The 55,963-nt window shown below is 71.7% G+C and carries 53 protein-coding genes, 3 pseudogenes and 1 riboswitch; of the genes and pseudogenes, 22 read left to right on the top strand and 34 right to left on the bottom strand.

What is annotated here, in order from left to right:
* Positions 1–145 precede the first annotated feature (145 nt).
* A complete protein-coding gene (locus JK361_RS36275; RefSeq protein ID WP_201826577.1) occupies positions 146–1,075 on the top strand; it encodes a hypothetical protein in 930 nt (309 codons plus the stop codon).
* Positions 1,076–1,424: 349 nt separating this feature from the next.
* Here the strand turns inward: JK361_RS36275 and JK361_RS36270 are convergent, their stop codons facing one another.
* Together JK361_RS36270 and JK361_RS36265 are read right to left on the bottom strand one after the other, a co-directional pair.
* Positions 1,425–2,108 (bottom strand): LuxR C-terminal-related transcriptional regulator, encoded by a 684-nt coding sequence (locus JK361_RS36270; RefSeq protein ID WP_201826575.1) that lies wholly within the window; start codon positions 2,106–2,108, stop codon positions 1,425–1,427.
* 421 nt (positions 2,109–2,529) lie between these two features.
* The gene (locus JK361_RS36265) at positions 2,530–4,029 is read right to left on the bottom strand and encodes an FAD-binding oxidoreductase (protein WP_201826574.1); all 1,500 of its coding nucleotides are present in this window, start codon (positions 4,027–4,029) and stop codon (positions 2,530–2,532) included.
* A gap of 579 nt (positions 4,030–4,608) precedes the next feature.
* Here JK361_RS36265 and JK361_RS36260 point away from each other — a divergent pair.
* Together JK361_RS36260 and lnt are read left to right on the top strand one after the other, a co-directional pair.
* Complete coding sequence (locus JK361_RS36260; protein WP_201826573.1) at positions 4,609–5,085, top strand: nuclear transport factor 2 family protein; 477 nt, start codon at positions 4,609–4,611, stop codon at positions 5,083–5,085.
* Between the two features lie 322 nt (positions 5,086–5,407).
* On the top strand, positions 5,408–6,982 hold the full coding sequence (lnt, locus tag JK361_RS36255; RefSeq protein WP_201826572.1) for an apolipoprotein N-acyltransferase: 1,575 nt from the start codon (positions 5,408–5,410) through the stop codon (positions 6,980–6,982).
* Here the strand turns inward: lnt and JK361_RS36250 are convergent.
* Both JK361_RS36250 and JK361_RS36245 read right to left on the bottom strand, forming a co-directional pair.
* Positions 6,900–7,811 (bottom strand): Gfo/Idh/MocA family protein, encoded by a 912-nt coding sequence (locus JK361_RS36250; RefSeq protein ID WP_201826571.1) that lies wholly within the window; start codon positions 7,809–7,811, stop codon positions 6,900–6,902. The genes lnt and JK361_RS36250 overlap by 83 nt on opposite strands.
* Before the next feature lie 10 nt (positions 7,812–7,821).
* Complete coding sequence (locus JK361_RS36245; protein WP_201826570.1) at positions 7,822–8,997, bottom strand: FAD-dependent monooxygenase; 1,176 nt, start codon at positions 8,995–8,997, stop codon at positions 7,822–7,824.
* 77 nt (positions 8,998–9,074) lie between these two features.
* On the opposite strand from JK361_RS36245, the gene JK361_RS36240 reads away from it, so the two are divergent.
* Together JK361_RS36240 and JK361_RS36235 are read left to right on the top strand one after the other, a co-directional pair.
* Positions 9,075–9,791 carry a TetR/AcrR family transcriptional regulator gene (locus JK361_RS36240; RefSeq protein WP_201826569.1) on the top strand — a complete coding sequence of 239 codons (717 nt, stop codon included), beginning with the start codon at positions 9,075–9,077 and terminating at the stop codon, positions 9,789–9,791.
* 43 nt (positions 9,792–9,834) lie between these two features.
* A complete protein-coding gene (locus tag JK361_RS36235) occupies positions 9,835–10,347 on the top strand; it encodes a DinB family protein (protein WP_201826568.1) in 513 nt (170 codons plus the stop codon).
* A 544-nt stretch (positions 10,348–10,891) separates the two neighbouring features.
* Here the strand turns inward: JK361_RS36235 and JK361_RS36230 are convergent.
* The 7 genes from JK361_RS36230 to JK361_RS36200 all read right to left on the bottom strand — a co-directional run bounded on the left by JK361_RS36230 (position 10,892) and on the right by JK361_RS36200 (position 17,084).
* Positions 10,892–11,404, bottom strand: a complete 513-nt coding sequence (locus JK361_RS36230) for a tetratricopeptide repeat protein (RefSeq protein ID WP_201826567.1) — start codon at positions 11,402–11,404, stop codon at positions 10,892–10,894.
* Positions 11,405–11,601: 197 nt separating this feature from the next.
* Positions 11,602–12,285 (bottom strand): uracil-DNA glycosylase, encoded by a 684-nt coding sequence (gene ung, locus JK361_RS36225; protein WP_201826566.1) that lies wholly within the window; start codon positions 12,283–12,285, stop codon positions 11,602–11,604.
* Between the two features lie 97 nt (positions 12,286–12,382).
* The gene (locus tag JK361_RS36220) at positions 12,383–13,960 is read right to left on the bottom strand and encodes an ABC transporter substrate-binding protein (RefSeq protein ID WP_201826564.1); all 1,578 of its coding nucleotides are present in this window, start codon (positions 13,958–13,960) and stop codon (positions 12,383–12,385) included.
* A 187-nt stretch (positions 13,961–14,147) separates the two neighbouring features.
* Positions 14,148–14,909: an SDR family oxidoreductase gene (locus JK361_RS36215; RefSeq protein WP_201826562.1), complete on the bottom strand. Its 762-nt coding sequence runs from the start codon at positions 14,907–14,909 to the stop codon at positions 14,148–14,150.
* Positions 14,910–14,931: 22 nt separating this feature from the next.
* Positions 14,932–15,693, bottom strand: a complete 762-nt coding sequence (fabG, locus tag JK361_RS36210) for a 3-oxoacyl-ACP reductase FabG (protein ID WP_201826560.1) — start codon at positions 15,691–15,693, stop codon at positions 14,932–14,934.
* Between the two features lie 168 nt (positions 15,694–15,861).
* Positions 15,862–16,311, bottom strand: a complete 450-nt coding sequence (locus tag JK361_RS36205; protein ID WP_251092511.1) for a DUF3037 domain-containing protein — start codon at positions 16,309–16,311, stop codon at positions 15,862–15,864.
* Entirely contained in the window at positions 16,308–17,084 is a 777-nt protein-coding gene (locus tag JK361_RS36200; RefSeq protein WP_201826558.1) for a HipA family kinase, read from the bottom strand. The genes JK361_RS36205 and JK361_RS36200 overlap by 4 nt, the downstream gene beginning before the upstream one ends.
* 180 nt (positions 17,085–17,264) lie before the next feature.
* On the opposite strand from JK361_RS36200, the gene JK361_RS36195 reads away from it, so the two are divergent.
* Positions 17,265–17,765, top strand: coding sequence for a Rieske (2Fe-2S) protein (locus JK361_RS36195; RefSeq protein ID WP_201826556.1), 501 nt, complete (start codon positions 17,265–17,267; stop codon positions 17,763–17,765).
* Positions 17,766–17,771: 6 nt separating this feature from the next.
* Here JK361_RS36195 and JK361_RS36190 read toward each other — a convergent pair whose 3' ends face one another.
* Positions 17,772–18,416, bottom strand: a complete 645-nt coding sequence (locus JK361_RS36190; RefSeq protein WP_201826554.1) for a cysteine hydrolase family protein — start codon at positions 18,414–18,416, stop codon at positions 17,772–17,774.
* A gap of 149 nt (positions 18,417–18,565) precedes the next feature.
* Between JK361_RS36190 and JK361_RS36185 the strand changes: the two genes are divergently transcribed.
* Positions 18,566–19,036 (top strand): pyridoxamine 5'-phosphate oxidase family protein, encoded by a 471-nt coding sequence (locus JK361_RS36185; protein ID WP_201826552.1) that lies wholly within the window; start codon positions 18,566–18,568, stop codon positions 19,034–19,036.
* Between the two features lie 263 nt (positions 19,037–19,299).
* On the opposite strand, the gene JK361_RS36180 is transcribed toward JK361_RS36185, so the two are convergent.
* Entirely contained in the window at positions 19,300–20,202 is a 903-nt protein-coding gene (locus JK361_RS36180; protein ID WP_201826550.1) for a LysR family transcriptional regulator, read from the bottom strand.
* A gap of 74 nt (positions 20,203–20,276) precedes the next feature.
* On the opposite strand from JK361_RS36180, the gene JK361_RS36175 reads away from it, so the two are divergent.
* Positions 20,277–21,227: a DMT family transporter gene (locus tag JK361_RS36175; RefSeq protein ID WP_201826548.1), complete on the top strand. Its 951-nt coding sequence runs from the start codon at positions 20,277–20,279 to the stop codon at positions 21,225–21,227.
* 43 nt (positions 21,228–21,270) lie between these two features.
* On the opposite strand, the gene JK361_RS36170 is transcribed toward JK361_RS36175, so the two are convergent.
* Positions 21,271–22,602 (bottom strand): aminotransferase class I/II-fold pyridoxal phosphate-dependent enzyme, encoded by a 1,332-nt coding sequence (locus JK361_RS36170; protein WP_201826546.1) that lies wholly within the window; start codon positions 22,600–22,602, stop codon positions 21,271–21,273.
* Positions 22,603–22,665: 63 nt separating this feature from the next.
* Between JK361_RS36170 and JK361_RS36165 the strand changes: the two genes are divergently transcribed.
* Positions 22,666–23,346 carry a pyridoxamine 5'-phosphate oxidase family protein gene (locus tag JK361_RS36165; RefSeq protein WP_201826544.1) on the top strand — a complete coding sequence of 227 codons (681 nt, stop codon included), beginning with the start codon at positions 22,666–22,668 and terminating at the stop codon, positions 23,344–23,346.
* 217 nt (positions 23,347–23,563) lie between these two features.
* On the opposite strand, the gene JK361_RS36160 is transcribed toward JK361_RS36165, so the two are convergent.
* The 3 genes and pseudogenes from JK361_RS36160 to JK361_RS36150 form a co-directional block, all read right to left on the bottom strand.
* Complete coding sequence (locus JK361_RS36160) at positions 23,564–24,568, bottom strand: EamA family transporter (RefSeq protein ID WP_201826542.1); 1,005 nt, start codon at positions 24,566–24,568, stop codon at positions 23,564–23,566.
* A gap of 150 nt (positions 24,569–24,718) precedes the next feature.
* Positions 24,719–24,952 (bottom strand): annotated as a pseudogene (locus tag JK361_RS36155) (Clp protease N-terminal domain-containing protein); the annotation flags it as partial.
* 309 nt (positions 24,953–25,261) lie between these two features.
* Positions 25,262–25,618, bottom strand: a pseudogene (locus JK361_RS36150) (peptidase); the annotation flags it as partial.
* A gap of 373 nt (positions 25,619–25,991) precedes the next feature.
* Between JK361_RS36150 and JK361_RS36145 the strand changes: the two are divergent.
* Positions 25,992–26,420, top strand: a complete 429-nt coding sequence (locus tag JK361_RS36145; protein ID WP_201826540.1) for a type II toxin-antitoxin system Rv0910 family toxin — start codon at positions 25,992–25,994, stop codon at positions 26,418–26,420.
* A 64-nt stretch (positions 26,421–26,484) separates the two neighbouring features.
* Here the strand turns inward: JK361_RS36145 and JK361_RS36140 are convergent, their stop codons facing one another.
* Together JK361_RS36140 and JK361_RS36135 are read right to left on the bottom strand one after the other, a co-directional pair.
* A complete protein-coding gene (locus JK361_RS36140; RefSeq protein ID WP_201826599.1) occupies positions 26,485–27,111 on the bottom strand; it encodes a PadR family transcriptional regulator in 627 nt (208 codons plus the stop codon).
* A 535-nt stretch (positions 27,112–27,646) separates the two neighbouring features.
* Positions 27,647–27,997: a MerR family transcriptional regulator gene (locus tag JK361_RS36135; protein WP_201826538.1), complete on the bottom strand. Its 351-nt coding sequence runs from the start codon at positions 27,995–27,997 to the stop codon at positions 27,647–27,649.
* Positions 27,998–28,088: 91 nt separating this feature from the next.
* On the opposite strand from JK361_RS36135, the gene JK361_RS36130 reads away from it, so the two are divergent.
* Positions 28,089–28,523: a hypothetical protein gene (locus JK361_RS36130; protein ID WP_201826536.1), complete on the top strand. Its 435-nt coding sequence runs from the start codon at positions 28,089–28,091 to the stop codon at positions 28,521–28,523.
* Positions 28,524–28,568: 45 nt separating this feature from the next.
* Positions 28,569–29,381 (top strand): PhzF family phenazine biosynthesis protein, encoded by an 813-nt coding sequence (locus JK361_RS36125; protein WP_201826534.1) that lies wholly within the window; start codon positions 28,569–28,571, stop codon positions 29,379–29,381.
* Between the two features lie 7 nt (positions 29,382–29,388).
* On the opposite strand, the gene JK361_RS36120 is transcribed toward JK361_RS36125, so the two are convergent.
* The gene (locus JK361_RS36120; RefSeq protein ID WP_201826532.1) at positions 29,389–30,189 is read right to left on the bottom strand and encodes a CPBP family intramembrane glutamic endopeptidase; all 801 of its coding nucleotides are present in this window, start codon (positions 30,187–30,189) and stop codon (positions 29,389–29,391) included.
* 135 nt (positions 30,190–30,324) lie between these two features.
* Positions 30,325–31,842, bottom strand: a complete 1,518-nt coding sequence (locus JK361_RS36115) for a glutamate-cysteine ligase family protein (RefSeq protein ID WP_201826530.1) — start codon at positions 31,840–31,842, stop codon at positions 30,325–30,327.
* A gap of 569 nt (positions 31,843–32,411) precedes the next feature.
* Here JK361_RS36115 and JK361_RS36110 point away from each other — a divergent pair.
* On the top strand, positions 32,412–33,011 hold the full coding sequence (locus JK361_RS36110) for a hypothetical protein (RefSeq protein WP_201826528.1): 600 nt from the start codon (positions 32,412–32,414) through the stop codon (positions 33,009–33,011).
* 289 nt (positions 33,012–33,300) lie between these two features.
* Positions 33,301–33,507 (top strand): DUF5999 family protein, encoded by a 207-nt coding sequence (locus tag JK361_RS36105; protein WP_201826526.1) that lies wholly within the window; start codon positions 33,301–33,303, stop codon positions 33,505–33,507.
* Positions 33,508–33,638: 131 nt separating this feature from the next.
* On the opposite strand, the pseudogene JK361_RS42760 reads toward JK361_RS36105, so the two are convergent.
* A pseudogene (locus tag JK361_RS42760) lies at positions 33,639–33,719 on the bottom strand (carbohydrate ABC transporter permease); the annotation flags it as partial.
* 218 nt (positions 33,720–33,937) lie between these two features.
* Here JK361_RS42760 and JK361_RS36100 point away from each other — a divergent pair.
* From JK361_RS36100 to JK361_RS36090, 3 genes are all read left to right on the top strand, one after another.
* Positions 33,938–34,468, top strand: coding sequence for a universal stress protein (locus JK361_RS36100; protein ID WP_201826524.1), 531 nt, complete (start codon positions 33,938–33,940; stop codon positions 34,466–34,468).
* Positions 34,469–34,902: 434 nt separating this feature from the next.
* Complete coding sequence (locus JK361_RS36095; RefSeq protein WP_201826522.1) at positions 34,903–36,861, top strand: APC family permease; 1,959 nt, start codon at positions 34,903–34,905, stop codon at positions 36,859–36,861.
* Between the two features lie 184 nt (positions 36,862–37,045).
* Positions 37,046–37,438, top strand: a complete 393-nt coding sequence (locus tag JK361_RS36090; RefSeq protein WP_201826521.1) for a TOBE domain-containing protein — start codon at positions 37,046–37,048, stop codon at positions 37,436–37,438.
* 148 nt (positions 37,439–37,586) lie between these two features.
* On the opposite strand, the gene JK361_RS36085 is transcribed toward JK361_RS36090, so the two are convergent.
* Positions 37,587–38,162, bottom strand: a complete 576-nt coding sequence (locus JK361_RS36085) for a molybdopterin-dependent oxidoreductase (RefSeq protein ID WP_236054293.1) — start codon at positions 38,160–38,162, stop codon at positions 37,587–37,589.
* A gap of 149 nt (positions 38,163–38,311) precedes the next feature.
* Here JK361_RS36085 and modA point away from each other — a divergent pair, with 149 nt between their 5' ends.
* From modA to JK361_RS36065, 4 genes are read left to right on the top strand one after another with little or no spacing between them, the layout of a single operon-like run.
* A complete protein-coding gene (gene modA, locus JK361_RS36080; RefSeq protein WP_201826519.1) occupies positions 38,312–39,136 on the top strand; it encodes a molybdate ABC transporter substrate-binding protein in 825 nt (274 codons plus the stop codon).
* Positions 39,133–39,993, top strand: coding sequence for an ABC transporter permease (locus JK361_RS36075; RefSeq protein WP_201826518.1), 861 nt, complete (start codon positions 39,133–39,135; stop codon positions 39,991–39,993). The genes modA and JK361_RS36075 overlap by 4 nt, the downstream gene beginning before the upstream one ends.
* On the top strand, positions 39,990–41,084 hold the full coding sequence (locus tag JK361_RS36070) for an ABC transporter ATP-binding protein (RefSeq protein WP_201826513.1): 1,095 nt from the start codon (positions 39,990–39,992) through the stop codon (positions 41,082–41,084). The genes JK361_RS36075 and JK361_RS36070 overlap by 4 nt, the downstream gene beginning before the upstream one ends.
* A gap of 28 nt (positions 41,085–41,112) precedes the next feature.
* On the top strand, positions 41,113–41,532 hold the full coding sequence (locus JK361_RS36065; RefSeq protein WP_201826511.1) for a TOBE domain-containing protein: 420 nt from the start codon (positions 41,113–41,115) through the stop codon (positions 41,530–41,532).
* Positions 41,533–41,587: 55 nt separating this feature from the next.
* On the opposite strand, the gene gcvP is transcribed toward JK361_RS36065, so the two are convergent.
* Positions 41,588–44,473: an aminomethyl-transferring glycine dehydrogenase gene (gene gcvP / locus JK361_RS36060; RefSeq protein WP_201826509.1), complete on the bottom strand. Its 2,886-nt coding sequence runs from the start codon at positions 44,471–44,473 to the stop codon at positions 41,588–41,590.
* Between the two features lie 174 nt (positions 44,474–44,647).
* Positions 44,648–44,742: riboswitch (glycine riboswitch) on the bottom strand.
* A gap of 119 nt (positions 44,743–44,861) precedes the next feature.
* Here gcvP and JK361_RS36055 point away from each other — a divergent pair.
* A complete protein-coding gene (locus tag JK361_RS36055) occupies positions 44,862–45,233 on the top strand; it encodes a PRC-barrel domain-containing protein (RefSeq protein ID WP_201826508.1) in 372 nt (123 codons plus the stop codon).
* Between the two features lie 93 nt (positions 45,234–45,326).
* Here the strand turns inward: JK361_RS36055 and JK361_RS36050 are convergent, their stop codons facing one another.
* From JK361_RS36050 to clsA, 10 genes are all read right to left on the bottom strand, one after another.
* Entirely contained in the window at positions 45,327–46,889 is a 1,563-nt protein-coding gene (locus JK361_RS36050; protein ID WP_307787411.1) for a DNA polymerase IV, read from the bottom strand.
* Positions 46,890–46,957: 68 nt separating this feature from the next.
* Positions 46,958–47,641 carry a MerR family transcriptional regulator gene (locus JK361_RS36045; RefSeq protein WP_201826506.1) on the bottom strand — a complete coding sequence of 228 codons (684 nt, stop codon included), beginning with the start codon at positions 47,639–47,641 and terminating at the stop codon, positions 46,958–46,960.
* Positions 47,642–47,902: 261 nt separating this feature from the next.
* A complete protein-coding gene (locus tag JK361_RS36040) occupies positions 47,903–48,376 on the bottom strand; it encodes a bifunctional nuclease family protein (RefSeq protein WP_026253112.1) in 474 nt (157 codons plus the stop codon).
* A gap of 85 nt (positions 48,377–48,461) precedes the next feature.
* Positions 48,462–49,199, bottom strand: coding sequence for a transcriptional regulator FtsR (gene ftsR / locus JK361_RS36035; protein ID WP_201826503.1), 738 nt, complete (start codon positions 49,197–49,199; stop codon positions 48,462–48,464).
* 43 nt (positions 49,200–49,242) lie between these two features.
* Positions 49,243–50,073: a zinc-ribbon and FHA domain-containing protein gene (locus JK361_RS36030; protein WP_201826502.1), complete on the bottom strand. Its 831-nt coding sequence runs from the start codon at positions 50,071–50,073 to the stop codon at positions 49,243–49,245.
* Between the two features lie 190 nt (positions 50,074–50,263).
* Positions 50,264–51,217 (bottom strand): DUF881 domain-containing protein, encoded by a 954-nt coding sequence (locus JK361_RS36025; protein ID WP_236054265.1) that lies wholly within the window; start codon positions 51,215–51,217, stop codon positions 50,264–50,266.
* A gap of 5 nt (positions 51,218–51,222) precedes the next feature.
* Positions 51,223–51,555, bottom strand: a complete 333-nt coding sequence (locus JK361_RS36020; RefSeq protein ID WP_003988855.1) for a small basic family protein — start codon at positions 51,553–51,555, stop codon at positions 51,223–51,225.
* The gene (locus tag JK361_RS36015) at positions 51,552–52,403 is read right to left on the bottom strand and encodes a DUF881 domain-containing protein (RefSeq protein ID WP_201826595.1); all 852 of its coding nucleotides are present in this window, start codon (positions 52,401–52,403) and stop codon (positions 51,552–51,554) included. Before JK361_RS36015 ends, JK361_RS36020 begins: the two co-directional genes overlap by 4 nt.
* A 234-nt stretch (positions 52,404–52,637) precedes the next feature.
* A complete protein-coding gene (locus JK361_RS36010) occupies positions 52,638–55,133 on the bottom strand; it encodes a mannose-1-phosphate guanyltransferase (protein WP_201826500.1) in 2,496 nt (831 codons plus the stop codon).
* A gap of 114 nt (positions 55,134–55,247) precedes the next feature.
* Positions 55,248–55,856, bottom strand: a complete 609-nt coding sequence (gene clsA / locus JK361_RS36005) for a cardiolipin synthase ClsA (protein ID WP_201826498.1) — start codon at positions 55,854–55,856, stop codon at positions 55,248–55,250.
* Positions 55,857–55,963 lie beyond the last annotated feature (107 nt).

The raw sequence follows: 55,963 nt of genomic DNA, 5'->3' as shown, positions 1-55,963 counted from the left end.
CCCTTTCCCACGCCCTGGGTCGACCACCCAATGCATGGAGTGATCTTTCGAAGTTCTCCGCGAGAACACCGGAGAGTCGGCGAAAACCGGCGAAGCCTAAAACCTGGATGACCAGGCGATCAGCGGTCCGCAGGATCGCCCCGCATTGCCGCTGGAAATCGTGTCCAGCTTTCCGCCGCATCGAATTCAACGCAAGCGGGATTGTACGCATCGTGCGGGAGAGAATCGTGCAGGAGGAAGGGACAAGCTCGTGCGGAATCGCCAGAAGCAGCAGATAGCGACAGCGATAGCGTCGGCGGCAATGGTGGGGGGAATCGTCAGCATCGGGACTCCTGCCTCGGCAACGGCTGCACCGAACGGCACAGTCTCCATCGCTCAGGCGCGCGCCGGCAGTGGTACGACGCAGGCTCAACACCTGCTCCCGGAAAAGCCGTGCAAGCATAACTGCAACACAAAGCCCAACAAGAACACCAAGCCCGGCAACACCCAGGGCGGGACCCAGGGCGGCGGCACGGGCAACACCCAGGGCGGCACGCAAGGTGGCGGCACGGGCAACACCCAAGGTGGCACGCAGGGTGGCGGTACGGGCAACACCCAGGGCGGGACCCAGGGTGGCGGCACGGGCAACACCCAAGGCGGGACCCAGGGTGGCGGCACCGGCAACACCCAAGGTGGCACGCAGGGTGGCGGCACCGGCAACACCCAAGGCGGGACCCAGGGTGGCGGCACCGGCAACACCCAAGGCGGGACCCAGGGTGGCGGCACCGGCAACACCCAAGGCGGGACCCAGGGTGGCGGCACCGGCAACACCCAAGGTGGCACGCAGGGTGGCGGCACCGGCAACACCCAAGGCGGGACCCAGGGTGGCGGCACCGGCAACACCCAAGGCGGAACGCAGGGTGGCGGCACCGGCAACACCCAAGGCGGGACCCAGGGTGGCGGCACCGGCAACACCCAAGGTGGCACGCAAGGTGGCACCGGCAACACCCAAGGCGGCACCCAGGGCGGCACCGGCAACACCCAAGGCGGCACCCAGGGCGGCACCGGCAACACCCAAGGCGGAACCCAGGGCTGACGGCTGAAGGGCTCCAGCACAATCGGCACCTCGCGGAGGTCCTCTCGGCGAGGTGCCGATCCGTCGCCACTCATGGGAGCGATGAAAGTGGCCAAGGCGATCTTGCGAGGCGTCGTACTCGCGGCTACAGCCACCGCCGGCCTCATGGTCGGCGCATGGCACGCGTCAGCGGGTGACGGAACGACCGGCACGGCCGGCGCGACTTCCACACTCCGCTGCTATGCGACGGTGAAGAACCCCGGGGCGCCCGTCTGCTTCCGCGTCTCGGCGAAAGCGGAGTTCCGACACGGGCAGGTCGTCTACGTGCCCATCCTCATCCAGGTGCCCACACCGGCGAATCCGCCGTCCGTCACCATCGTCGACAGCCTGGACGACATACACCCGGACTCGGCCCGGTGAAACACGATAAATCCGTGGGATCGCTGTCGGTCATCCCGTTCTCCAAGGCGAACCGGGTCAGTTCGGCCCTGCGCCGCGAGCCGCTCTTCCTCCGCAGTCGCTCCAGGTGCGTGTGAACCGTGTTCTCAGTGATCTTCAGTTTCGCGGCGATTTCACGATCCGTCGCCCCGCTGGCCACGAACCTCAGAATCTGCCTTTCCCGGCTGGTGATGTGAGGAGGCGGCGCGGGGATGCTCCGGCCGGCGAGGCTCGCGCCGAAGTAGTCTCTTCCGGCGGCGACGGCACGGATGGCCGTCAACAACTCCGCGGCAGTGGTCTGCCGGCTCAGATATCCGCGAGCACCGGCTTTGATGCACAGGACGGCGTCGGACTGTTCGTCCGTCGTCGACATCACGATCACGGCGCGTCCTTGGCAGTGCAGCCTCGCCACTTGGCGGGAGACCACGAGGTCGCGCGCCTGCAAGTTGACGAGGAGCAAGACGTCGACGTCACCGGCCATGCAGGCAAAGTCGTCGGCGCACTCCGCGAACGCCATGATCTTCATGTCGGGCTGGATGTCGATGGCCCGGGTGAGACCGAGCTGGAGCAGCGGCGAGTCGCAGACGACGGCCAGATGGGTCACGGATGCGCTCATCAGCAGCTCCAGCGTGGATGAGGCCAGGCCACCGGCCACGCGGCGTGGCGGGACAACGGTCGGCGACGCGAACCAGCCGATCCCACGTTCGGCCCTTCCGCGACGAGCGGCACCCCGGATGACCCGAATGGGGACCGTGCCGGCATCGCGGCCCGTGCGCCCGTGGCAACCCCGCGCCGAGCCGGGGCGGCGGCGCACCCCACACTACGCCCGCGGGTGCGCCGCCACCTCGTCGACCACCGGGTACGGCCACTCCTCGGTCAGGCGGCCCGCTCGTCCGGTCCCGCTACCGCCCACACAGGCTCAAGGACCCGACCGAAGCATCGCGTGCTGGTACGCGGAGAACACCGGCTCAGGCCTCGGCTGCTCGACCGGCATGGCTGGGCCCCCTCACCGATCGGGAGGGGGCTCGGCGGACCGGTCAGCAGACCGCGGGCTGGACGCTCTGCTCGTACTGGAAGACGTTGTCGGGGTCGTACTTCGCCTTGATCTTGCGGAGCCGGTCGACGTTGTCCCTCCAGTAGGCGGTTTCCCAGTCCTGCTGCGCGATGTTCGGCACGTTGACGTAGGCGCCGTCCACATAGGTCCGCAGGGCCTGGCTGAACTCGGCGATCCAGGCCTGGCACTGCGAGGTGAGCGGGTCGCAGACGCCCGGCTGGTCACTGCGCTTGCCCCAGCCGACACCGGGCTCGGAGTAGAAGAGCGCGTCGCGGTGCGGGAAGGCGGTGCCGCCGCGGGGGCTGCTCTTCCTGACGTTGCCGCCGAAAGCCTGGACGAAGAAGTTGCTGTCGTCCGTCGGGGCGGTTCTGATGAACGAGTCGACGATGTCGATCGCGTCGCCCGGGAACGGCTTTCGGGTGAACTGCGAGTGGAACTTCCAGTTCGCCGGTTCCTGCTCGATCGGAATCTGGAATCCCGCGTACACGTCGCCCCAGTTACCGACCTGCGTGGTGACGTCCGGGCTGTCGATCGACAGGATCGGGGCCAGCAGCCTCTTCGTCTCCTCCGGTGTTCCCTCGGGGAGGACCCCGAACAGGAAGATCTGGTTCCGGTGGATTTCGAGCTGGGTCCCGAGGCGGGCGTCGGTGGTCGGTGCCGTGCGCTGGTACGCCTCGAAGATTTCACGAAGGCGTGAGATGTCCGGCCACGTCGCCTGGAGATAGGTGACGCTCTTCAGCGGAGCCACTTTGTAGGTCAGTGACGTGACGATGCCGTAGTTGCCGTTCCCCGCGCCGCGGAGCGCCCAGAGCAGATCCGAGTTGGTGTGCTCGTCCACCTTGATCGCCTTGGCGCACTCGGTACCCGACGGGACGACGATCTCCGCCCCCACCAGGCTGTCGCAGGCCATGCCGAGCCAACGGGTGAGGAAGCCGAATCCGCCGCCGAGCGTCGCGCCGGAGAGGCCTACGCTGCCCTCCGTCCCGGTGGTCACCGCGAAGTTCTGCTTCGCGAGCGTGGTCACCGCTTCCTCCTGGTTGAGCCCGGCGCCGACCGTCGCAATACGCGACCTGGCGTCGATGTGGACCGACTTCAACTCGCTGATGTCGATCACGAGGCCGTTGTCCACGTTCGACCAGCCCTCGAGGGCGTGGCGGCCGCTCCGCACCCGCACCGCCACGTCGTTCTGCCGCGCCCACGTCAGGGCGTTGACCACGTCCTGCGTGTTCTGGGCGAAGACGATGACCAGCGGATAGTGGGAGAAGAGCTGGTCCCAGCCGAGGCGCGCGTCCGTGTACCCGGAGTCCTCGGGGCGGACGATGCGGCCGGTCAGCCGCGCCGGCGGACAATTCCCGTGCTCGGGCCCCGCGCTCGCGGCCATCGCGCCCGGGGCCTCCACGGCCGCGATACCCGGGACGACGACAGCGCCCGCACCGGCGGCTGCGGTCACCTTGAGTAGTCCGCGACGGGAAAAGCCGTTCATGGTCCGTGTCCTCTCGACCACCAGCAGACGTGAATCGGTCCTTTTTGGATGATTCAGGCGAAGCGGACGGTAGCAAGGGCGATCACGGTGATCGGCTCGACACGCTCGCAGCCATGGTCAAGCCGCCCACCACCGGGAGCCCGCCAAAGCCGCACGCGAGGGAAATACCTAAATACATCACCGGATACAAGGTGGCAAAATACTGTCTCGTCGGCGGATTCAGCAGGGGATCCGGAAATACCCATCCCGCCTGATATTCCAACTGCAGACCGTCACGCGTTCCGGTCTCGAGGCTGTCCGCCGCCGGCGGAAACCCTGAGGGCCTCGGAGCGCCGGCCGGTCGGCGGGTGCCTGAGCCGGAGCCACTGCATGCCGGTCACGCCCCGGCGGTGCGGCCGGGCGACAGGTCTGGCGCACGGTGACCGTGGCGTCCGGGTGGCGGGCGCGGAGCGGCACTTGGGCTCGGCCGCGACGGATCGCCCGTTCACGAAGGACGGGTTCGAGTGCCGGCCGCCCCGTGCACACCGAATATCCGGCGCGCCTCTTGGCTCCGGGCCCCGCATGCCCAACACTGTGCCGATGACGCAGCGTGTGGAGCTCGCGACGGTGATGGACCGGCTGGCCGTGAACGACCTGGTCACCGAGTACGCGGTGGCGGTGGACGACGGCGAGTGGGCGGCGTACCGGGGGCTGTTCACGTCGGACGGGCGGGCCGACTACCGTTCGGCGGGCGGCATCGAGGGCGACGCGGAGCGGGTCGCCGCCTGGCTCGCCGAGAGCCTGGACCTGTTCGCCATGCGGCAGCATCTGATCGTCAACCGGCAGGTGCGGTTCGGGATCCTGGAGCACGACACCGGGGACACCGCCCGGGTGCGTGCCGACTATCTCAACCCCATGCGCTTCGCCGGCCCCGGCGGCTCCGCGGCACCGGACCTCGTGTGCGGCGGCCGGTACGAGTTCGGCGTGCTGCGGACCACCGACGGCTGGCGCCTGCGCGGGGTCGTCGTGGAGGAGAAGTGGCGCCGCCTGCCCACGAGCGGGCCCGGCGCCCCGTAGCGGTCCGGGGAACCGCGCCGGCAACGCCCCGGCACAACCCGCCCCTCAAGCCATCCCGCGAACCGCACGACCAGCCACACCCCGGCCCCCAGCCCGCCCCTCAAGCCATACCGCGAACCGCACGACCGGCCACACCCCGGCCCCCAGCCGCACCCGCCCCCGCCCCGCACCCCCGACGCCCCGCCCACCCGACGACGCCCCGCACCCCCAACGCCCCGCCCACCCGACGACGCCCCCGCACGATTCCCCGGGCCCGACCGCGAGCAGCACCGGCACCGTCGCCGACGCACACTGGAACCACAGCTGGGTAGGGAGGGTCCTTATGAGGACGATCGACCACTGGCTGACCTCCCCGTGGCGCCGCTCGGGCGCCGCCGCCCTCGCGGGTGCCCTCCCCGTGCTCGCATTCCCGGCCCCCGCATTGTGGTGGTTCGCGTACATCGCCCTGGTGCCGTGGGTCCTGCTGGCCCGCTCGGCGCCGACCGGGCGGCGGGCCGCGTACGACGGCTGGAGCGGCGGCTTCGGCTTCCTGGTCGCCGTGCACCACTGGCTGCTGCCGAGCCTGCACGTGTTCATCTTCCTGATCGCCGCACTGCTGGGCCTGCTCTGGGCACCCTGGGGTCTGCTGGTGCGCCGGTTCCTGGGCGGGGTGCCGTCCCCGGCCCGGGCCGCCGCGGCACTGCTGGTGCTGCCGTCGGCCTGGCTGGCGGTGGAGCTGGTCCGCTCCTGGCAGGGCCTCGGCGGGCCGTGGGGGATGCTGGGCGCCAGCCAGTGGCAGGTGGGCCCGGCCCTCCGGCTGGCCTCGGTGGGCGGGGTGTGGCTGCTCAGCTTCCTGGTGGTGGCCGTCAACGTGGCGGTGGCCGTGCTGATCTCGGTGCGCGAGGCGCGCCTTCCGGCCCTGGCCTCGCTGGTCGCCACGGCCGCCGCGACCTCGGCCGCGTGGGCGTGGGCGCCCCGCCCGGACGTCGACGGACGGGTGCGGGTCGCCGTCGTGCAGCCGAGCGTGGTGGCCGGGCAGGCCAGCGGCGACAGGCGGTTCGACCGGGAGGAGCAGCTGACCAGGCGGCTCGCCGGGCAGGGCGTCGACCTGGTGGTGTGGGGCGAGTCCAGCGTCGGCTTCGACCTGGACGACCGCCCCGACCTGGCCCGGCGGCTGGCCGTGCTGTCCCGGGGCACCGGCGCCGACCTGCTGGTGAACGTGGACGCCCGGCGCTCGGACCGGCCCGGCATCTTCAAGAGTTCCGTGCTGGTCGGCCCGGACGGCCTGACCGGTGACCGGTACGACAAGATGCGGCTGGTCCCGTTCGGCGAGTACATACCGGCCCGTTCCCTGCTCGGCTGGGCCACGTCGGTGGGCCGGGCCGCCGGCGAGGACCGGCGGCGCGGCACCGGTCAGACGGTGATGAACGTCGGGCACGGACTGCGGGTCGGCCCGCTGATCTGCTTCGAGACCGCGTTCCCCGACATGAGCCGGCATCTCGCCGAGGACGGTGCGGACATCCTTCTCGGACAGTCCTCCACCTCGTCCTTCCAGCACAGCTGGGCGCCGGAGCAGCACGCCTCGCTGGCCGCGCTGCGCGCCGCCGAGACCGGCCGCCCGATGGTCCACTCCACCCTCACCGGCGTGTCGGCGGTGTACGGCCCGGACGGGGCGCGCCTCGGCCCGTGGCTCGGCACCGACGCCAGCACCGCGCGCGTGTACGACGTACCGCTCGCGCACGGCGTCACCCCGTATGTCCGCTACGGCGACTGGCCGGTGCACGGTGCGCTGCTGGTGCTGGCCGCGCTGGGTGTGACCGAGGGGGTGCGGACGCTCAGGCTGCGCCGAAGCGGTCCTGAACCGCTCGTACCACCCGCTCGCACAGTTCATGGGTGGCCAGCGCGTCCCTGGCGCTGAGCACCTTCCGGGCCCGCACGGCGTCGAGGAAGGCGAGGACCGCCTGCTCGATGCCACGCTGGCGGGCCACCGGCACCCAGTCGCCGCGCCGGCGCACGGTCGGCTGCCCCTTGTGGTCGATCACCTCGGCGAGGTTGACCACCTGGCGTTTGCTGTCCTGCCCGGACACCTCCAGGATCTCCTCGCTGGAGCCGCTGAGCCGGTTCATCACACCGAGCGCGGTGAAGCCGTCCCCGCCGAGCTGGAGCACGAGGTGGTGGAGCAGCCCGTCCTCGGCGCGGGCGCGGACGGTGACGTCGTCGACCGGGCCCGGCACCAGGAACCGCAGGGTGTCCACGACATGGATGAAGTCGTCGAGGATCATCGAGCGAGCTTCCTCGGGCAGGCCGATCCGGTTCTTCTGCATGAGGATCAGCTCGCGCGGGTGGTCCAGGCACTGCGCGTACCCGGGGGCGTACCGGCGGTTGAAGCCGACGGACAGCGAGACCCCGCGCCGCTCGGCGAGGCGCACCAGCCGCTCGGAGTCGGCGAGTTCGTAGGCGAGCGGCTTGTCCACGTACGTCGGGACGCCGGCCTCCAGCAGCCGGGTGACGATCTCGGGGTGGACGGTGGTGGGCGCGTGCACGAAGGCCGCGTCCAGGCCGGCGGCGAGCAGCGAGTCGAGCGTGGTGTGCCGCTGCTCCCGGGGCAGGTGCAGGGTGTCCCCGACCCGGTCCAGGGTGGCGGGCGTCCGGGTCTGCAAGTGCAGGTCGAGCCCCGGCTGCGCCCCCAGCACCGGCAGGTACGCCTTCTGCGCGATGTCGCCGAGTCCGATGCAGCCGACCTTCACGTGCTCTCCTCTACCGCTGGCCTGCGTGTCGTCTGCCGGAAGCATACGGGGGCCACCAGTCGGCGATGCCGTCGAAGCCACGCAGGAAGAGCGCCGGTCCCGCCGCCGACACGGCCGCGACGGCCGTGTCGCGCAGGGCCACGACGGCTCGGCTGCCCGCCATGTTGAGGCGGGCGACCCGGACGGACCGACGGGCTATCGCGGTGGTCCGCGGGAGGCGGGCGGCGGTGTAGGCGGGCAGGTCCGCGCCGTGGTGGGCGAGGACCACCGCGTCCTCCACGGCCTGGTTGCCGCCCTGGCCGAGGGTCGGGGGCATGGCGTGGGCGGCGTCGCCGATCAGGACGGTGCGGCCGAAGTGGTGCGCGGGCAGCGGCCGGGCGAGGTGGTGGACGTCGTGCCGGAGCACGTCCTCGGGGCGGGCGGCGGCGAGCACGGCGGGGATGGGGTCGTGCCAGTCGCCGTAGCGGCGCAGGAGTTCGGCCTTCTCGTCGTCCGGGGCGTGCTGCCCCGCCGGGGCCGTGGCCGCCGCATAGGCGTAGACCCGGCCGTCCTTGAGGGGGTGGGTGCCCCAGATGTGGCCGCGTCCCCAGGTCTCGTGCGAGGCGAACTCGGCGCCGGGCACCGGGATCAGGACCCGCCAGGTGGTGAAGCCGGCGTACACCGGGCCGGGGTGGCCGGGGAAGAGGGCGCCGCGCACCCGTGAATTGACGCCGTCCGCGCCGACCACCAGTTCGGCCTCCCATTCCTCCCCGCCGGCGCTCACGCGGGCGGGCCGGGCCCGGTCGCCGGGGTCGGCGAGGGCCGCGGTGGTCGCGGTGCGGACGGCGCCGGGCGGGAGCAGCGCGGCCAGCCGGTCGACGAGGGTGGCGCGGGGCAGCAGGACCAGGGGGCCGCCGAAGCGGGCGGCGGCGGCCGCGGCGCTGGAGCGGGACAGCCAGCGGCCGCCGGGCGTGCGCAGGCCCCCGTCGCCCTGCCAGGCGGCCAGGTCCCGGATCTCGTCGCCGATGCCGAGGACGTCCAGGGCGCGCAGGGCGTTCGGGGCGAGCGAGATGGCCGCGCCGACGGGGTCCAGGGAGGCCGCCCGTTCCAGCACGGTCACGGCCCAGCCCCGCTGGTGCAGGGCGGCTCCGGCGGCCAGCCCCCCGATGCCGCCGCCGATGACGATCGCGCGTTCCGGCCGTGTCATGACCCCTCCTCGACTACACCTGTAGTGCACCTGGTGACTGTACTACGGCTGTAGTGAAGTTGGGTAGGGTCGACCCCATGTCCGCAGACAGCCCGAGCACCTCCGGCACCCCGAGCGCCCCCGGCACCCCGGGCACTCCCGGCTACCCGGGTGCTCCCAGCGCCCCGAACGCCCCACGCGCCCCCGGCAACGCGAGCACCTCCGGCGACCAGAGCACCCCCGGCACCTCCCGCGCCGATCTCGTCGCCGACACCGCCCTCGCCCTGCTCGCCGAGCGCGGCATGCGCGGGCTCACCCACCGGGCGGTGGACGAGGCGGCCGGGCTGCCCCCCGGCTCGACGTCGAACGTGGCGCGCACCCGGGAGGCGCTGCTGGAACTCGCCGTGCGGCGGCACGCCGAACGGGAGGCCCGGGTGCTGGCGCTGTCGGAGCTGCCGGACCCGAGGGGCGGGGCCGACGCGCTGGCGGAGGGGCTGGCGCTCGCGGTCCACCGCTCCCTGACCCGCAACCGCGCTCTGCTGATCGCCCGGTACGAACTAGCCCTGGAGGCCACCCGCCGTCCCGGACTGCGCGCCTACTACGACCGCACCGGCGCCGTCTTCAAGGACCAGCTGACGGCCATGCTCACCGCCGCGGGCTCACCCGACCCGGCCCGCCAGGTGCTGTCCCTGGTCGCCTGGGCGGACGGGCTCATGTTCTCCTGCGCGGCCGGGTCCTTCAGCACGGAGGTGCCGGACCTGGCGGAGATCCGGGCCGGACTGCGGGAGTTGCTGACGGGGATGCTCCGGCGCTGAAAAGCCCTGGCCGACGGCGGCACCCGGCGGCGATGATGCGCGCATGACGATCAAGCGGGAAGAGCCCGCCACCCACGCCGACGAGCGCACCATGCTCGAGGGCTGGCTCGACTACCACCGCCGGACACTCGCCTGGAAGTGCGAAGGGCTCACCGACGCACAGTTGCGGACCCCGTCCGTGGCGCCCTCCGAACTGACCCTGCTGGGTCTGGTCCGGCACCTGGCGGAGGTCGAGCGGTTCTGGTTCCACGAGGTGCTGCTGGGCGAGGACCCGGGTGTCCTCTACTGCACCGAGGAGGACCCGGACGGCGACTTCCGCGTCACGGAGGCGGACACCTGGGAGGAGACGTACGCCACCTGGCAGGCCCAGATCGACACGGCCCGCCGCCACACGGCCGGCCTCTCGCTCGACGACTTCTCCCGGGGCACGAGCAGGTCCACCGGGCAGCCCTTCAACCTCCGCTGGATCTACACCCACATGATCGAGGAGTACGCCCGCCACAACGGTCACGCCGACCTGGTCCGCGAGCGGATCGACGGCTTCACCGGCGACTGATCGTCAGCCCCGGCACGGCGGAACCCTCCGCACGGGGCATGCAATCACCCGTACGGGGCATCCCGTTCGGCTCCCCGGTGTCAACGCCGGTGCCGACCCAGCAGAGTTGCGCGGGTGCATCGAACGACGACCACCGCAGCGCTTCTGATCATCGTGGCCGTCTCGGTCCTCACCGGCTGTGTCACGGTGCGGCACCCGGCGCCCGCCGGCCTGCCCCGGTACACCGCGCCCTCGCTGCCGGCGGTGCCCCGGCCCGCCGGCAGCGCGGAGCCGCGGGTGGTCCAGGCGCCGGCCGTCGAGGCACTGAGGCTGGCCGTGCCGTCCCCGCCCCCGCGCCCGGCGCACCCCGCGCCGCCCGCCTCGCACCGGCGCCCCGCCTCCCCCGGGGCCCCGCATCGGGCACCGGCCCCGCCCAAGGCCCCACGCCCGCGCCCGGCCCCTTCCGGGCGGCCGCCCGCCGCCGTGCGCGCCCCGGCCCCGGCGACTCCCCCGGCCCCGGACCTGTGCGCGCTGGGCAAGGTGTACGGCAGCCTTGTCGGAGCGCCTAGCGCTGTCTGGGCGGGCCCCAGCCGTCGCCGCCCGGGGTGCCCTCCTCGCCGAGCCGCAGGGCCAGGCGGCTGATCGCGGACCGGACCCCCTCGCCGTAGCCGTCGTCGGCCAGGGAACCGGCGGTGCTGCGGGCGCGGCGCAGATGGCTGCGGGCCGCCTCGGCGCGGCCGAGCTTGACGTAGTCGGCGGCCAGGTTGAGGTGCAGGGACGGGAAGAAGCCCTGGACACTGGCCGGGTCGCCGTCCGCGCGGCCGCCGGCCAGTTCCTCGGCCGCCGACAACGCGCGCAGGTCCCAGGCGAGTTCGTCGTCCGGATCGTCCTGCGTGTCGGCCAGGTAGTGGGCCAGGGTGCAGCGGTGCAGCGGGTCGCCGTCCTCGCCGATCTCCGTCCACAGATCCAGGAAACGGCTGCGGGCCTCCTCACGGTCGCCGCCGTGGTGCAGCATCACGACCTGTCCGATCCGCGTCAGCACGGCGTCCGGCGCCGCCTGCTCCTGTCGCTCCGCCACGGTGTCCCTCCGGGCCGTCGGCAATGGTCCGCTGCTGACGCTAACCGGCGCCGCCGGGATTCCCGGTCAGGCGGCGCCGTTGCACCGGCGGCCGGTGGTCGACCGCGAGCCCTTCGCACCGGGTCGTGCCCGCGTGGCGGGACCGCGCGTGGACTCGGCCCCGCCACGCGGGGCACTCCGCGGCCCCCCGGCGGCCGTCAGCCCAGGTTCGGGATGCGCCAGTCGACCGGCTCGTGGCCCTGGCCGGCGATCGCCTCGTTGATCTGCGTGAACGGCCGGGAGCCGAAGAACTTCTTCGCGGACAGCGGCGAGGGGTGCGCGCCCTTGACCACCACGTGCCTGGTCTCGTCGATCAGCGGGAGCTTCTTCTGCGCGTAGTTGCCCCACAGGACGAAGACCGCCGGGTCGGGGCGGGAGGCCACCGCGCGGATCACGGCGTCGGTGAACTTCTCCCAGCCCTTGCCCTTGTGCGAGTTGGCCTCGCCGGCCCGGACGGTGAGGACCGCGTTGAGCAGCAGCACGCCCTGCTGGGCCCACGGCATCAGATAGCCGTTGTCCGGGACGGGCAGGCCCAGCTCCTCCTGCATTTCCTTGTAGATGTTGCGCAGGGAGGGCGGGGTCTTCACCCCGGGGCGGACCGAGAAGCACAGGCCGTGCCCCTGGCCCTCGCCGTGGTACGGGTCCTGGCCCAGGACCAGGACCTTCACCTGCTCGTACGGCGTCGCGTCCAGCGCGGCGAAGACCTCCTCGCGCGGCGGGTAGACGGGGCCCTTCGCCCGCTCCTCCTCGACGAACTCGGTCAGCTCCTTGAAGTAGGGCTGCTGAAGCTCGTCGCCCAGAACCCCGCGCCAGGACTCGGGCAGCATGGCGATGTCGGTCACGTCAACGTCCTCACGATGTCAATCGACCACGGCGTGCGGTCACTTCCAGGCTTCAGAACCTACAGCCGGCCACTGACAATCGCTGCCCGAGGGCGGTTCACCAGCTGGTCTTGCGGTGCAGCGCCCACATCATCATGATCGTCGAGGGGTCGAGGGCCTGCTCGCCGCCGGAGATGTCGTCGCTGGCCGCCACGAACTGCCGGCCCTGCCACAGCGGGATCAGCCGGGCGTCGTTCACCAGGAACTGCTGGGCCGCCTCCAAGTCCTTGACGGTATCGGCGCGGTTGCTCTCCGCGCGCGAGTGGGGCAGCAGCCGGTCGGTGATCTCCTTGGCCGGGTAGGGCGTGCCGAGGGCGTTGTGCTCGCCGACGAAGGGGGCGATGAAGTTGTCCGCGTCGGGGAAGTCCGGGAACCAGCCGCGCCCGAACACCGGGTACTCGCCCTTCTGGTAGCCGACCACATAGCTCTTCCAGGGCCGGCCCTTGAGGGTGATGGTGAACAGGCCGGAGGCGTCCAGCTGCCGCTTGAGCTCCTGGAACATCAGGGCCGTCTCGGAGCCGTAGCGGTCGGTGGTGTACCAGAGGGTGAGCGGGACGGGCTGGGTGATGCCGGCCTCGGTGAGGAGCTTGCGGGCCTTGGCGACGCTCGGCTCGCCGTAGTCGTCGAAGAAGCCGGTGGCGTGGCCGGTCAGGCCCTTGGGGACCATCGAGTACAGCGGGTCGACCGTGTCCTTGTAGACCTTGTGCGCGATCGCGCCGCGGTCCACGATCTGGGCGACGGCCTTGCGCACGGCGGGCTGCTTGGCCCAGGAGTCCTTGGGGTTGAACACCAGGTAGCTGATGTCGGTGCCGGCGCCGTCCACCAGCTGGAGGTCCTCGGTGTCGTGCTCCTGGAGGGCGAGGATGTCGTCGGCGGCGAGGCCGCGGTAGGTGACGTCGATCTGCTTGTCCCGCAGCGCCTTGACCATGCCGGCGGAGTCCTTGAAGTAGCGGATGGTCACCGCGTCGTTCTCCCGCTTGGCGAAGCCCTGGTAGCTGTCGTTGCGGACCAGGACGGCCTTGTCGTCCTCCGCGAACGACTGGAGCTTGTACGGCCCCGAGCCGTGCACCTCGGCGTCCTTGCGGAGGGAGTCGGCGGGGTAGTCGTCCGGGTCGACGATCGACATGGCGGGGGTCGCCAGCACGAACGGGAACGTGGCGTCGGACTGGTTGAGGTGGAAGACGATCTCGCGGTCGCCGGAGGTCTCCACGCGGTCGAGGCTGCCGAGCAGCCCGGCGGGGCCGCCGGGGGCGTCGATGGTCCGGATGCGGTTGATGGAGTGCCGGACGGCCTCGGCGGTCAGCGGGTCGCCGTCGGCGAACTTCAGGCCGGAGCGCAGCTTGCAGCGGTAGGTGCGGCTCGTGGAGTCGGTGAAGGAGCAGCTCTGGGCGGCGTCGGGCTGCGGGGTGGTGGCGCCGTTCGGGTAGGCGAGGAGCGTCTGGAAGATGTTCCGGTACAGCTCCCAGGAGCCGTCCCAGGCGCCGGCCGGATCGAGCGTGCTGGGCACGCTGGTGGTGCCCACGACGATCGGACCCTGGTCGTCGGGGTCGCCGTCGGACAGCAGACTGCATCCGGCAACCAACGATATGGACGCGATCGCCGCGACTCTCCGCAGGAATCGGTTCCGGTTGAACACGCGCACGCTCCTCGATCTGCCATACCAAGGGTCGGCAGACGATACCGCAGCGTCCGGGCCCCTGGACCTCCCCTGCAGCACGGGTTCTTGATCGTTTCAGCGATGACGACGTTGTCAGTCCGATTTGCGGAGTCCCAAGGGTTTTCCGGGCGCCGATCCGTCCGAAAATCGGCGCCCGGAAGATGGCTCAGCCCACGCCCGCGTTGAGGAAGATGCCGCCGTCCACGACGAGCGTCTGACCGGTGATCCAGTCCGACTGCGTGGAGGTGAGGAAGGCGGCGGCCCCGCCGATGTCGGAGGGGACACCGAGCCGGCCGAGCGGGTAGGCGGCCGCGGCCTCCTCCTCGCGGCCCTCGTACAGGGCCTGCGCGAACTTGGTCTTGATCACGGCCGGGGCGATGGCGTTGACCCGGACCTTCGGCGCGAACTCGTGCGCCAGCTGCTGGGTCAGGTTGATCATCGCGGCCTTGCTCACGCCGTACGCGCCGATGAACGGCGAGGGCGCGAGGCCGGCGACGGAGGCGATGTTGACGATCGCGCCGCCGTTGTCCTTCTGCCAGGCGTGCCAGGTCTTCTGGGCGAAGCCGAGGGCGGAGATCACATTGGTCTCGAAGACCTTGCGGGCGACGTTCAGGTCGAGGTCCGCGATCGGGCCGAACACGGGGTTGGTGCCCGCGTTGTTGACCAGGAAGTCGACCCGGCCGAAGGCCTCCATGGTCCGCTCGACGACCTCGGTCTGGTGGTCCAGGTCGTGGGCCTTGCCGGCGACGCCGATGACCCGCTCGGCGCCGAGCTGCTCGACGGCCTCCTTCAGGGCGTCCTCGTTGCGGCCGGTGATGCACACGCGGTCGCCGCGCGCGACCAGCGCCTCGGCGACGCCGTGGCCGATACCGCGGCTCGCGCCGGTGACGATCGCGACCTTGCCGGAGAGCTCCGGGAGTTCAGTCATGTCCGTGCTACCCCTGAATCCCTTAGTCGAGCGGTCCGCCGGCGACGTACAGCACCTGGCCGGAGACGAAGCCGGCCGCCTCGCCGGTGAAGAAGGCGATGGCGTTGGCGATGTCCTCCGGCTCACCGACGCGCTGCACCGGGATCTGTGTGGCGGCGGCCTTCTTGAAGTCGTCGAAGCCCATGCCGACGCGGTCGGCGGTGGCCTTGGTCATCTCGGTGGCGATGAAGCCGGGAGCGACGGCGTTGGCGGTGATGCCGAACTTGCCCAGCTCGATGGCGAGGGTCTTGGTCAGGCCCTGGAGGCCGGCCTTGGCGGCGGAGTAGTTTGCCTGGCCGCGGTTGCCGAGCGCCGAGGAGGAGGAGAGGTTGACGACCCGGCCCCAGCCCGCGTCCACCATGTGCTTCTGGACGGCCTTCGTCATCAGGAACGAGCCGCGCAGGTGCACGTTCATGACCGTGTCCCAGTCGGAGGCACTCATCTTGAACAGCAGGTTGTCGCGCAGCACGCCCGCGTTGTTGACCAGGATCGTGGGGGCGCCCAGCTCCTCGGCGACCCGGGCGACGGCGGCCTCGACCTGCGCCTCGTCGGAGACGTCCGCGCCGACCGCGATGGCCTTGCCGCCGGCGGCCGTGATCTTCTCGACGGTGTCCTTGCAGGCGGCCTCGTCGAGGTCGATCACGGCGACCGCGTGGCCCTCGGCGGCCAGCCGTACGGCCGTCGCGGCGCCGATGCCGCGCGCCGCGCCGGTGACTACCGCGACCCGCTGTTCAGTGGTGGACATTGCTGCTTCTCCTCGCCCTTGAGAGAACTTGTCGGCTCTCGAGAGAACCGGTCGGGCCCTCGGAGAGGACCCCTACATGCGGTGAGCGACCGCTTAGTACCTTCAGCACCCGTGACGCTAGAAGCCCTGGCACCCGGTGTCAACGGGACATCCGGCCGGTGTGATCCATTACCTCACCAGGAGGTCCAGCAACCGCTCCGTCTCGGCCGCCGGGTCGGCGGTCAGGCCGGTGTGCACGGGTCCGGGCTGGACCACCGTGGAACGGGGCGCGATCAGCCAGCGGTAACGGCGCCCGGCGTCGTCCCCGGCCGCCTGTCCCGCCTCCTCGCCGCCCGCGCAGTGACGCTCGATCGCCCGGAGGGCGGCACGCACCCCGGCGACGTCGGCGGCCGGGTCCAGGGCGAGCAGCCGGGCCTCGTCGAGGTGGGTGCGTGCGCCGACGTAGGCCCGCGCACGGCAGTACACGACCACGCCCGCGTTGATGCACTCCCCGCGCTCCACCCGCGGCACGACCCGCAGCAGCGCGTACTCGAACACGTCCCGGTCGCCGCCTTGGCCCGCTCGGGTGATGTGGCGCTCGGTCACATGGCCGGCCATGTGGATATGGCGCTCGCTCACTTGCCCTCCTCGGTTCCGGAGCCGAGGCTGGTGATCCGCTCGGCGATGACGGCCGCCCGCGCGAGCAGCGGCCGCGCGTAGGCCCGGCGCAGGTCGTCCGGGGTGTCGAAGCCGGGCTCGCCGGCGAGCCAGGCGTCCGGGATCTCGGCGGTGACCTCGGCGAGCAGGTCCTCGGTGACCCGGGGCGCCAGCTCGGCCGCGGCCGCCGTGAGGTCGGGGGCGAACCGGGCGAGGGCGTGGTCCGAGGCGTCGTAGGGGCGGGCCGCCGAGGCCTCGGCGGCGGGCCAGTTGTGGTGCCAGATCATCGTGGCACCGTGGTCGATGAGCCACAGCTCGCCCCGGTGCAGCAGGAGGTTGGGGTTGCGCCAGGAGCGGTCGACGTTGTTGATCAGCGCGTCGAACCAGACGATCCGGCCGGCCTCCTCGGGGCCCACCGGGAAGGCGAGCGGGTCGTAGCCGAGGGCGCCGGACAGGAAGTCCATGCCGAGGTTGCTGCCGCCGCTGGCCCGGAGCAGGTCCTGGACCTGCTGTTCGGGCTCGCCGAGTCCGAGGACCGGGTCCAGGCGGAGGGTGACCAGGCGGGGCATGCGGAATCCGAGGCGCCGGGCGAGTTCGCCGCACACCACCTCGGCGACCAGGGTCTTGCGGCCCTGTCCGGCGCCGGTGAACTTCATGACGTAGGTCCCGAAGTCGTCGGCCTCGACGAGCCCCGGCAGCGAGCCCCCCTCACGCAGGGGCGTGATGTAGCGGGTCGCGGTGACTTCCTTGAGCATCGCCCCAGGTTACTGGGGTCCGGGGTGCGGCCCGGGCGGCCGGCCGACAGCCGGGGGACAGCCGTGGCGCAGGGTCCTCCCGGCCCAGGGGCAAGGATCCGTGACCCGTCTGAACGGCCGCCGCCTCGGGGCCGTACCCCATGACGGACCACGAGCAGCTCCGCGGAAGGGAAGCCCCACATGACCAGCGCATCGCTCCCGACTTCGTCCGAGCAGGGAGGCGCCCCCACCCGGCCGGCCCGCCGTACCGTGATGGCGGCGGCGGGAGCGGCGGGGCTCGCCGCCGCGCTCACCGCCTGCGGTTCGGGCGACGACTCCTCCGACACGGTCGTCAGCGGCGCCGGCTCTCCCGGGTCCGCCGGCTCCGCGCAGGAAGGCGGCGGCTCCGCCGGGGGTACCGCGCTCGCCAAGACCGCGGACATCCCGGAAGGCGGCGGCAAGATCTTCAAGGACCAGGGGGTCGTGGTCACCCAGCCGACGGCGGGGACCTACAAGGCGTTCTCGTCCAAGTGCACCCACCAGGGCTGCGCGGTGGGCAGCGTGGCGGACGGTGTGATCGTCTGTCCGTGCCACAACAGCCACTTCTCGGCCGAGGACGGCAGCGTGAAGAAGGGGCCCGCGACGCGGCCGCTGGCGGCGGCGAAGATCAGCGTCTCGGGCGACGAGATCAAGCTGGCCTGAGCGGGCTCAGCTCCGCCCGCGGGCGTGCTCGAGACAGCGCAGCACCTCGTCGGTGGTCGCGACGGTGGCGACCAGCGCGAGGGTGTGGCGGATCATCGCGGCGGTGTAGTCGGCGGGTACCCCGGCGACGGCGTCGGACGGGACGACGGCGGTGTAGCCGAGGTTGACGGCGTCGAACACCGCGTTGGGTACGGCGACGTTGGCCGAGACCCCGGCGACGATCAGCGTGCGGCAGCCGAGGTTGCGCAGCAGGGCGTCGACGTCGGTGCCGTGCACCGGCGACAGCCCGTGCAGCCGCCGTACGACGAGGTCCCCCTCGCCCACCTCGATCGGGGGCGCGACCCGGACCGCCGTGCTGCCGGTCAGCTGGCGCACGGGCAGCCGTTCGGCGGCCCGGAACAGGCGGGCGTTGCGGCTGGCCCCGCGGCCGTCGGGGCGGCGCTCGGCGATGGCGTGGACCACCTGCACACCGCTCTCGTGGGCGGCGGCGACCAGCCGGGCCACATTGCGCAGGGCGCCGGAGGAGCGCGCTTCGTGGGCGAGTTCGGGCAGGGCGCTGTCCGGGCCGACGACGCCCTGCTGGCACTCGACGGTGAGCAGGACGGTGCCCGCGGGATCGAGGAGGTCGCCGAGCTGCTCGTACGACGGCATCGCACGCCCTTTCGCCGGGGTCCGGGCGGTGAGAGTAGCCACATCGGGGTGCGAGCGGAAGCCGGGCGGTTCCCTTTTCTGACGTGATGTCAGAGGATCACCGCGACAGAGGAGTTGTCGGACACGACGTGGAAGAAGAGGGGGGCCGCATGACCGTCACGCAGCAGCGCCGGGGCCGGAAGATCATGATGACGCCCGGTGAGCTGGACGAGTTCCTCACCACCCAGCGCACCTGCCGGGTCGCGACCGTCTCGGCCGACGGCACACCGCATGTGAGCGCGCTGTGGTTCGCGTGGGACGGCACCTCGCTGTGGCTGTACTCGGTGGTGCGCAGCCGGCGGTGGGTTCAGCTGAGCCGCGATCCGCGGGTGGCCGTCGTTGTCGACTCCGGCGAGGAGTACGACCAGTTGCGCGGCGTCGAGCTGTCCGGCCGGGTGGAGTTCGTGGGCGAGGTGCCGCGCACCGGTGAGCTGTGCGCGGAACTCGACACGGCCGAGACACTGTTCGCCCGCAAGAACTTCGGCCTGGACGAGATGCCGCACGACGGCCGCCACGCCTGGGCCCGGCTGACCCCGGAGAAGATCGTGTCCTGGGACTTCCGGAAGCTGGGCGGGATGTAGGGAGGGCCGACACCCCGGATAGCCAGGAAGATCGCGACCGGGTCCGGGAAGGGGCGGGCAGCCGGGCGGGTGCGACCGGGTCCGGGAGGACCCGGGTGGCCCGGCCGGTGGCGGCCGGACAGACCGGCCGGTTGCGGCCCGCTGGACCGGCGGGTTGCCGCCAGGTGGCCCGGCGGGTCGCGGCCGGGTCCCGGAGGCCCGGACAGCCCGGCGGGTCGCGGTCGGGGCCCGGACAGCCCGGCGGGCGTGACCGCTGCGGTGCGTCAGCCGAGCTTGCGGGCGGTCTCGCGCAGGGCCTCCACGGCGGCGCGGATGGAGGGCCGGCGGTCGGCGTCCGCGCGCCAGATGACGTACACGTGGCGGCGCACCCGCTGCCTGAGCGGCACCAGGGCCACGCCCTCGGGCACCGGGTGCCGGCCCAGCAGCGGCGCGATGCACACCCCCAGGCCGGCCGCGACGAGGCCGAGCTGGGTGTGGGTCTCGCCGGCGCGGTGGCCGATGATCGGCTCGACACCCTTGGAGCGCAGGGTGAACATCAGCCACTCGTGACAGAACTCCCCCTCGCCCCAAGTGATCCACTCGTCCTCGGCGAACTCGGTCAGGTCCACCTCGTCCCGGTCCGCGAGCCGGTGCCCGACGGGCATGGCGACATCGGCCGGGTCGTCCAGCAGGGGCGCCTTGACCAGGCCGTCGGGTACGGGCATCGGCTTGTTGTACCAGTCCAGGACCACCGCGAGGTCGAGATCACCGCGGACGACCCCGGCGACGCCCTGTTCGGGCTCCACCTCGCTGGAGCGCACGCGCAACCCCGGGTGCTCGGCGCGCAGCGTGCCGAGCGCGGCGGGGAACAGGCCGCGCGCGGCGGTCGGGAACGCCGAGAGCCGGAGTTCGCCGACGACCTGCCCGCGGTGCGCCTCCAGGTCCGACTCGGCCAGCTCGACCTGCGACAGGATCCGCGCCGCGTGCTCCGACAGCAGCCGGCCGGCGTCCGTGAGCCGTACCCCCCGGCCGTTCTTGGCGAGGAGCTGCTGGCCGATCTCCCGCTCCAGCTTGCCCAGCTGCTGCGAGACCGCGGACGTGGTGACGTGCAGGGCGTCGGCGGCGGCGCTCACCGAGCCGTGCCGGGCCAGGGCGTCCAGGGTACGCAGGCGCTCAAGGTTCAACATGTAAGCAATCCTAAGAGGTATCAGGAGAGAAATCTCGATTGTCCTACGAGGTTGCCTCCGGCATCGTTGAACCCATGAGCACGGTCACCACGTCCCGCACCCGGTCCTCCGCCTCCGCCTCCCCCTCCGCTCCCGTCCGCCCCCGCGCCCGCCTGGACTGGCGGCTGCGCTTCGGCGCCCTGTCCCTGATCTGGGGCTTCAGCTTCCTGCTGATCAAGGTGGGAACCGAGGGGTACGCGCCGTTCCAGGTCACGCTGGGACGGCTCGTGTTCGGTACGGCGGTGCTGATGGCGGCGATGGCCGTGAAGCGGGAGCGGCTGCCGCGCGAGGCCCGGCTGTGGGGGCACATGGCGGTCGCCGCGTTCCTGCTGAACGCCCTGCCGTTCTCCCTCTTCGCCTACTCCGAGCTGACGATCCCGTCCACGCTGGCCGGCATCTGCAATGCCACGTCTCCCCTGTGGGGCATGCTCCTCTCCCTGGTCGCGCTGTCCGAGGACCGGCCCACCCGGGTCCGGGTCGCCGGTCTCGCGCTCGGCTTCCTGGGCGTGCTGACCGTGCTGGGTGTCTGGCAGGGCTTCCACGGCCTGGACGCCACGGGCACGGCGATGGCGCTGCTGGCCTCGCTGAGCTACCCGGTGGGCTGGATCTACGTCCGCCGGACACTGGCCGGCACCGGGAACTCGCACCTGGCGATGACCGGGGGGCAGCTGCTGCTGGCCACGGTGCAATTGGCCGTCGTGACGCCGCTGTTCACCAGCGTCCCCGAGCACTTCGCGTTCGTTCCGCTGCTGGCAGTCGCCGCGCTCGGCGCGCTGGGCACGGGGCTCGCGGTCCTCATCCAGTACGGACTCGTCGCCGAGGTCGGACCCACCACCGCCCAGATGGTCACGTACTTCATTCCCGTCATCGCCACGGCCGCGGGGGTGGCGATCCTCGGGGAGTCGCTGCGGTGGACCACGCCGGTGGGGGCCCTGATCGTCATCGCGGGGGCCGCGCTCACCCAGGTGCGGGGCAGGCGCGCCTGAGGGCGCCCCCTTCCTTCAGGCGCCGCCAGCTCTCCAGGTGCCGTCAGCCGTAGACGCGTGCCGGGCTCGGGCGTACCGCCGCCGCCACCGCGTCGGCCAGGGGGATGACGTCCTCCCGCGTGAGCGTGGAGACCGTGATGCGGATGCCCGGCGGTGAGGCGAGGCGGAAGCGGGCACCCGGTGCGACCGCCCAGCCTCCTTGCACCAGACGGGCCACCGCGCCCGTCTCGTCGGGCACCGGTACCCAGACGTTCATGCCGCTGCGGCCGTGGGCGGTGACCCCGCGTTCCGCCAGCGCGTCGACCAGGGCGTCCCTGCGCTCGCCGTACGACCGCGCCACGGCCGGCCGGTCCACCGCGCCGTCCGTCCACAGGTGCACCACGGCCCGCTGGAGGAGCAGGCTCACCCAGCCGGGGCCCAGTCGCTGGCGGCCCCGGACCCGGTCCATGGTGACGGGGTCGCCGGCGAGGACGGCGAGGCGCAGGTCGGGGCCGTAGGCCTTGGCGGCCGAGCGGACGAAGGCCCAGTGGCGGGTGACGCCCGCGAGGGGGTGCAGGGGCAGGTCGACGATGCCGTGACCGTGATCGTCCTCGATGAGCAGGGTCTCCGGGTGGTCGCGCAGCACCGCACGCAGGGCACGCGCGCGGGTGGCGGCCACCGAGGCACCGGTCGGGTTCTGGGCGCGGTCGGTGACGATCAGGGCGCGGGCGCCGGATTCCAGGGCGCGGCGCAGGTCGTCCGCGCGCGGCCCGTCGTCGTCCACGCCGACGGGGGCCAGGCGCAGGCCCAGGGCGGGGACGAGGTCCAGGGCGCTGCCCCAGCCGGGGTCCTCGACGGCGACCGTGTCGCCGGGCCGGAGGTGCGCGGCGAGGACGCGTTCGATGGCGTCGAGGGAGCCGGAGGTCACCGTCAGCGGCCCCGCGGGGACGCCGTCGGCGTCGAGTTCGGCGCGGGCGAGCCGGGCGAGGTCCGCGTCGACGGGGTCGTCGCCGTAGAGGACGGGCCGGCGGTCGCCCTCCCCGGCGGCCGCGGCGAGCGCCGGGGCCAGACGGGGCAGCAGGGCCGGATCGGGGTTGCCCGTGGAGAGGTCGCGCCCCCCGGGGGGCACCTGCACCCGCAGTTCCTCGCGGCCGGTGGTGGCCGGCTTGGAGCGGACACGACTGCCCCGGCGGCCGGCCGTCTCGATCACCCCGCGTTCGCGCAGGGTGCGATAGGCGGCGGCGACCGTGTTCGGATTCACCCCCAGCTGGGCCGCCAACTCCCGCATGGGAGGCAGGGGTTGGCCCGGCCGCAGCTCCCCCGCGCCGACCGCCCGCTCGACGGCGGCCGCGATCTCGGCTGCACTCCGCCCGGTGATCCGATATTCTCCTAGCACAAAGAGCATTATGCACTAGTACAAAACTGTTCGCCACACGCCACACCCATGGAGGGTTCCGTCATGCCGGGGACGACCGAGGAAACGCATGCCGCCGCCTACACGCCGACCGACCGGACCGTGCCGACGCGCTCCGCGGACCGGGCGTCGTACGACAAGGAACTGGTGCACGCGATATTGGACGAGGGGTACGTCTGCCACCTCGGCTTCGTCCGGGACGGCGCCCCGGTGGTGCTGCCGACGCTCTACGGCCGGGTCGGCGAGCGGCTGTACATCCACGGGTCGACCGGTTCGCGCCCGCTGCGGATGGCCGGCGGGACCGACCCCGGCCTGCCGGTGTGCCTGACGGTCACCCACGTCGACGGGCTGGTGCTGGCGCGTTCCGCCTTCCACCACTCGATCAACTACCGCTCGGTCGTGGTGCACGGCATCGCGCACGAGGTCACCGATCCCGAGGAGCGGCGACTGGCCCTGGACGCGCTGGTCGACCACGCCGTACCGGGCCGGTCCGCCGACTCCCGGCCCGCGGACAAGAAGGAGCTGGCCGCCACCGCGGTCATCCGCCTGGACCTCGACGAGGTCTCGGCCAAGGTCCGTACCGGCGGGGCCAACGACGAGCCGGCCGACCTCTCCCTGCCGTTCTGGGCCGGGGTCGTGCCGCTCCGCAAGGGTTACGAGGCCCCGGTCCCCAACGCCGACCTGGCTCCCGGCATCGGCCTGCCGGACTACCTGACGGCGCGCTAGCGGCCCGGGGGGAGAGAGCCGGGGACGGGTTCGCAGACGGTGACCAGCCCGGGGTGCTGGAGGCCGGCCGGGAGGACGGCCTCCCAGGCGAGACGGTCCTCGGTCCGCGGCTCGGCGCCCGGCCGGAAGACCTTGACCGCCACGCGCCGCCGGAGGCGCCCCCGCCCCGGGCGGCGCGGAACGGGGGCGGTGTCCGCTCGACGGCGTGAGCGGCGCCCTACGCGGTGCTGCCGCGGGCGGACAGCTCCCGTTCCGCGCCGCCCGTGGCGACCGGCTCCGGGGAGCCCTTGGCGGGGGCCGAGGACTGGGCGATGAACGCGCCGACGAGGACGACCGCGCCGCCCGCGACCTGTGGCGCGGACAGATGCTCGCCGAGCAGCACCCAGGCCAGCACGGTCGCGATGACCGCCTCCAGGCAGGCGACGACCCCGGCGACCTGCGGCGACAGCCGGCGCACGGCCACCACGCCGGTGATGTAGGCGATCACCGTGGCGACCAGCACCACCCAGGCGAGCAGGGCGACGGCCGGTACGGCGGTGCCGTTCAGGTCCGCGGAGCCCGCCAGCACCGACCAGTCCATGTTCCAGGGGCGGGCGACGGCCGTCAGCACGGCGGCGCCGACGAGCAGTCCGTAGGCGATGACGCCGAGCGGGTCGGGCGCCGTCTCGCCCGCGTCGCCGCCCTGGTCGGCCAGGACGAAGTAGCCGACCTGGCAGCAGGCGGCACCGAGGGCGAGGACCAGGCCCAGCGCGTCGAAGCTCAGCCCCGACCAGACCTCGACCACACAGGCGAGGCCGCCCGCGGCGAGGACCACGCCGAGCGCGGCGGCCCGGGTGACGGGCCGCCGCTGCACGAACCGCACCCAGCCCAGCACCAGGGCCGGCGCCAGGTATTCGATGAGCAGGGCCACGCCGACCGGGATCCGGGAGAGCGCGGCGAAGTAGCAGGCCTGGACACCGGCGACGGCGAGCAGCCCGAACCCGGCGAGCAGCGCGGGCCGGCGGAGCGGCAGGGCGCGGTGCCGTACCGCGAGCGGCAGCATCACCAGTGCGGCGCCCGCCACCCGCAGCCAGACCACGTGCAGCGGGTCGAGTCCCGCCTCGATCAGCGGCTTGGCGGCCACGCCGGACCCGCCGAAGGCCAGAGCCGAGGCGAGCGCGAGGCCGAGACCGGTTCCCTTGCCGGGGCTGTCGTGACTGCTACCAGACGTATGCACCGGCACATGATGACAGGCACCGACAGGAGCGTCACCCCGGATGACACCTGTCTCAGCAGGTGGACGGCCCGGGCGTCAGCGGGCCGGTCCGGACGTCAGCAGGCCAGTCCGGGCGTCAGCGGGCCGGTCCGGACGTCAGCAGGCCAGTCTGGGGCGTCAGCGGGCCGCCTCTCCGTCGGGGGCGTACTCGCCGGTTCCGGCCTCGATCCGCGCGGCCAGCTCGCGGGCCGGGATCCCGGCGCGTTCGAGGACTTCGACGGCCCGTGACCGCGGGTCCGCGGCGAGGGCCGCGAGCAGGTCGGTGCCGGTGACACGGGGTGCGCCCCGCAGCCGGGCGCGGACGCGGGCGTCCGCGAGCGCCGTGGACGCGGCGGGAGACCAGCCCCCGGCGTCCCTCACCGCGCCGCCCGGACCGGCGCCGGGACCGACCGGCCCGACGACTCCGACCGGCCCTACGGTTCCGACCGGCCCTACGGTTCCGACCGGCCCGACGGTTCCGACCGGCCCTACGGTTCCGACCGGCCCGACGGTTCCGACCGGCCCGACGGTTCCGACCTGAGCGCCGGGACCGACCGGAGCGGCGGGACCGACCGGCTCGACGGTTCCGACCTGAGCGCCGGGACCGACCGGCTCGATGACTCCAACCGGAGCCGCGGAACCGACCGGAGCCGCGGAACCGACCGGAGCGGCGGTTCCGACCGGAGCGGCGACGAGGGGGTTCGCGCCGGAGTCCTCCACGCTGCCCTGCCAGCGCAGTCCGTAGCCGATGCTGCGCTGCACGAGGTAGCCGAGGAGCCGGGCGAGCCGCCGGGGCTCGCCCACGGCGGCGCGGGCCTCGGGGTCGTGTTCCAGCAGGGCGTGGAGCAGATGGGCGGTGTCGGTCTGCCGGTCCCCGTCCCGGACGGCCCGCCGGCGGGCACCGGCGACCACCGCCGCCAGCTCGGCACCGAGCCCGGCGGCGCCGTCCTGGTGCGGAACCACTGCGTCGTGGAGGGTCCGGTGGGCTGTACGGGGTTGCACATCCCCCACCTCATCAGCATCGGCGGGACGGGGCATCCACGACGGGAACCATTTTCGCGTCCCACGCCCAGTGGACATCACCGAACCGGATCTCATCCTTGCGGAGGAGATCCGGCCGATTACGCGCAAGGGGCGCGCGCCGCCTTGCGCCGCTCCCCGAGAACAACCGTGCCGCGCCGTCGCACGTCTCGCGGCACCGAGGAAGGCGCGCGCGGCAGCCGACCCGCGGCACCGAGGAAGGCGTGCGCGGCGGCCGGCTCGCGGCACCGGCCGCGGTCACCGGCAAACGGTACGCGTGAACCGGACCCGCACCCCCGCCTGACGGTTCATCAGTATTGAATGTTCGCGCCCCTGCCGCTACGTTCCGCGACACCGTAGCCCGATACGCCCGACCCGGAGGGGTGGTCGCATGGCCGAAGTCAGCGCGGAGGCACGCATCCAGGCGCCGGCCGAGAAGGTGTGGGCCCAGCTCACCGACTGGCCGTCGTACGGGACCTGGAACGCGACCCACACGAGCTTCCCCCGGGGCGGCCCCGAGACCCTGGCCGTGGGCGGGACGTTCCAGGAGAACATGAAGCTGATGGGCTTTCCGGCGGAGGTCGACTGGACCATCGAGGAGCTGGAACCGGCCCGGGTGTTCGCCATCCGCGGCAAGGGCCCGATGGCGGTGACCGTCGCCACCCGCTACACGCTGACCCCGGACGGGGACGCCACGACCCTCCGGATCGACGGCGAGTTCACCGGCGCCGCGGTGTCGCTGATGGCGGGCAAGCTCAAGGACTCGGCGACGGCCGCCCTGAACGAGTCGCTGCGCAAGCTGGACGGCCTGGTGGCCTGAGCCGGGACACGCCAAGGCGCCCCGCGCGGACACCGCGCGGGGCGCCGGGATCGCCGTACGGGCCTCAGTGCTCGTCGGCGAGGATGAGGTACAGCTTCTTGCGGGCGTCGTTGATGACGGTCAGCGCCTTCTCGCGCTGTTCCTTGCTGCCGGTCTTCCAGACCTGACCGAACGCCTCCATCAGGCCGAAGCCGGCCTGGCGGATCTCGGTGAGGGCCTCCCAGTCGACTCCGCGCGAGGCCTCCTCCCAAGGGGCGTCCGGCCCTTCCTCGGCGGCGGCGCGTCCGCTCCCGGTCAGCGCGAACAGCTTCTTGCCGCCCTCGGTCTCACTGGCGATCAGGCCCTCGTCCTCCAGCAGCTGGAGGGTGGGGTAGACCGAGCCGGGGCTGGGCTTCCAGGCGCCGCCACTGCGTTCGGCGATCTCCTGGATCATCTCGTAGCCGTGCATGGGCCGGTCCCTGAGCAGGGCCAGGATCGAGGCGCGTACGTCACCTCGCCGCGCCCGCCCCCGCGGACCGCCCCGCCCTCGGGGCCCCCAGCCACCCGGTCCGAAACCGGGGCCACCGGGACCGAATCCCGGGCCGCCCGGCCCGAACGGGCCGAAGGCGGCCCGACGGCCCTCGAAGCCGCCCATGCCCCGGCAGCCGGGGCCCTCGTGCCGATGTCCACGCTCGAATCCGTGGGTACGCATCATGATCACTCCATTCCATCGCTGATCTGTCACGTATGCATCGCGTATCGTTCGCGATGCTTCAACGATATATCGGAAACCTCGCTCCGACAACCCCCGTCGAAGAGCGAGCAGAGGCGCCGATTCGGAACTCGCGAGTCCGCTCTTCAGCCGCAGAGCGGCGGTCGCGCCCGGACCGGGGGGGGGGAGGAGAACCGAGCGAGGAGTGAGCGTGCCGATGCGTGTCGCGGGCGGACCGCCTGGTGACGGGGAGCGAGCGGCAACAGGGCCGCGGGATCGCGGAGGCGTTCGCCGCCGAGGGGGCGCAGGGCGCCGTCTCGGGCCGCAGCGCCGAGCGGGGCGGGGAGACGGCCGACGGGATCCGGGCACGCGGCGGACGTAGCGAGGTCCTGGTCGACAACGCCGGCATCCACCCGGCCGACACCACGACGGCCACCGTCCAGAAGACCGGTCGGTGCCCTCTACAGCTCGATGAAGCCGGCTCTCGCCGGTGCCGGTGTCCCCTCGGAACGGGCCGCCCGTTCCACCGTACGGTTCACGCCCGCAGCGGGCAGCCGGTGCCGACGCGGCCGGTGAGTTCCGCGCGGAGTGCCGCCAGCTCGGCCATGCGCGCGTCCACGACCCGGATCTTGTCCTCGAACAGCGCGGACAGGGCCTCGGCGCTGTCCGGTGCCTCCTTCAGTTCCGCGCCGTGCCGGGCGATCTCGGCGAGGGTGAACCCGAGCGTCTGCGCCGTACGCACGTACTGGAGCCAGGGCACCGTCTCCGGCGGGAAGTCACGGTAGCCGTTGGGCAGCCGGTCGCCCTCGATGAGGCCGATCTTCTCGTAGAAGCGCAGGGCGTCCTTGGACACTCCGGTACGTACGGCCAGTTCTCCGATGCGCACGACTCCCCCACCGCTCGGTCGACTTGACCTTGGAGCGTACTCCGCTGTCTAGCGTGGGCGGCGCCCGAGCGAGCCCTTCGGAGGAGCCCCGATGAACCCCGCCCACCCCGCCTACACCCGCCTCGTCCGCGCCAGCGGCTGGTACGACCTGATCGTCACGGCCGGCTTCGCCACACCCTGGACGTACGCGCTGGTGCACGACCTGCTGTCCGCCGCGGGCGACGCGACCGGCCTCGGCGCGATGCCCGGGCTCACCCCGATGCAGACCCTGTACGCCAACCTGATGGGCTCGGTCGTGGTGGTCTGGTCCGTCCTGCGGGTCGTACGGCCGCTGCCGCTGCACGGTCTCCTCGACGGCGCCGCGCGCGTGCTGTTCGCCCTGTGGCAGGCGTACGCGCTGGCCCACGGCGGGCCGGCCGTGCTGTGGCCGTTCCTCGTCCTGGAGGTGTCGTTCGGCATCGCCCAGCTCGCCCCGTGGCTGCGCACGCGTGCGGCGGCCGGGCGGGAAACGGTCCGGCACTCGTGAATTGGCCTTGGTCCGCGAGTCGTCGCAGCCGCTAGCGTCGGCACCATGCGCATTCGAATCGTGGACGCCTTCACCGACCGCCCCTTCGCCGGCAACCCGGCCGGAGTCCTGCTCCTGGACGACGTCTTCCCGGACGACGACTGGCTCCAGAACGTCGCCATGGAGGTCAACCACGCCGAGACGGCGTACGCGCACCGGCTGCCCGACGGCGGTGAGGCGGACTGGGCGCTGCGCTGGTTCACGCCCGTCGCCGAGGTCGCCATGTGCGGGCACGCCACGCTCGCGACCGCCCACGTCCTGCACGCCACCGGGGCCCACGCGGGTCCGGTGCGGTTCGCCACCCGCAGCGGCGTGCTGATCGCCACGCCCGCCGCGGACGGCTCGATCACCCTCGACTTCCCGACCGCCCCGCTCACCCCGGTCGAGACCCCGGCCGGGGTCGCCGAGGCGCTCGGCGCGGAGCCGGCCGCCGCGTTCGACACCGGTCCGAACGTCGGCGACCTGCTGGTGGAGCTGGCCGACGAGAAGACCGTCCTCGGCCTCTCCCCCGACCTCAAGGCCCTCGGCGCGTACTCCTCGCGCGGCATCATCGCCACCGCCCGCGCCGAGGACCCCGCCCGCGGCTACGACTACGTCTCCCGCTGCTTCTTCCCGAACGTCGGGATCGACGAGGACCCGGTGACCGGCAGCGCCCACACCGCGCTCGCCCCGCACTGGTCATCCCGCCTCGGCCGCGACGACCTCACCGGGCTACAGGCCTCCCGGCGCACCGGACTGGTCCGTACCGGCCTGCGCGGCGAGCGCACCCTGCTCACCGGCCGCGCGGTGACGGTCATCGAGGGCGAACTGCACGCCTGAGGGCTCGTCAGGCCGTCGGCAGCCAGCCCACCTTGCCCGCGAGGAGGGCGTATCCGACGAACGCGCCGATGTCGAGCAGGGAGTGCGCGACGACCAGCGGGCCGACCCGGCCCCAGCGGCGGTACAGCAGGACGAACACCACGCCCATGACCATGTTGCCGAGGAAGCCGCCGATGCCCTGGTAGAGGTGGTACGAGCCGCGCAGGACCGCGCTGGCCACCAGCGCGGTCCCCGGGGTCCAGCCCAACTGGCCGAGCCTGCGCAGCAGATAGCCGACGACGATGACCTCTTCGAGGATCGCGTTCTGCAGCGCGGAGAGGATCAGCACCGGGTACTTCCACCACACGTCCGGCAGGGCCTCGGGGACGACCGTGAGGTTGAAGCCGAGGCCGCGGGCGGCCAGGTAGAAGGCGATGCCGGTGCTGCCGATCACGGCCGCGATCCCGGCGCCGCGGGCCAGGTCGGGCCAGGGCCGGGTGCGGTCGAAGCCGAGGGCGCGCAGGCTCGTGCCCTCGCGCAGCAGCAGATGGGCGACGAGCGCCACCGGGATCAGCGCGGAGGCGATGCCGAAGAGCTGCCACGCCAGGTCCAGCCAGGGGCGGCCCGGTGCGGCCGAGGCGTTGAGGGTGGCCGCCTGGTCCTTGAGGCCGCCCGGCTTGGTGACCGAGCCGATGAAGCTGATCAGTGCGGACACGCCGCTCGCCCCGAGCGAGAGCCCGAGGACGAGGAGCGTCTCGTCCCGCAGGATCCGCCGCGGGTCGCGCCCCCGCGCCGAGGAATCGGCCACCGCGTCAGCCTCCACCTGCACCCCTGCCTCCTGCCGGCTCACGGGCCCCTGGCCCACCTTCGCCTGGCAAGGATCGCAGAAGCCGATCCCGGGACACCGCACACCCCGAACCGCACCGCCCCCGGCGGCCTCACCGCGGCATCGCGGGTCCGGCCCTCAGCCGAGCGGTACGGCCGTCGGCAACCCCACCGGCCATGTGTGCACCGGTTCCCCGACATGCATCAGTTCGGCGTACCGGCGGGTCGTCGCCGCCAGGGCCGCCTCGCGGGACATTCCCTGCTCCAGCGCCCGGTGGAAGGTGGCCGCCTGCCAGGACGCCCCGTTGACCCGGCGTCGGCAGCGTTCCTCGATCACACCGAGATAGAGGTCGCGGTCGGCGGGCTCCACACCCCACGCGTCCAGCCCCGCGGAGGCGAGCGGCAGCAGCTCGTCACGGATCAGCGTGACGGCGTCGATCTCGCCCGTGCCGCCGTACCGTCCCCGCCGCGGCCAGACGAAGCGCGCGTCGATGCCGTGCCGGCACGCCGCGTCGAAGTTCGCCTCGGCCGCGGCGAACGGCATCCGCGTCCACAGCGGCCGGGAGTCCTCGGCGAGGGCCCGGACGACCCCGTAGTAGAAGGCCGCGTTGGCGATCACGTCGGTGATGGTCGGCCCGGCCGGCAGCACCCGGTTCTCCACCCTGAGGTGCGGGACGCCGTCCGCGATGCCGTACACCGGCCGGTTCCAGCGGTAGATCGTGCCGTTGTGCAGGACGAGTTCGGCGAGCCGGGGCACCCCGCCGGCCTCGATGACCTCCAGCGGCTCCTCCTCGTCGCAGATCGGGAGCAGCGCCGGGAAGTAGCGCAGGTTCTCCTCGAACAGGTCGTAGGCGGAGGTGATCCACCGCTCGCCGAACCAGGTGCGGGGCCGGACTCCCTGTGCCTGGAGTTCGGGCGGCCGGGTGTCGGTGGACTGGAGGAAGAGCGGGGGCCGGGACTCGCGCCACAGCTCGTGACCGAAGAGGAACGGAGAGTTGGCGCCGACGGCGATCTGCGGGGCGCAGGCCACCTGGGCCGCGTTCCACACGTCCGCGAACCGTGCCGGGGTGACCTGGAGATGGAGCTGCACCGAGGTGCACGCGGCCTCGGGGACGATCGATTTGGATGTGCAGACGAGGTGTTCCGCCCCCTCGATGTCGAGCCGGAAGTCCTCGCCGCGGGCGGCGACGATCTGGTCGTTGAGGAGGGTGTAGCGGTCGACCTCGGAGAGGTTGGAGGAGACCAGGTCGTCCCGGTCGAGGGTGGGCAGGATGCCGATCATCACGATGCCCGCGTCCACCTCTCCGGCCTTCCGGTCGGCGTAGGCGAGCGAGATGCGCAGTTCCTCGGCGAGCCGGTCGAATACCCGGCCGCCCAATCGATGTGGAGCGATGTTGACTTCCAGGTTGAACATGGCGAGTTCTGTCTGGAAATCGCGACTCGCGATGCGCTCCAGTACCTGCCCGTTCAACATTTTCGGCATGCCGTCGTGCCCCGCGAGATTCAGTTCGATCTCGACTCCCATGAGGTTCTTGGGTCGGTCGAATCGCTTCTCGCGCAGCAGCTGCTCCAGTCCCGTCAGGCACTTCTGGAGCTTTTCGCGGTAGCGCTGGCGATCGGACAGGTCGAACTGCCCCGCCACCACCTTCTCCCCCATCGAAGTGTCCCTCCTCGGATGGGCGGGCCGTCGATCCGGCCGCCGGGCTCCCGGGTCAGGTGGGATGATGCCCAGCCGAAGCGATCGATAACGTCCCGCGCGGGGCCGCCGCCCGCTACTCTGTCGGAATGTTCCCGGCGGCACATTCACGAGGCATGCCGCAGCTTGCACCTCCGGGTGCCCCGAACGCCTCGTGAAAAACGCCGACGACATTCGGCCGACCGTTACCGGCGCGTATTGCGAGGTCAGACACGGGGCGCGGCCCGGAAATCGGGATGAGTTCCGCAAATCGTCGACCCAATTCGGCCTTGCCGGATCAAGCGGAATCGGATAGCCGGAACATCGGCCGAACACACGTCGTATAAACTCCGTCCACAAGGCACAAGGTGACACACCCGGTCCTGGTTTCCGCGGAGTTCCTGTCGCCCCGGTTGACGGGCGACTGACCGAGCCGCACCCTCGTTCACACCGACCTGGGCCCCCACCTCTCCGGCCTTCCGTGAGCAGACAGCGCCGTCCGCCCCACCCCTCCTCGCGCCGCCGCGCCTGTCGAATGAGAGGCGACCCACATGCCGCTGCACGTACCCCCTGCCCCCGCGCCTGCCCTGCGCTCCGTCCTCACCGCCCTCGGCTCCCCCACCGCGGTCCGTGAGGCCCGAACCCCCTCCCTGCGCGCCGTGCAGGGGCCCGCGACACCGGAACTCCCGCTCCCCGTCCACGTGCTGGACCGGATCACCGCACAAGGCCTGTCCTCCACCCGGCTGGCCGGCTGGCGTTTCCTGATCCGGTGCGGCGACCGTGCCGTGGCGGCGGCCGAGACCATGCTCACCCCCGACGGCTGGGCCTTCTCGCACTTCTTCGAGGGCCCGTACGTCGCCTCCACCGAGCGCGCGCTTCAGCAGGCGGAGGCGCTGCCACAGCCGTACCAGGCGCGACTGCTGTCCGTGCCCGGCCTGTACATGCTCACCCTGTGGCTGCACGGGGACTGCTCCGGCGACGGTGCCGAGGGCCATCCGGCCGCCACCGACCTGCTCGTCCCGCTGGCGCCCGCCCCGCCCGGCATCCCGGCGCACCGCCCGTTCCGCGTCGCCGAGTTGCTTCCGGTGCTGACCCATCGGGCGACTCCTCTTCCCCTGCTCGGCTCGCCGGTGCTCGGCTCTCCCGCCTGACCCGTGTGCCCGCGTACCCCGCTGCCCGGACGGGAAGCGGGGTACGACCGACTCTTCGTCACTTTGCCGTCGCCCTGCCGTCCGGACTAGTCCTATCCGACCAGAGCGAACCATCCGAAGTGACAGTGCAGTTGGAGTGAACCGTCCGGGCGGGTGACGCGTCATGAACCTGTGAGAAGCGGTGCTGTGAAATCCCTGCGGAATGACTCCCAGAGGACAACACTGGTTTCAGACCGACTCTTCATCACGGGGGACGGACATGATCACAACAGACCGAAAGATCCCGCCCATGTGCCAGCACCAGCCGCCGTGCCCGACAGCCGAATCCGCCGACCGGGAGTCCGCCCGTCTCGTGGCGCACCACCCGGAACAGGGATGGAGCCTGCTGTGCAACGGTGTCCTGCTCTTCGAGGACACCGGCGAGCTGCTGCCCGACGGCCGCATCATCGCCCCGCACCGCCCGCTGGGTGCGGGTCAGGTGATGACCGCCGCCTGAGCACGGCACAGTGACCCTACGGGGCCGGCCGCACGCACCCGTGCGCACCGGCCCCGACGCGCGCCGGGGACCGGCTGCGGCCACGCGGGTGCCGCCGAGTCGCGGACGTGCCTCGGAGGTGACCACCGCGAGACCGAGACGGTGCCGAGCGTCGGCCGGGCCATGGGCAGCAGCACCCTCCGGAAGAACCCGAAGGCGCTACAGGCCGGTATCCGCGAACGTCACCGAAACATTCGAGCGCGTCCAGGGGCGAGCACGCGGAGCTGTGGCGACCGCCGTCATCCCCGGCGCGGGAAGAGGTCTTCCCAGACTGCGCGGGCCGTCCGGCTGGTCGGATCGCCGGTGTGGGAGTGGGATGGAGGAAGGGAGGTCCTCACTCGGGCGCGCCGCGGGCGTCATCCTGCCAGCGCCCGTGCGGAACGGTGGAGACATGTCCGGATACGACGTCTCGACGATCACACGAGTGGTGGTCGGCGTGAGCGGCTCACTGGGCAGCGTCACGGCTCTGCGACGGGCCACCGCGCTCGCCCGCCGACTGGGCGCGGAGCTGTGGCCGGTGCTGGCCTGGGAGCCGCCGGGCGGTGACTCCGCCGTGCGCCGCTCCCCCGCCGCCGGCCTGCCGGTCGAGGAGTGGCAGCGGCTCGCCAAGCTGCGGCTGGCCTCGGTGCTCGAGGAGATCTTCGACGCGGAGGGGCCGGGGGTGCCGATGCGGCCCCTCGTGGTGCAGGGCGCGCCGGGCCGGGCGCTGGTGGCGACCGCGGACCGGGAGAACGACCTGCTCGTCGTGGGCGCGGGGCGGCGCGGGCTGCGGCGGGCCTTCTCGGGCCGCGTCTCCCGGCACTGCCTGGCCCACGCGGTCTGCCCGGTCCTGGCGGTCCCGCCGTCCCCGCTGCAGTCCGAGCTGCTGTCCGTCCACCGGCGCAACACCTGGCACCTGCGCATCGACACCCGGGACCTGTGAGCCCCACCGACGGCGCGCCCGTGGCGCGGCGCGATAGAGGCCGCCGACCCGGCCGGACCACCCCCGGAGCCCACCGCCGTCCCGGAGCCCGCGGCCCGACGCGCTCAAGGCACCCGCGGCCGGCCGGGGTCTCGACGCCGGCGTCCGGTGCTGCGCGACGCCCTCGGCAGCCGGGTCGGGATCATGACGCTCGGTGGCCGTCACCCTCCCGTGCCGGCCCGCGCCCGCCGGTTCACCCGTTCGGTCCCGGCCCCGGCCAACCGCCCCGGCCTCCCCTTCTTCGTGCGGTCTCTCCGCTCCCCGGCGATTCTTAACGCAAGTTTGACGCCTCCCGCCCACCGATCCGGGGGCCTGAGCGTCACGCTCTGCTTACGCTGGTGCCGCCGTCCGCGTGATGGCTGGAAAGAGCTGAGCCGCACGTCAGGAGCACGCCGATGGCCACGACCGAGCGCCCTCCCAGTACCGGCCGCCTGCGCGCCTGGATGCTGGAGGGCCTGTCCGACATGGGCAAGGGCGGTGGCCACACCGGACCGCACGCCGAGCCGGAGCCTCCGCACCAGGGGCAGCGCTGGTGGCGGGTGATGTGCCTGACCGGTGTCGACTACTTCTCCACCCTCGGCTACCAGCCCGGCATCGCGGCCCTGGCGGCCGGCCTGCTGTCGCCGATCGCGACGATCGTGCTCGTCATAGTCACCCTGGCCGGCGCCCTGCCGGTCTACCGCCGGGTGTCCGAGGAGAGCCCGCACGGCGAGGGCTCCATCGCGATGCTGGAGCGGCTGCTGTCCTTCTGGCAGGGCAAACTCTTCGTGCTCACCCTGCTGGGCTTCGCGGCGACCGACTTCCTGATCACCATCACCCTCTCGGCGGCCGACGCCTCCACCCACCTGGTGGAGAACCCGCACCTGACCGGCACCCTGCACGGTCATCAGATGGTGATCACCCTGTTCCTGGTGGCCCTGCTCGGCGCGGTGTTCCTCAAGGGCTTCCTGGAGGCGATCGGCGTCGCGGTCGCCCTGGTCGGGATCTATCTGGTCCTGAACGTCGTGGTCGTGGTCGCCGGCCTGTGGCACGTCATCACCGCCGGCCACGTGATCACCGACTGGAGCAGCGCCCTGGTCACGGAGCACGGGAACGTCTTCGTGATGATCGGCGTCGCGCTGATCGTCTTCCCGAAACTCGCCCTCGGTCTCTCCGGCTTCGAGACCGGCGTGGCCGTCATGCCGCACGTCCAGGGCGACCCGGGCGACAGCGAGCAGCGGCCGGCCGGCCGGATCAGGGACACCAAGAAGCTCCTGACCACCGCCGCGCTGATCATGAGCTGCTTCCTGATCGCCACCAGCTTCATCACCACGCTCCTGATCCCGGAGAACGAGTTCAAGCCGGGCGGCGCCGCCAACGGCCGCGCGCTCGCCTACCTCGCGCACGAGTACCTCGGCAACGCCTTCGGCACGGTGTACGACGTCTCGACCATCGCCATCCTGTGGTTCGCCGGCGCCTCCGCCATGGCCGGTCTGCTCAACCTGATGCCGCGCTATCTGCCCCGCTACGGCATGGCCCCGCACTGGGCGCGCGCGGTGCGCCCGATGGTCATCGTGTTCACGCTGGTCGCCTTCCTGGTGACCTGGATCTTCGACGCCAACGTCGACAAGCAGGGCGGCGCCTACGCCACCGGTGTGCTGGTGCTGATCAGCTCGGCCGCGATCGCGGTGACGATCGCCGCGCGCAAGGCGGGCCAGCGGGGCTGGACCATCGGGTTCGGTGCGATCGCGGCGGTCTTCCTCTACACGACCGTCGTGAACGTCATCGAGCGTCCGGACGGTGTGAAGATCGGTGCCTGCTTCATCGCGGGCATCATCCTGGTCTCACTGCTGTCCCGGCTGGCCCGCGCCTTCGAGCTGCGCGTGACGAGCGTGACGCTCGACCCGATGGCGGAACGTTTCGTCCGGGACATGGCCAGCCGGAAGATGCGCTTCATCGCCAACGAGCCGGGCCACCGGGACAAGGCGGAGTACCGGGACAAGGTCGAGCAGATCCGTGCCGACAACGACATGCCCGAGCAGGAGGACTTCGTCTTCGTCGAGGTCACCGTCACCGACCCGTCCGAGTTCGAGGCGGGGCTGACCGTGCGCGGCGAGGTGCTGCACGGCCGCTACCGGGTGCTGACACTGGAGTCCGCCTCCATCCCGAACGCCCTCGCCGCGCTGCTGCTGCACGTCCGTGACGTCACCGGGTGCACCCCGCACATCTACTTCGAGTGGACCGAGGGCAGTCCGTTCGCCAACTTCCTGCGCTTCTTCCTCTTCGGCCAGGGCGAGGTGGCTCCGGTCACCCGCGAGGTACTGCGGGAGGCGGAGCCGAACCGGTCACGCAGGCCGCGGGTGCACACCGGCTGAGCCATGGGGCGGCGGGCCGGGAGCGGACCGGGCTCCACCTCGGGAGGCCAGGACCGGGCCCCGCATCCCACGCGTGGCACGGCGCGGCGCTGACGTCATATCGCGTTGTACCCGACATATCGCGTTGTACCCGACGGCCAACCCACGTGCGTCGATCCCGGTGCGAGGCCCTATCGTGACCGGCATGCAGTCCTACACGATCGGCCAGGCCGCACGGCTGCTCGGCGTCAGCCCGGACACCGCACGACGCTGGGCCGACGCCGGCCGGGTGACGACCCATCGCGACGAGTCCGGCCGGCGGCTCATCGACGGCAGCGACCTCGCGGCGTTCTCCGTCGAGCTGGCCAAGAGTGGCGGCGAGGAAGACGCCTCGCACACCTCGGTCCGCAACGCCTTCCCCGGCATCGTCACCGCCATCAAGCTCGGCGACGTCGCCGCCCAGGTGGAGATCCAGGCCGGCCCGCACCGGCTCGTCTCACTGCTGACCCGGGAAGCCGTGGAGGAGCTGGGCCTGGAGGTCGGCATGGAGGCCACCGCGCGCGTGAAGTCCACGAACGTGCACATCGACCGCGTCTGACCCGGCAGCACGCTCATCGGGCCGAGCGGGAGCCGGCCCGGCCGTCGCGGCCTGGGCCAACGGCCCGGGGCCGCTCACCGGGCCGAGCGGGAGCCTGCCCGGCCGTCGCGGCCTGGGCCGACGGCCCGGGGCGCGAAGGGCGCGCGGATCACACACTCGCGGCCGACGGGTGACCGGGAGCGGCCGGTGCCGGACGGAGCCGGCCGGCGGTCTCGCGCCGTTCGGCCGTCCCGAAGCGGTAGCCCCCGTCCACCCGGATCGCGGTGATCCCGCTGATGTGGCGTGCCCCGCACCGGTCCTGCGGAAGCACCAACTGGGGCCCGGCCGCGTCCAGCGGGGTGCCGTCGATGGTGACCCCCAGCAGTACGGGCGCGTCGGCGAAGTCCGGGTCGATCTCCGCCCAGGACAGCAGGGCGTGATGCCCGTCGGTGCCGGTGACCGCGATCAGGAACCGCAGCCGGTCCTTGCGCCGGGCCGGATCGAACCCGGGACCGGCGTCGGCGAGCACGTCGTACAGGCGCGGGCCGGCGAACTCGTGGTGCTGGATGCCGCTGGTCGCGCACTCGAAGCTGACGTCCGCCCGGTGCTGCGGCCAGCGCAGCAGGTCCGGCACGGTCAGCCGGGCGGGCCGTACCAGATCGCCGGCCAGGGTGAGTTCCGCGAGCGTCACCGTCGACCACCTCCGGCAGCACCGTACCCGCCCGGAAGGGCCGTACAAACGCATATGCAAGCTACAAGTCGCAAGTTCGCAGCTCATGCGATACGACAGGAGACTAACACCTGGCAGATGCGGCAGTATCATCGGCGCACGGCCGAAGCCCGGCCGTCATGGGCGCGACAGATGTTCCACAGAACCCGAGGAGTAGATCCGTGATGACCCGTTCCGTGCGCCGCACCCGGCGGATGCTGCAGCTGGCCGGTGCGGGAGCCGCCGCCCTGATGGCACTCAGCGCCTGCTCCTCCTCGTCGGACTCGAAGGACGCGTCCGGCTCCTCGGACACGTCGTCGGCTTCCCCCAAGGTGTCCGGCGACATCACCGTGTTCGCCGCCGCCTCCCTGAAGGAGAGCTTCACGGCCCTGGGCAAGGAGTTCGAGCAGGAGCACCCGGGCACCAAGGTCAACTTCAACTTCGGCGGCAGTGACACCCTCGCCGCGAGCATCACCGGCGGCGCCCCGGCCGATGTCTTCGCCGCCGCCAGCCCCAAGACGATGAAGATCGTGACGGACAAGGGCGACGCGGCCGGCACCCCGGCCACGTTCGTCCGCAACCAGCTGGAGATCGCCACCCTGCCGGGCAACCCCGACAAAGTCTCCTCCCTCAAGGACCTGACCAAGTCCGGTCTGAAGGTCGTCCTGTGCGACAAGACGGTGCCGTGCGGCGCCGCCGCGCAGAAGACCCTGGACGCCGGCAAGGTCGAGCTGACCCCGGCCTCCTACGAACAGGACGTCAAGAGCGCCCTGACCAAGGTGGAACTGAAGGAGGCCGACGCCGCGGTCGTCTACAAGACCGACGTGAAGGCCGCGGGTGGCAAGGTGGAGGGCGTGGAGTTCCCCGAGTCCGCCGAGGCGATCAACGATTACCCGATCGTCCTGCTCAAGGATGCGCCGAACGCCGAGGCCGCGAAGGCGTTCATCGCTCTCGTGCAGTCCGCCGAGGGCCAGAAGGTGCTGAGCGGGGCCGGGTTCCTCAAGCCGTGACCTCGCTCGACAAGCCCGGCGTCGTGGCCGGCCCCCGCTCGGGCCGGCCACGACGCCGCCGCGTCGGCGCGGGGGGCCGACGCGGGGTGCCGTTGCCGCTGCTGCTGCCGGCCCTGGTGGCACTGGCGTTCCTGCTGCTGCCGCTGCTCGCGCTGCTCGTCCGCGCGCCCTGGCACAGCCTGCCGGACCAGCTGACCAGCACCGAGGTCTGGCAGGCGCTCCAGCTGTCGCTGGTCACCGCCACCGCGGCGACCGCCGTCAGCCTCGTTCTCGGCGTGCCGCTGGCCTGGCTGCTGGCCCGTACGGAGTTCCCCGGCCGGCGTCTCGTACGGGCTCTGGTGACCCTCCCGCTCGTGCTGCCGCCGGTGGTCGGCGGTGTGGCCCTGCTGCTCGCGCTGGGCCGCAACGGCGTCATCGGGCAGTGGCTCGACTCGTGGTTCGGGATCACCCTGCCGTTCACCACCACCGGGGTCGTGATCGCCGAGGCGTTCGTGGCGATGCCGTTCCTGGTGATCAGTGTCGAGGGCACCCTGCGCGCGGCCGACCCGCGCTACGAGGAGGCGGCCACCACGCTGGGCGCCTCCCGCTTCACCGCGTTCCGGCGGGTCACGCTGCCGCTGATCGCGCCCGGCATCGCGGCCGGGGCGGTGCTGGCCTGGGCGCGGGCACTCGGCGAGTTCGGCGCGACGATCACGTTCGCGGGCAACTTCCCCGGCCGCACCCAGACCATGCCCCTCGCGGTGTACCTGGCGCTTCAGAACGACCCCGAGGCCGCGATCGCCCTCAGCCTGGTGCTGCTCGCCGTGTCGATCGCGGTACTGGCGGGGCTGAGGGACCGCTGGATGACGACATCATGACGAACCCCCACCACACCACAGCCGACGACACCCACCCCCACCCGCAGGGGCCTCCAGGCCTCGACGCCCACCTCGTCGTCGACCGCTCCGGCTTCCGCCTGGACGTCACCCTGACGGCCGCTCCCGGAGACGTCGTCGCCCTCCTCGGCCCCAACGGCGCCGGCAAGACCACCGCCCTGCGCGCCCTCGCCGGTCTCACCCCTCTCACCGAGGGCCACCTGCGCCTGGACGGCACCGCGCTGGAGGACACTCCCCCGGAGTCCCGCCCGGTCGGCGTGGTCTTCCAGGACTACCTCCTCTTCCCGCACCTGTCCGCCCTGGACAACGTCGCCTTCGGCCCCCGCTGCCGCGGCGCGGGCAAGGCCGAGGCCCGTACGCAGGCCGCGGCCTGGCTGGAGCGGATGGGCCTGTCCGGCCACGCGGGCGTCAAACCGCGCCGTCTCTCCGGCGGCCAGGCCCAGCGCGTGGCCCTCGCCCGGGCCCTGGCCACCCGGCCCCGGCTGCTGCTCCTGGACGAGCCGCTGGCCGCCCTGGACGCCCGTACCCGCCTGGAGGTCCGGGCCCAGCTGCGCCGCCATCTGGCGGAGTTCGAGGCGGTGTCGGTGCTGGTCACCCACGACCCCCTGGACGCCATGGTGCTCGCGGACCGGCTGGTGGTCGTGGAGCACGGGCGGGTCGTGCAGGAGGGCACCCCCGCGGACATCGCCCGGCACCCGCGCACCGACTACATCGCCCGGCTCGTCGGCCTCAACCTCTACCGGGGCCAGGCCGCCGGGCACGCCGTCCGGCTGGACGCCGGACCCGTGATCACGACCACGGAGGAGTTGTCCGGCCCGGTGTTCGTGGCGTTCCCGCCGTCCGCGGTGACCCTGTTCCGGGACCGGCCCTCCGGCGCCAGCGCCCGCAACCTGTGGCGCTGCGAGGTCGCCGGGCTGGAGACACAGGGCGACCAGATCCGCGCCGACCTCACCGGCGAGCTGCCGCTCGCGGCGGACCTGACCACGGTCGCCGCGGCCGAGCTGGACCTGCATCCCGGTGCATCGGTCTGGGCGACGGTCAAAGCGACGCAGACCCACGCATACCCGGCCTGACCGGACCGGAGCCCTACCGTGGGTGCCCATGACCCTGAGCATCCGAAACCAGCTGCCCGGCACCGTCACCGAGGTGCACCCCGGCGAGGTCATGGCCACCGTCAAGGTCCGGTTGGACGGCGGCCCGCACCTCACGGCCGCCATCACCCTGGAGGCCGTCGAGCAGCTCGCCCTCGCCCCCGGCACGGCCGTCCGTGCCCTGGTGAAGTCGACCGAGGTCTCCCTCGCCACCCAGCGGGTCGAGGGCCTGTCGATCCGCAACCAGCTGCCCGGCAGCATCGCCCGGCTCGTCACGGGCGAGGCCATGGCGTCCGTGAAGATCTCCCTCGCCGCCGGCGAGCTGACCGCCGTGATCACGAAGGACGCGGTCGGCGACCTCGGCCTGTTCGTGGGCTCCGACGTCGTCGCCCTGATCAAGGCCACCGAGGTGTCCCTGGCGACGGCCTAGACACGGGTGAGGGCCCCGTCCGCGGCAGCCGGACGGGGCCCTCACCTTCGCTCACTCAGTCCTCGTAGGCGTCCAGCGGCGGGCAGGAGCACACCAGGTTGCGGTCGCCGAAGGCCTGGTCGATGCGGCGCACCGGCGGCCAGTACTTGTCGGCGGCCGAGACACCGGCCGGGAAGACGGCCTCGTCACGGCTGTAGGCGTGCGCCCACTCACCGCCGAGCGCGGCGGCGGTGTGCGGGGCGTTGCGCAGCGGGTTGTCCTCCGCGGGCCACTCGCCCGAGCCGACCTTCTCGATCTCCGCGCGGATGGCGATCATCGCCTCGCAGAAACGGTCCAGCTCGGTGATGTCCTCGGACTCGGTCGGCTCGATCATCAGCGTGCCGGCCACCGGGAAGGACATGGTCGGCGCGTGGAAGCCGTAGTCGATCAGGCGCTTGGCGACGTCGTCCACGCTGACGCCGGTCGCCTTGGCCAGCGGGCGCAGGTCGATGATGCACTCGTGCGCGACCAGGCCGCCGGGGCCGGTGTAGAGCACCGGGTAGTGCGGCTCCAGGCGCTTGGCGATGTAGTTCGCCGACAGCACGGCCACCTGCGTGGCGCGCTTGAGACCCTCGCCGCCCATCAGACGGACGTACGCCCACGAGATGGGCAGGATGCCCGCGCTGCCCCAGGGCGCCGCCGAGATCGGGCCCACGCCCGTCTCCGGGCCGGCCTCCGGCTGGAGGGGGTGGTTCGGCAGGTACGGCGCCAGGTGCGAGCGGACCGCGACCGGGCCGACGCCCGGACCGCCGCCGCCGTGCGGGATGCAGAAGGTCTTGTGCAGGTTCAGGTGGGAGACGTCACCGCCGAAGTGGCCCGGCTTGGCGAGGCCGACGAGCGCGTTGAGGTTGGCGCCGTCGACGTACACCTGACCGCCGGCCTCGTGGACCTGGGCGCAGATGTCGGCGACATGCTCCTCGAACACACCGTGCGTCGACGGGTAGGTGATCATCAGCACCGACAGCTCGTCGCGGTACTGCTCGATCTTGGCCCGCAGGTCCTCGACGTCGATCTCGCCGTCCTCGGCGGTCTTGACCACGACGACCTTCATGCCGGCCATCACGGCGCTGGCGGCGTTCGTGCCGTGCGCCGAGGACGGGATCAGGCAGACGGTGCGCTGCTCGTCACCGTTGGCGCGGTGGTAGCCGCGGACGGCCAGCAGACCGGCCAGCTCGCCCTGCGAACCGGCGTTCGGCTGGAGGGAGACCTTGTCGTAGCCGGTGACCTCGGCGAGACGGTCCTCCAGCTCGTGGATGAGCGTGAGGTAGCCCTGCGCCTGCTCGGCCGGGGCGAAGGGGTGCAGCTGCCCGAACTCGGGCCAGGTGACCGGCTCCATCTCCGTGGTCGCGTTGAGCTTCATGGTGCAGGAGCCCAGCGGGATCATGCCGCGGTCGAGCGCGTAGTCGCGGTCGGCCAGCTTGCGCAGGTAGCGCAGCATCGCGGTCTCGGAGCGGTGCTGGTGGAAGACCGGGTGGTTGAGGTAGGCGTCGGTGCGCAGCAGCGCCTCGGGCAGGGTGTCCTCGGCGGTCGCGTCCAGCGCCTCGATGTCGGCCTCGACCCCGAAGGCGGACCAGACGGCGGCCACCTGGGCCCGCTTGGTCGTCTCGTCGCAGGCGACGGAGACGTGGTCGGCGTCGACCAGGCGCAGGTTGACCCCGTTCACCCGGGCGGCGGCGACGACCTCGGCGGCCTTGCCGGGCACGCGCGCGGTGAGCGTGTCGAAGTAGGCGCCGTGGACGATCTCGACACCGCCGGCCGTCAGACCGGCGGCGAGGATGGTCGCGTAGCGGTGGGTGCGCCGGGCGATGGTCTTCAGGCCCTCGGGCCCGTGGTAGACGGCGTACATGCCGGCCATCACGGCGAGCAGCACCTGCGCGGTGCAGATGTTGCTGGTCGCCTTCTCCCGGCGGATGTGCTGCTCACGGGTCTGGAGCGCGAGCCGGTAGGCCTTGTGGCCGTCGGCGTCGACGGAGACACCGACCAGACGGCCGGGCAGGCTGCGCGCGAACTTCTCGTGGACGGCCATGTAGCCGGCGTGCGGACCGCCGAAGCCCATCGGCACACCGAAGCGCTGGGTGGTGCCGACGGCGATGTCCGCGCCCAGCTCGCCGGGCGAGGCCAGCAGGGTCAGCGCGAGCAGGTCCGCGGCCACGGTCACCAGGGCGCCCAGTTCGTGCGCCTGGTCGATGAGCGGCTTGATGTCGCGTACGGCACCCGAGGCGCCCGGGTACTGGATCAGCACGCCGTTGATCTGACGCTCGGCGATCTCCGCCGGGATGCCCTCGGCGAGGTCGGCGACGACGACCTCGACGCCCGTCGGCTCGGCACGCGTCTGGATCACGGCGATGGTCTGCGGCAGGGCGTCCGCGTCGACCAGGAACAGGCCCTTCTTGTTCTTGCCCATGCGCAGGGACAGCGCCATCGCCTCGGCGGCGGCGGTGCCCTCGTCCAGCAGGGAGGCGCCGGAGGTCGGCAGGCCGGTCAGCTCGGCGACCGTCGTCTGGAAGTTCAGCAGGGCCTCCAGGCGGCCCTGGGAGATCTCCGGCTGGTACGGCGTGTAGGCCGTGTACCAGGCCGGGTTCTCCATGACGTTGCGCAGGATGACGGGCGGCGTGAAGGTGCCGTAGTAGCCCAGGCCGATCATGGAGTCGAGGACCTGGTTGCGGTCGGCGAGCGAGCGCAGCTCGGCGAGCACCTCGGCCTCGGTCCGGGCGCCCGGCAGGTCCAGGGCGTCGGCGTTCTTGATCACATCCGGGACCGCGGCGGCGGTCAGCTCGTCGAGGGAGCCGTACCCGACGTGCGCGAGCATCTTGGCCCGCGCCTCCTGGTCGGGCCCGATGTGGCGCTGCTCGAACGGGATGCCCGCTTCGAGCTCGGAGAGCGGAATGCGATGGGCGGTCATTGCGGAGGCCTCCTGGTCTGACGCGACCTGCGAGGGGCGCCCCGGCACGGGCACCCCGACGGCCTCCCCCTCTGTCATCTCAACCTGAGAGCTTCACCGGGCGTGCTAAAGCGCCGGCTTTCACCGTCGGTGAGAGCGGGAGCCGTCGACACCCGCTCTGCTTTCCAGAGTGACCTCGTCCGTGCGGTACGTGAGCCTGAGAGATTCCGGGGAGGATTTGCTCCTTCGGCGCCTCCGAGATGATCGGAGGACTCTCCCGCACGGGTTCAGCAGCCGCTGTCAGCCTACCAGCGAGGTCAACGGCGGAGGCTTCGAGTGGCCGCCTCCTTGAATGTGCTCTTTTGTAGTGCTTACGGATGAGTTGCGACCAAGTGGAGGGAGAGGGGCCGTGCAGACCGACATCGATCCGCGCAACCTGATCGGCCGCAAGGCGTTCGACCGCAATGGCACCAAGATCGGCACCATCGACGAGGTGTACCTGGACGACGCGACCGGCGTACCCGAGTGGGCCGCCATACGCACCGGCCTGTTCTCCCGGGACGCCTTCGTCCCCCTGGAGCCCAGCGAACTCGTCGAGGGCACTCTGCACGTCCCCTTCGACCGCGCCCTGATCAAGGACGCCCCCGACTTCGGCGTGGGCCGTCACCTCTCCCCCGAACAGGAGCTCCAGCTCTACCACCACTACGGCCTCGACGTGAACCAGCCCCCCGGGGTCCCGGACCGCGACTTCGGCAAGCTGGCGGGCTCGGAAGAGCCCTGACGCACCCACGTACGACCTTCCCCGCACCGACCTCCGATCCGGTCCCGGCCACCCCCTGGCAGACGTCCCCGACCCGTCCTCACCCCTCACCCCTCAGCCCGCGGTCGCCTCCCGCCCCACCCCAGCGGTCGCATCCTGCCCCACCCCCGCGGTCGCATCCCGCCCCACCTCCGCGGTCGCATCCCGTCCCGCTCCCGCGGTGCGTCCTCCGCCGGCCTCCTGTCCCACGTCCACCGGCCGGGCCGGACCTGCTTCCCGGCCGGCACCCACGGCTCGGCCGGGGCCGTCCTCCCTGGGGTCGCCGTCGGCACCGGACACATGGGAGACGTCCGACACCAGCGGCAACGGATCCGCGGCCGACAGCGCGGGATCGTCCACGGAGAACGTCCGCACCCGCCCCGGAGCGGACTGCGGCGTCTCGAACCGCACGGTGACACGCCCCAGCCCGCTCCCCTGCACCCACCCGTGCCCGTGCCCGGCGTGCCGCACGTCCTGTCCGGCACGCCACTGCCGATCGGCAGGCTCCGGCCGCTCCGTGACGGCCTCGACCGCCCCCTTCTCCGGTTCCTGCCCCACAGGCACCGGCATCGCCTGCGCGAACAGGTCCTCCTGCGTGTAGTCGGCGAGCCCGGAGACGCCCACACCGAGCAGCCGCACCCCTCCCGTGGTGTCCACGGAGTCCAGCAGCCGCGCCGCCGCCTCACGGATGACCGCGGGGTCGTCCGTGGGCCCCCTGAGCGTCTCGGAGCGGGTCAGGGTGGAGAAGTCGTACCTCCGCACCTTGAGCACGATGGTCCGCCCGGACAGCCCGGCCCCGCGCAGCCGCCCCACGCACCGGTCGGCCAGCCGCTGCACCTCCATCCCGACCCGCAGCCGGTCGTGGATGTCCACGTCGTACGTGTCCTCCACCGACACCGACTTGGCCTCCCGCTCGGCCACCACCGGCCGCTCGTCCCGGGCCAGGGCCATGGAGTACAGCGCGTGTCCGTGCGCCTTGCCGAGCAGCCGGACCAGCTCGTCCTCGCCCGCCTCGGCCAGCTCCTGCACCGTGCTGATCCCGGCCCGGCGCAGATGGTCACCGGTGGCCGGCCCGACACCGGGCAGGGTGCGCACCGACATGGGCCCCAGCAGCGCCCGCTCGGTCCCCGGCTCGATCAGCAGCAAGCCGTCCGGCTTGGCCTGCTCGGAGGCGATCTTCGCGAGCATCTTGGAGGCCGCGAGCCCCACCGATCCGGTCAGCCCGGTGACCGCCCGGATGTCCGCGCGCAGCTTCACCCCGGCCCGCCGCGCCGACTCCTCGTCCCGGGCCGTCCCCCCGGCCTCCAGGTCCACGAACGCCTCGTCCAGGCTCAGCGGCTCGACCAGCGGCGACAGCTCCCGCAGCAGCGCCATCACCTGCTCGCTGATCGTCCGGTACAGCGTGAAGCGCGGGACCAGGTACGCCGCGTTGGGTGCCAGCCGGCGCGCCTGGGCCATGGGCATCGCCGAGTGGACCCCGAACACCCGTGCCTCGTACGACGCGGTGGCCACCACACCACGCGGTCCGAGCCCGCCCACGACGACCGCCTTCCCGCGCAGGCTCGGCTTGGACGCCTGCTCCACCGAGGCGAAGAAGGCATCCATGTCGAGATGCAGGATCGTGGGCGCGTTTCTCACATCTCCGATGCTGCACCACGGCACTGACAATGAGGTGGTGCGGGAGGCGCCCTCACTGGGCGGGGTGGTCAGACCGCCCGGTTGCGGCGGCGCGCCAGCTCGTCCGCCGGGTTGTGCCCGACGAGGGTCTCGCCGGTGTCGATGCGCTCGCCGTGCAGCTGGGAGAGGGCGCTTTCCACGTCCCGCCACACCACGCCGACGGCGATCCCGAAGATGCCCTGGCCGCCCTGGAGCAGCGCGTGGACCTCGTCCGGCGAGGTGCACTCGTACACGGTGGCGCCGTCGCTCATCAGGGTCATCCGCTCCAGATCACGGAAACCGCGTTCTCTGAGGTGCTGGACGGCCGTGCGGATGTTCTGCAGTGACACCCCGGTGTCCAGGAACCGCTTCACGATCTTCAGGACGACGACGTCCCGGAAGCTGTACAGACGCTGGGTGCCCGACCCGTATGCGGGCCGCACGCTGGGCTCGACCAGACCGGTGCGGGCCCAGTAGTCGAGCTGCCGGTAGGTGATGCCGGCAGCGGCGCAGGCCGTGGGCCCGCGATAGCCGATCTCCTCGGACGTCATGGACGCCACCCCTCCGCCGTTCGGCACCGCCGTCGGCAGCTGCGGAGCCTGCTCCACCGCGCCGCCGGGACGGGCGTATCCCCCGCCTGAGCGCAGCCGCGAGTCCGGGGGCGGGTACGGACCGCTCTCCCCGAAACCGCGTCCGGGGGCACCCCCAGCCGTACCGTCGCCGCTGGTTCTCACGCCGACCTCCGTCCTTGACCTGCCTTCTCGACGGTAGGCAGTCACCAGGGGTGCGTCAACGATCGCCACACTCGGCACGCCGAGTGATAATCACCCAAGGAGTGGTTTCCCGTGTCCCACCGCGGGGAAAGGCTAGCCGAATGCGCTCGCGGGAGGCCGTAGGACGCTCTCACTGGCCGGAGGCAATTGCCGGGGCGCCGGCCGCGCGGAGCCGCCGACCGCGCCGGAGGAGACCCCCGTCCGGCGGGCCCGCCCCGCGTCTCACTGGCTGCTGGTACCGAAGTCCTCGGGCGAGATCTGGTCGAGGAACTCGCGGAACTTCTCCACCTCGTCCTCCTGCTCGTCCGGGATGGCGATGCCCGCGTCGTCCAGCACGGTGTCACTGCCGTAGATCGGCGTACCGGTGCGCAGGGCCAGCGCTATGGCATCGGAGGGGCGGGCGCTCACCTCCACCCCACTGGCGAACACCAGCTCCGCGTAGAAGACGCCTTCCCGCAGATCGGTGATACGCACTTCGGTCAGCTCCTGGCCGACGGCCTCCAGCACGTCCTTGAACAGGTCGTGGGTCAGCGGTCTGGCGGGGGCCATGCCCTGCTGGGCGAAGGCGATCGCCGTCGCCTCCCCCGGCCCGATCCAGATGGGGAGGTAACGGTCGCCCCCCACTTCGCGCAGGAGCACGATCGGTTGGTTGGAGGGCATTTCGACCCGGACACCTACGACATCGAGCTCGTTCACACAGCAACCCTAGGCCGTGCCCGGGATGTTTGGGTAGTCGGGCCGGGAACAGGTGCCCGATCCGGCCTCACCGGAGCCCGCCCGCTCAGGGGAGACGCACCCCGAGAGCGGTCTTCACCAGGGCCGCGTGCAATTTCATCGTGAGGGCCGCCAGCTCCCTGGTGCGGGCCTCGGCATGCGCCCTGGTCTGCGGGTTGCGGTGGCGCTTGAGCGGGGCCACCACCTGGTCGACCAGCCCCGCCTCGCGATCGGCGGCGGCCTTCATCACCCGAAGGTGGCGCGGCTCGATCCCGAACCGGCCCAGTTCGGCGACGAGCGAGGCCACCGTGACGGCCTCGGCGTCGTACGCCCCGTCCTCCAGGGGAGCGATGAGCCCGTAGGACTCCCACTCCTTCAGCATTCCCTCGTCGATGTCCGCCGCGGCCAGCAGCTCGGCCTTGCCGATCCTGGCCACCGTGGGCCCCTCCAGGGCCGCCGGCGCGTCCTCGGCGGTGCGCTGGCGCCCGACCAGGGGCAGCGCGACGGCCTCGCCCCGCTCCATGGCGTCCAGGTGTTCCCGGATCACCCGGAGCGGCAGGTAGTGGTCGCGCTGCATCCGCAGGATGTGACCGAGGCGCTCGACGTCCTCGGCGCTGAACTTGCGGTAGCCCGACGGGGTCCGCCGCGGCTCGACGAGCCCCTCGGACTCCAGGAAGCGGATCTTGGAGATGGTGACTTCGGGGAACTCGTCGCGCAGCACGTTCAGCACCGCGCCGATGCTCATCAGCCCACTGTCCCTGGCGGCGGTACCGCTTCCGGCACCGCCGCTCGGTGTTTGAACCATGGACCTTCCCTGGGTTCCCCCCGGACGTCGGCCCGGGGGCGGCTCAGATGCCCTGCCGGCTCGCGTAGAACACCAGCCGGTACTTGCCGATCTGCACCTCGTCACCGTTCGCCAGAGCGACCTGGTCGATGCGCTCGCGGTTGACGTACGTGCCGTTCAGGCTGCCCACGTCGGCCACCGTGAAGGAGCCGTCCGGGGAGCGCCGGAACTCCACGTGCCGCCGTGAGACCGTCACGTCGTCCAGGAAGATGTCGCTCTGCGGATGACGCCCGGCCGTCGTCAGGTCGCTGTCCAGCAGGAAGCGGCTGCCCGAGTTCGGACCCCTGCGGACCACCAGCAGCGCCGAGCCCAGCGGCAGCGCGTCCACCGCGGCCTGGGCCTCGGGAGACAGCATCGGCACCGCCGTCTGGCCGGTCACCTCGGAGTCGTAGGCCTCGAGACCGGAGATCGAAATCGTGGAGGTCGTCTCCGAGGCCCGCTCGGGCGCGACGCCCGGACGCAGCGGCGCCCCACAGTTGGAACAGAAGCGGGCGTTCTCCGCATTGCGGTTACCGCACCTCGTACACACCAGGACCGACATCGACGGATCCTCCTGCCGCGGCTGCCCCGCCGGGGCGTTGGACGCGTACGGGTCGGGAGCAAACCCTCCACCCGTACCTGAGGTTGACGGTTGCCCGAAACCTATGCCGCCGGACTGGGCAGGGTCAACAGACGCCGCGCCCTGACCTCCCGAAATGTCACCGCCCGGACCAGCGACCTGGTCCCGGAACAGCGGGCGCTGGCCCTCCGCGTCAGGCTGTGCGCGATGACGAGCGGTCGCGTTGGCGTTGCCCTCTCGCGCGCTCTTGCCGAACAACTTCGCAAACAACTTCACGGGCGATTCCCCTTGACCGAAACAGACCCGCCCGTGGGGCAGGACGAACCCTGATTGCCTACACCGGCCGAGCCGGACATTCTCACAACGTCCGTATCCACCAGACAGTTTCCACCACGCACCACCTCTTCGGTGCGCCGACCCCCCGCAACCTCATGCCCCTGCCCGACGGACCCCATGCACCGCCGGTTCACTGGGAGGACGACCGAGCGTAGTCAGGCCGCTTCACCTGTCGCAAGGCTTCCACAATGATCTTGTCCGACCGCTCGACGGTTACCGTGGCCTGCTCCTTCTCCAGGGTCTGCACCACGCCTCCAGGGATGTTCAGCGCCGGCTCGAGGTCCTGCGGCTTGCCGATGACCTTGAAACGATACGGGGCATTGATCTTGTTCCCGTCGACGCTCACCCGGTTGTCGGAGTCGGTGAAGTAACTGCCGGCGACCACCCGGACCCCGTTGACCTGGATCGCCTCCGCGCCGGCCGCGCGCAGCTCCTGGATCGCGTCGAGCAGCATGTCCGCCTGGACCGTTCCCTTCGTGTCCTCGATCGTCAGGGTGATGCCGGGACCCTGTGCCGCCACGGTGCCCGCCAGGATGCCGAGTTGTCTTTCCTTCTCGGCAGTCTGCCTGCGGGCCTCCGCGGCCTGGTCGGAGCTGCTCTGCAGCTCCGACCGCTGCTTTTCGAGTCCCTGCTTCTCGTCCTCAAGACGCTGAGTACGCGAATCCAGTTCATCGAGGATGCGCACGAGATCTTCCTGGCGCGCGCCGCGCAGCGCGCTGTCGGTGTCGCTGTTGGACGCCACCTGCACGGCCAGTCCGAAGCCGAGGCCGAACAACAGCAGCGCGACGATGAGTTGAGCGCGCGTGAAACGGGGCGGCCACAGGCCCTTGACGAGCCGCTGCCGGCCCGTGAGCGGTTGCCGAGGCTCCTCCTGGCCCGGCTGCCCCGCGCCGGGCGCGGGTGCGGGCACTTCGGCCGGCAGTTCCCTGCGCAGCCGGTTCTCGGGCTCGCCGTTCCGGTCGTTTTCCTCGTTCCGGTCGTTCTGCCCGTGCCCGACATTCTGCTCTTTCCGGGTGTTCTGCTCGTGGCGGGCGTTCTGCTTGTTCAGCTCGTTCCGGTCATTCCGGTCGTTCTGTTCGCTCATCGGTGTCACGCCCGGAACACGTGCCGCCGGATGGCCGCGGCGTTGGAGAAGATCCGGATGCCCAGGACCACGACGACACCCGTGGACAGCTGCGCGCCCACACCCAACTTGTCCCCCAGGAACACGATGAGTGCGGCGACGACCACGTTCGACAGGAAGGAGACCACGAAGACCTTGTCGTCGAAGATGCCGTCCAGCATGGCCCGCAGACCGCCGAAGACGGCGTCCAGCGCCGCGACGACGGCGATCGGCAGATAAGGCTCGACGACCGCCGGAACCTCGGGTCGGACCAACAGGCCGGCCACGACTCCCACGACGAGGCCCAGTACGGCGATCACGATGTGCCCTTCTCGGTTTTCTCGGACTTCGGCTGTGCTGTACGTACGATCACACTGGGTGCGGCGGGCAGTCGGACCTCGCCCTCCGTGGAGATGGTGGCGCGGATGCCGTACTGCTCCTCCAGGGCATGCAGGTACAGGCCGTCGGCACCGTTCTGGAACCCCGTACTCAACTTGTCCCCGTCCCCTACCGCCAGCACCGTGTACGGCGGCACCAGCGGCCTGTTGTCGACCAGTATCGCGTCACCCGCTGCCCTGATCGCGGACAGGGCGGTCAGCCGCTGCCCGTTGATGGAGATCGCCTCGGCTCCGGAGGCCCACAGTCCGTTGACCACGCGCTGCATGTCGCGGTCACGGACCCGGCCGGTGTCGGAGAAGTCCGACGTCTCGCGGGGGTTCGTGCCGTCACCCCCGGTGCTGGCCTCCTTGGCGTCGTTCACGACGAGCTTGACGCCGGGACCGTGCACCGCGGTGGCGCCGGACAGCAGCCCCGCAAGGTCCACGTCGGCGCTGCCCCCGCTCGACTTCAGGGCCGCCCGCTGGCGTGCGCTGACGTCGTCGCGCAGCTTGTCGACGGTGCTCTCGAGCTGGTCCGCGTCCTCGGTCTCGCTGTCGATGCGGTCGATCAGCTCCTGGCGTTCCTTGGCCACCACGGGCGCCGCGACGCGCGCCTGCGCCGCCCCCACCGTCACGACGAGCGCCGCGAGGACGAGACCGGCCGCCAGGACCAGCTTGGCCCGGAGCGTCTTCGGCATACCGCCCTCGCCGCCCTGGGACTTCTTCCGGGCGGCGGCCTCGGCGTATCCGTCGTCGAGGCTGTGGTCCATGACGTTGGTGATCAACGACATGGAGGCGTCCGGGCGCTGCGGCCGCGCGGGGCTGCTCCGAACGGGGGGTTGCTGCGGCATGCCGCACATCGTCGCATGTCGCGACCAGTACCTCCGAACGGCCCCACCGGCGTGCCGGACAGGCCCCCTTGGGGACACTTGTCCGGCACGCACGCGTGCAGCGGCTTTTGCCGCCCTGCGCGGCCGGGTACCGCCCGGGGACGCCGGATCGACGGCCCCGGGCCTTTCCGCTGCTTACCGGCCGGCGCTGTCCACGACGGCCGACCACTCGTCCAGCAGAGCCTGTGCGGAGGCGTCGTCGGGGCCCTCCGCCCACAGGTGGGTGACGGCCTCGGCCGGGTCGGGCAGCACCATCACCCAGCGCCCGTCGGTCTCGACGACCCGCACACCGTCGGTCGTGTCGACGAAGCGATCTCCTGCCGCCTCGACCACTCGCCGCATCACCAGGCCCTTCACCGCCCACGGCGTCGCCAGGTCCCGCTTGAGGACGTGGGCCCGCGGAATGCGGGCGTCGATCTGGCTCAGCGTCAGCTGCGTCCGCGCGACCAGCCCGATCAGCCGTACGAAGGCCGCCGTGCCGTCGTACACGCTGCTGAATTCGGGGACGATGAATCCGCCCTTGCCGTCACCGCCGAAGATGGTGCCCTCTTCACCGCCCACGCGCGTGAGGTCGTCCGGCGAGGTGGTGGTCCACTCGACCTGGGTGCCGTGGTAGGCGGCCACCTGTTCGGCGATCCGGGTGGTGGTGACCGGCAGCGCCACCCGTCCGCTGCGCCGCTCGGCGGCCACCAGGTCCAGCATGACCAGCAGTGCCCGGTCGTCCTCGATGATCCGGCCCTTCTCGTCGACGAGCGACAGCCGCTCACCGACGGGGTCGAACCGCACACCGAACGCGGCTCCGGAGGACGCCACGATCTCGCCGAGCCGTACCAGCCCGTTGCGCCGCATCTCGCCGGTCTCCGTCGGCCGGGACTCGTCGAGACCGGGGTTGATGGTCAGCGAGTCCACGCCGAGTTTGCCGAGCAGGCTGGGCAGCACGAGCCCGGCACTGCCGTTCGAGGCGTCCACGACGACCTTGAGACCCGATTCCGCTATTCCGGCCGTGTCGACGTTCCGCAGCAGCGATCCGGTGTACGAGTCGAAGACGCTGGCGGGGAAGTACAGGTCGCCGATCTCGCCGGGGAACGCCCGCCGGTACTCCTGGCGCGCGAACACCCGGTCGAGCTTGCGCTGGCTGCCCTGCGAGAGGTCCGCGCCCTGCCCGTCGAAGAACATGATGTCCACCGAGTCGGGGACACCGGGCGAGGTCCTGATCATGATGCCGCCGGCGCTTCCCCGTGCGGTCTGCTGCCGGGCCACGGGCAGCGGCACGTTCTCCAGGTCGCGTACGTCGATGGCGCTGGCCTGGAGCGCGGAGATCACCGCACGTTTGAGCGCGCGGGCACCCCGGGAGTGGTCACGGGCGGTGGTGACCGTGGAGCCCTTCTTGAGGGTCGTCGCATAGGCGCCGGCGAGCCGTACCGCCAGTTCGGGCGTGATCTCCACGTTCAGGATGCCGGTGACGCCACGGGCGCCGAACAGATGGGCCTGTCCCCGGGACTCCCAGATCACCGACGTGTTGACGAAGGCGCCGGCCTCGATGGTCTTGAACGGGTATACGCGGACGTTGCCCTGAACGATCGATTCCTCACCGATCAGGCACTCGTCGCCGATGACGGCGCCGTCCTCGATCCGGGCCGCCCGCATGATGTCGGTGTTCTTGCCGACGACACAGCCGCGGAGATTGCTGTGCTGCCCGACGTACACGTTGTCGTGCACGACGGCCTTGTGCAGGAAGGCTCCGCTCTTGACGACGACGTTCGAGCCGACGACGGTGTGCTCGCGGATCTCGGCGCCGGCCTCGACCTTCGCGTAGTCGCCGATGTACAGCGGCCCGCGCAGTTCGGCGTCGGGGTGCACCTCGGCTCCTTCGGCGACCCACACGCCCGGGGAGATCTCGAAGCCGTCGATGTCGACGTCGACCTTGCCTTCGAGGACGTCGGCCTGGGCCTTCACGTAGCTCTCGTGGGTGCCGACGTCCTCCCAGTAGCCCTCGGCGACATAGCCGTAGATCGGCTTGCCGTCCTTCATGAGCTGGGGGAAGACGTCGCCGGACCAGTCGACCGGCACATCGGCTTCGACGTAGTCGAAGACCTCGGGCTCCATGACGTAGATGCCGGTGTTGACCGTGTCGGAGAAGACCTGTCCCCAGGTCGGCTTCTCGAGGAAGCGCTCGACCTTGCCTTCCTCGTCGACGATGGTGATGCCGAACTCCAGCGGATTGGGAACGCGGGTCAGGCAGACCGTGACCAGCGCGCCTTTCTCCTTGTGGAAATTGATCAGCTCCGTGAGGTCGAAGTCCGTCAGGGCATCGCCGGAGATGACGAGGAAGGCATCGTCCTTCAACGCCTCTTCGGCGTTCTTGACGCTTCCGGCGGTACCGAGTGGCTTCTCCTCATTGGCATAGGTGAGCTCCATGCCGAGTTCTTCGCCGTCGCCGAAATAGTTCTTGACGAGCGATGCCAGGAACTGGACGGTGACAACGGTCTCGGTGAGCCCGTGCCTTTTGAGCAGCCGTAGCACGTGCTCCATGATCGGGCGGTTCGCCACGGGCAGGAGCGGCTTGGGCATGCTAGAGGTCATGGGGCGCAGGCGAGTGCCTTCGCCCCCGGCCATCACGACGGCCTTCATGTCGGAAGCGTCCTCCTCCAAGAGACGACGGTCTAGCCGACTTCACCCGTCCAGATTGTCCCGCACTTTTCGACCGCGGGCCATCGAGGCGTCATGTCCGGACAATCGCCGAGCTCAATCGGCCGTGGCGTCCGCTCGAACCAATCGGCGGACTTGTACCACGTAGAGCACTCCTGCCCACCAATAGAGGGTTGTACCCCACCCGGCGAACGCCCATCCGAAAACTGCGGCGAGGGACGCGATCCAGTCACTTCCGTCGCTCAGGAGCAGGAGTGGGAAGGCGTACATCAGGTTGAAGGTTGCCGCCTTCCCGAGGAAGTTCACCTGCGGCGGCGGATAGCCGTGGCGGCGGAGGATGCCCACCATCACCAGGAGGACCAGTTCTCGCGCCAGCAGGAGCGCGGTCAGCCAGATCGGCAGGATCTCCCGCCAGGTGAGTCCGAGGAGTGTGGAAAGCACGTAGAGGCGGTCGGCGGCGGGATCGAGAAGCCGGCCGAGGCTGCTGATCTGATTCCAGCGCCGGGCGAGCTTGCCGTCGAGGTAGTCACTGATCCCGCTCAGGGCGAGGATGAGGAGGGCCCAGCCATCGCTCTTCGGGCCGCCGAACTCCGGCCTGAGGATCAGCCACAGGAACAGGGGTACGCCGACGAGCCGTGCCATGCTGAGGATGTTGGGGATGGTGAGGACCCGGTCTGTCTGGACACGGGTCTCCTGGACCTCCACCCGGGGGCCTCCTGTGCGAAAAGAGCCAACGATGCCCCCTGACCCTACCTCAACGCAAAAAAGCTCCGGCTCCTGGGCAGTGCCCAAGAGCCGGAGCTTCAAAAGGA

Source organism: Streptomyces musisoli, assembly GCF_016741855.1.
GTDB lineage: Bacteria > Actinomycetota > Actinomycetes > Streptomycetales > Streptomycetaceae > Streptomyces > Streptomyces musisoli.
This window is presented reverse-complemented; position numbering and strand designations above follow the sequence as displayed.

What these genes read in the sequence shown, in the direction of transcription:
- JK361_RS36270 (WP_201826575.1), bottom strand. Translation starts at nt 2,108, where the DNA reads ATGAGCGCATCCGTGACCCATCTGGCCGTCGTCTGCGACTCGCCGCTG.
- JK361_RS36265 (WP_201826574.1), bottom strand. Translation starts at nt 4,029, where the DNA reads ATGAACGGCTTTTCCCGTCGCGGACTACTCAAGGTGACCGCAGCCGCC.
- JK361_RS36260 (WP_201826573.1), top strand. Translation starts at nt 4,609, where the DNA reads ATGACGCAGCGTGTGGAGCTCGCGACGGTGATGGACCGGCTGGCCGTG.
- lnt (WP_201826572.1), top strand. Translation starts at nt 5,408, where the DNA reads ATGAGGACGATCGACCACTGGCTGACCTCCCCGTGGCGCCGCTCGGGC.
- JK361_RS36245 (WP_201826570.1), bottom strand. Translation starts at nt 8,997, where the DNA reads ATGACACGGCCGGAACGCGCGATCGTCATCGGCGGCGGCATCGGGGGG.
- JK361_RS36240 (WP_201826569.1), top strand. Translation starts at nt 9,075, where the DNA reads ATGTCCGCAGACAGCCCGAGCACCTCCGGCACCCCGAGCGCCCCCGGC.
- JK361_RS36235 (WP_201826568.1), top strand. Translation starts at nt 9,835, where the DNA reads ATGACGATCAAGCGGGAAGAGCCCGCCACCCACGCCGACGAGCGCACC.
- JK361_RS36215 (WP_201826562.1), bottom strand. Translation starts at nt 14,909, where the DNA reads ATGACTGAACTCCCGGAGCTCTCCGGCAAGGTCGCGATCGTCACCGGC.
- fabG (WP_201826560.1), bottom strand. Translation starts at nt 15,693, where the DNA reads ATGTCCACCACTGAACAGCGGGTCGCGGTAGTCACCGGCGCGGCGCGC.
- JK361_RS36200 (WP_201826558.1), bottom strand. Translation starts at nt 17,084, where the DNA reads ATGCTCAAGGAAGTCACCGCGACCCGCTACATCACGCCCCTGCGTGAG.
- JK361_RS36195 (WP_201826556.1), top strand. Translation starts at nt 17,265, where the DNA reads ATGACCAGCGCATCGCTCCCGACTTCGTCCGAGCAGGGAGGCGCCCCC.
- JK361_RS36190 (WP_201826554.1), bottom strand. Translation starts at nt 18,416, where the DNA reads ATGCCGTCGTACGAGCAGCTCGGCGACCTCCTCGATCCCGCGGGCACC.
- JK361_RS36185 (WP_201826552.1), top strand. Translation starts at nt 18,566, where the DNA reads ATGACCGTCACGCAGCAGCGCCGGGGCCGGAAGATCATGATGACGCCC.
- JK361_RS36180 (WP_201826550.1), bottom strand. Translation starts at nt 20,202, where the DNA reads ATGTTGAACCTTGAGCGCCTGCGTACCCTGGACGCCCTGGCCCGGCAC.
- JK361_RS36175 (WP_201826548.1), top strand. Translation starts at nt 20,277, where the DNA reads ATGAGCACGGTCACCACGTCCCGCACCCGGTCCTCCGCCTCCGCCTCC.
- JK361_RS36165 (WP_201826544.1), top strand. Translation starts at nt 22,666, where the DNA reads ATGCCGGGGACGACCGAGGAAACGCATGCCGCCGCCTACACGCCGACC.
- JK361_RS36145 (WP_201826540.1), top strand. Translation starts at nt 25,992, where the DNA reads ATGGCCGAAGTCAGCGCGGAGGCACGCATCCAGGCGCCGGCCGAGAAG.
- JK361_RS36140 (WP_201826599.1), bottom strand. Translation starts at nt 27,111, where the DNA reads ATGCGTACCCACGGATTCGAGCGTGGACATCGGCACGAGGGCCCCGGC.
- JK361_RS36130 (WP_201826536.1), top strand. Translation starts at nt 28,089, where the DNA reads ATGAACCCCGCCCACCCCGCCTACACCCGCCTCGTCCGCGCCAGCGGC.
- JK361_RS36125 (WP_201826534.1), top strand. Translation starts at nt 28,569, where the DNA reads ATGCGCATTCGAATCGTGGACGCCTTCACCGACCGCCCCTTCGCCGGC.
- JK361_RS36115 (WP_201826530.1), bottom strand. Translation starts at nt 31,842, where the DNA reads ATGGGGGAGAAGGTGGTGGCGGGGCAGTTCGACCTGTCCGATCGCCAG.
- JK361_RS36110 (WP_201826528.1), top strand. Translation starts at nt 32,412, where the DNA reads ATGCCGCTGCACGTACCCCCTGCCCCCGCGCCTGCCCTGCGCTCCGTC.
- JK361_RS36105 (WP_201826526.1), top strand. Translation starts at nt 33,301, where the DNA reads ATGTGCCAGCACCAGCCGCCGTGCCCGACAGCCGAATCCGCCGACCGG.
- JK361_RS36100 (WP_201826524.1), top strand. Translation starts at nt 33,938, where the DNA reads ATGTCCGGATACGACGTCTCGACGATCACACGAGTGGTGGTCGGCGTG.
- JK361_RS36095 (WP_201826522.1), top strand. Translation starts at nt 34,903, where the DNA reads ATGGCCACGACCGAGCGCCCTCCCAGTACCGGCCGCCTGCGCGCCTGG.
- JK361_RS36090 (WP_201826521.1), top strand. Translation starts at nt 37,046, where the DNA reads ATGCAGTCCTACACGATCGGCCAGGCCGCACGGCTGCTCGGCGTCAGC.
- JK361_RS36085 (WP_236054293.1), bottom strand. Translation starts at nt 38,162, where the DNA reads ATGCGTTTGTACGGCCCTTCCGGGCGGGTACGGTGCTGCCGGAGGTGG.
- modA (WP_201826519.1), top strand. Translation starts at nt 38,312, where the DNA reads ATGACCCGTTCCGTGCGCCGCACCCGGCGGATGCTGCAGCTGGCCGGT.
- JK361_RS36070 (WP_201826513.1), top strand. Translation starts at nt 39,990, where the DNA reads ATGACGAACCCCCACCACACCACAGCCGACGACACCCACCCCCACCCG.
- JK361_RS36065 (WP_201826511.1), top strand. Translation starts at nt 41,113, where the DNA reads ATGACCCTGAGCATCCGAAACCAGCTGCCCGGCACCGTCACCGAGGTG.
- gcvP (WP_201826509.1), bottom strand. Translation starts at nt 44,473, where the DNA reads ATGACCGCCCATCGCATTCCGCTCTCCGAGCTCGAAGCGGGCATCCCG.
- ftsR (WP_201826503.1), bottom strand. Translation starts at nt 49,199, where the DNA reads ATGGTTCAAACACCGAGCGGCGGTGCCGGAAGCGGTACCGCCGCCAGG.
- JK361_RS36025 (WP_236054265.1), bottom strand. Translation starts at nt 51,217, where the DNA reads ATGAGCGAACAGAACGACCGGAATGACCGGAACGAGCTGAACAAGCAG.
- JK361_RS36015 (WP_201826595.1), bottom strand. Translation starts at nt 52,403, where the DNA reads ATGTCGTTGATCACCAACGTCATGGACCACAGCCTCGACGACGGATAC.
- JK361_RS36010 (WP_201826500.1), bottom strand. Translation starts at nt 55,133, where the DNA reads ATGAAGGCCGTCGTGATGGCCGGGGGCGAAGGCACTCGCCTGCGCCCC.